This is a genomic window from Pseudomonas sp. c313, from assembly GCF_055407145.1.
Window position 1 is genome coordinate 397,921 of sequence record NZ_JBUZRD010000001.1, and the last position, 54,439, is coordinate 452,359.

Here is a 54,439-nt window from a genome sequence, read left to right on the forward strand (position 1 = left end):
TGTACGCGCACATCGCCAACCTCAACGGTACACCGGGCGTCTACTCGATGCCGGTACCGATGATGAACATCATCAACGGTGGCGAGCACGCCGATAACAACGTCGACATCCAGGAATTCATGGTGCAGCCGGTTGGCGCCAAGACCTTCTCCGAAGGCCTGCGTATGGGCACCGAGATTTTTCATCACCTCAAGGCTGTGCTGAAGGCTCGTGGCCTGAGCACTGCTGTTGGTGACGAAGGTGGTTTCGCGCCGAACCTGGCATCCAACGAAGATGCACTGAAAGTGATCTCCGAAGCCGTGGCCAACGCTGGCTACAAGCTGGGCACCGACGTGACCCTGGCCTTGGACTGCGCTGCCAGCGAATTCTACGAAGACGGCAAGTACAACCTGTCCGGCGAAGGCCAGGTGTTCAACTCCGAAGGTTTTGCTGACTACCTCAAAGGCTTGAGCGAACGCTACCCGATCATCTCCATTGAAGATGGCCTGGACGAGTCCGATTGGGACGGCTGGAAAATCCTCACCGACAAGATCGGCGAGAAAATCCAACTGGTGGGCGACGACTTGTTCGTGACCAACACCAAGATCCTGAAAGAAGGCATCGACAAAAAGATCGCCAACTCGATCCTGATCAAGTTCAACCAGATCGGCACCCTGACCGAAACCCTGGAAGCCATCCAGATGGCCAAGGCGGCTGGTTACACTGCTGTGATCTCCCACCGCTCCGGCGAAACTGAGGACTCGACCATTGCCGACCTGGCCGTGGGTACCTCGGCGGGCCAGATCAAGACCGGCTCCCTGTGCCGTTCCGATCGCGTGTCCAAGTACAACCAATTGCTGCGTATCGAAGAGCAGCTGGGCGCCAAAGCCAAGTACAACGGTCGTAGCGAGTTTCGCGGCTGATTGTTAAATGGTAAAAAGTCAGCAGATTGTGTCGGAAAAATCACGACAGCGTGAATTTCGACGCTAATCTCATGGCTATCAAGCACAAGCCTGGTTTTTCCAGGCTTCGTGCTATCAGTTACTTCAAAAGTTTTTGCATGGCTGTCTTTTTTCACTGGATACCCGATATTCGATGCGCAGTCCCAATTGGTTGTTCCTCGTCTTGCTCTTGCTCCTGGCTGGCCTGCAGTACCGCCTATGGGTGGGGAATGGCAGCCTGGCGCAGGTAACCGACCTGACCCAGCAAATTGCCGCACAGCACGCCGAAAACGAGGTGTTGCTGGAGCGCAACCGTGTGCTCGATGCCGAAGTGCTTGAGTTGAAAAAAGGCCTGGAGACCGTAGAAGAACGGGCTCGTCATGAATTGGGTATGGTCAAGGAGGGCGAAACCCTCTACCAGTTGGCCCAATGAACCACTGCTTGCCGGCCTTCTGGGCCGTGATTCCTGCCGCGGGCGTTGGTGCCCGTATGGCCGCGGACCGTCCCAAGCAATACTTGCAACTGGGCGGGCGCACTATTCTCGAACACAGCCTCGGCTGTTTTCTCGACCATCCTGACCTTAAGGGGCTGGTGGTCAGTCTCGCTGTTGATGATCCTTATTGGCCGGCTCTGCCGTGTGCCGGTGATCCGCGCATTGCTCGGGTGGATGGCGGCGAAGAGCGTTCGGGCTCGGTGCTCAACGCGTTGCTGCACTTGCATACCCTGGGTGCCGGTGATGACGATTGGGTGTTGGTGCACGATGCGGCACGGCCGAACTTGAGTCGCTATGACCTGGACAAATTGTTGTCGGAATTGGCGGATGACCCGGTAGGCGGTTTGCTGGCGGTACCTGCTCGCGACACCCTCAAGCGTGTCGATAAGCACGGGCGAGTGGTAGAGACCGTTGATCGCAGCCTGATCTGGCAAGCCTATACGCCGCAGATGTTTCGCCTGGGCGCCTTGCATCGGGCTTTGGCTGACAGCCTGGTGGCTGATGCCGTGATCACCGATGAAGCTTCGGCCATGGAATGGTCCGGCCAGGCGCCGCGCTTGATCGAAGGGCGCTCGGACAATATCAAAGTGACTCGTCCCGAGGACTTGGAGTGGCTGCGACTTCGGTGGTCGAATCGCAGATAAATGTGGCATGGCGTAGTAGATTGCTGCCCTTCAGTCGCTGTACTCCGGCCTTCCAGCCAACCCCTCTTTCAAAAACTCCACCAGCTTGCGCACCTTAGGCGACAAGTGCCGTTGCTGCGGATACAGCGCCCATACCGCCGTATTTGGCGGTTGATGACCCTCAAGCAACGACACCAGTGCGCCGCTGTGCAAATGTTCCAGCACGTAATAGTCCGGCAACTGACACAAGCCCACCCCTTGCAGCGCTGCATCTAAAACCGCCTGCCCACTGTTGCAGCGCCAGTTTCCATGCACTCGCTGGGAAAATTCCCGTCCGTCTTGTGCCAACTGCCAGATATCCGAACTGCCGATCAGACAGTTATGCCGACTCAATTCCGACAAGCTGTGTGGCCGTCCATACCGCTCAAGGTAGGAAGGAGACGCGCAGAGGTACATGCGCCGTGGCGCCAGGCGGCTGGCGACCATCCTTGAGTCTTGCAGGCGTCCAAGGCGAATCGCCAGGTCCAGCCCTTCGTGGACCAGGTCCAGTTGGCGGTTGCTCAGCTCGATATCTACCCGCAGTTGTGGGTAAAGTCCCATGAACTGCGTCACCAGCGGCACGATAAAGCGTTCGCCATAGGCCACGGCGCAGGTCATGCGCAACATGCCTTTGGGTTCGCTGGCCAGGTCGCCCACTGCCCGTAGGGCTTCCTCGCGGCCATCCTGCAGACGTTGGCAATGTTGCAGAAAGGTCTGGCCGGCCTCGGTCAGCGTTACCCGTCGGGTGCTTCGGTACAGCAGGCGGGTTTGCAGGCGTTCTTCCAGGCGCGCCACCTGGCGACTGATATGGGACGAGGACACCCCAAGACGTTCGGCGGCCGCCGTAAATTGGCTGCACTCGGCCACGGCAACGAACTCATCGATGCCTTCCCAGCGGTTTTCCAGCATGGTGATTATCCCTGTGCAGCAATAATGTTTTGCTTTTGCCTGGATTATTAATCAGTCAGCCGTGTTTTACACTGTTGGTCTTGTTTTATAACTCCATGGAGAATCCGGATGATCAAGTCCCGCGCTGCCGTAGCCTTCGAGGCCAAGAAACCCCTTGAGATCGTTGAAGTCGATGTCGCCATGCCCAAGGCGGGTGAAGTGCTGTTGCGCGTGGTCGCCTCCGGTGTTTGCCATACTGATGCTTTCACTTTGTCGGGCGCCGATCCGGAAGGCATCTTCCCGTCTATCCTCGGCCATGAAGGCGGCGCGATAGTCGAAGCCATTGGCGAAGGCGTGACATCGGTGGCGGTGGGCGACCACGTGATCCCGCTGTACACCCCGGAATGTGGCAAGTGCAAATTCTGCCTGTCGGGCAAGACCAACCTGTGCCAGGCGATTCGTGCCACTCAGGGCAAGGGTTTGATGCCAGATGGCACTTCGCGCTTTTCCTATAAGGGTCAGCCGATTTTCCACTACATGGGCACCTCGACTTTCTCTGAGTACACCGTGTTGCCGGAAATCTCCGTGGCCAAGATCCCCAAGGATGCGCCCCTGGAAAAAGTCTGCCTGCTGGGCTGCGGCGTCACTACTGGCATCGGTGCGGTGATCAACACCGCCAAGGTCAAGCCGGGCGATACCGTGGCCATCTTCGGCCTGGGCGGTATTGGTCTTTCGGCGGTCATTGGTGCGGTCAAGGCCAAGGCCGCACGCATCATTGCCATCGACATCAACCCGACCAAGTTCGAGATTGCCAAGCAACTGGGTGCCACTGACTGCATCAACCCGAAAGACTATGACCGCCCGATCCAGGACGTGATTGTTGATTTGACCGACGGCGGCGTGGACTTTTCCTTCGAATGCATCGGCAATGTTCAACTGATGCGTGCGGCCCTTGAATGCTGCCACAAAGGCTGGGGCGAGTCGGTGATTATCGGTGTGGCTGGTGCTGGCCAGGAGATATCCACTCGTCCGTTCCAGTTGGTGACCGGTCGCGTCTGGCGCGGTTCGGCGTTCGGTGGCGTGCGCGGTCGCAGCGAGCTGCCAAGCTATGTGGAAATGGCCCAGACCGGTGAAATTCCTTTGGATACCTTCATTACTCACACCATGGGCCTTGAAGATATCAACAAGGCATTCGACCTGATGCATGAAGGCAAAAGCATCCGTACCGTCATTCATTTCTGAAGAGCAGCGGCAAGTTGCAAGCTATAAGCGGCAAGGGGGAGCGACTCTCTTGCAGTTTGAGGCTTGTGACTTGAAGCTGGGAGCACTCCCATGACCCTGGAAAATATTTCCTGCCAGAAGAGTTTTGGCGGTTGGCATAAACGTTACAAACACAGCTCCCGCGTACTGGGCTGTGACATGACGTTCGCCGTCTACCTGCCGCCGCAAGCGGAGCAGGGCGGCAAATTGCCGGTGCTGTACTGGCTGTCGGGGCTGACTTGTACCGATGAAAACTTCATGCAAAAGGCGGGTGCGATGCGTGTTGCGGCCGAGTTGGGGCTGATCATCGTTGCGCCGGATACCAGCCCGCGTGGGGCCGGTGTGCCTGGGGATCCGGACGGTGCCTGGGATTTCGGTCTGGGTGCCGGGTTTTATCTGAATGCCACCCAGGAGCCTTGGGCCAAGCACTATCGGATGCATGACTACGTGGTGCAGGAATTGCCGGAACTGGTCGAGGCGCATTTCCCAGCCTCCGGCAAGCGCGGCATCAGCGGCCACTCCATGGGCGGCCATGGGGCGCTGGTGTGTGCCTTGCGCAATCCGGGGCGTTATCAATCGGTGTCGGCGTTCTCGCCGATCAACAATCCTATGGATTGCCCGTGGGGTCAGAAGGCGTTCTCCCGCTACCTGGGGGATGAGCGCTCGAAGTGGCGTGAGTGGGATGCCTGTGTGTTGATCAGCGAAGCTACGCAAAAGCTGCCGTTACTGGTGGACCAGGGCGATCGCGATGATTTTCTTGAGGTGCAACTCAAGCCCGAAGCCTTGCAGCAAGCCGCCAGGGCGGCCAACCATCCGCTCAAGCTGCGGCTGCAGCCGGGCTATGACCACAGCTACTTCTTTATCGCCAGCTTCATCGAAGACCATTTGCGACATCATGGACGCGCTTTGCTCGGTTAATGTCGGGCAAAAGTAGGTAGAATCACGCCCTGAATTAAATCGGGGCGTTTTTTTATGCGTATTGGCCACGGCTATGATGTGCACCGTTTCGCCGAAGGCGACTTCATCACCCTGGGTGGCGTGCGGATCGCGCACCACCACGGGTTGCTGGCTCATTCCGACGGCGATGTTGTCCTGCACGCCTTGAGCGATGCCTTGCTCGGCGCCGCTGCGCTGGGGGATATCGGCAAGCACTTTCCGGACACCGACCCGCAATTCAAGGGGGCGGACAGTCGTGTGCTGCTGCGCCACGTGGTCGGCCTGATCCATGCCAAGGGCTGGAAGGTCGCCAATGTCGACAGCACCATCATTGCCCAGGCGCCGAAAATGGCCCCGCATATCGAATCGATGCGCGCGCTGATTGCCGCGGATCTTCAAGTTGAGTTGGATCAAGTGAACGTAAAAGCCACCACCACCGAAAAACTCGGGTTTGCCGGTCGCGAAGAGGGCATTGCCGTGCACGCCGTTGCCTTGTTGCAACACGCATGAATGATCTACAACTGCTGGGCCCGCGAGCCTATGGCGATGCCCTGGGCAGCGCAGTACTGAAGGCCACGGCGGAAGACTTCCAGGTGGATGAAGTACTGGATATTCCGCTGACCGGCGAAGGCGAACACCTGTGGTTATGGGTAGAGAAACGCGGCCTGAATACCGAAGAGGCGGCGCGGCGCATTGCCAAGGCGGCAGGTGTGCCGTTGCGCACCGTCAGCTATGCAGGCCTCAAGGATCGCCAGGCGCTGACCCGCCAGTGGTTCAGTGTGCAGCTGCCGGGCAAGGCCGATCCGGACCTGACTGCGGCGGAAAACGACACGCTGAAGATCCTGAAGAGCGCTCGCCACAAGCGCAAGCTGCAACGCGGCGCTCATTCGGCCAACGGTTTCACGTTGCGGCTGACCCAGTTCGTCGGCGATGCCGCCGCTATCGATGCGCGCCTGCAACTGATCGTCCAACAAGGTATCCCCAATTATTTCGGTGCCCAGCGTTTCGGCCATAACGGTGGCAACGTGGTGGATGCCCGCGACTGGGCTGCTCGCAAGGCCTTGCCGGAACAGCGCAACGTGCGTTCACGCCTGCTTTCCACGGCCCGTAGTTTTCTGTTCAACAAAGTGCTGGCGGAGCGGGTAGCCGACGGCTCCTGGCAGCGCGCCCAGGTCGGCGACTTGCTGGCGTTCACTGATAGCCGCAGCTTTTTCCCGGCGGGGGAGGCGGAGTGTAGCGATCCGCGCCTGGCCATCCTTGATTTGCATCCCACCGGTCCGCAATGGGGTGAAGGCGACTCGCCGGCTACCGGTGCCACTCATGACTTGGAGCAGGCGGTGGCCGCCAGCGAAGCGGACCTGCGCGATTGGCTGGTCAATGCTGGCATGAGCCAGGAACGTCGCATTCTGCGACTGCCCATTGGCGGGTTGACGTGGCATTATCCCTCGCTGGACATTCTGCAATTGGAATTCGTCCTGCCGGCCGGATGCTTCGCCACTGTTTTGGTGCGCGAGCTTGTTGATCTGGTGCCGGTGGGGCAGACGGACAGCCCATGCGTATTCTGATATCTAACGACGACGGGGTCACGGCACCCGGCCTTGCCGCGCTTCATGCTGCGCTGGCGGACTACGCCGAGTGCGTGGTGGTTGCCCCGGACCAGGACAAGAGTGGTGCCAGCAGCTCGCTGACGCTCGACCGTCCGTTGCACCCGCAAACGTTAGCCAACGGTTTTATCAGTCTGAACGGAACCCCCACCGATTGCGTGCACCTGGCAATTAATAGTTTGCTGGATCGTGAGCCGGACCTCGTGGTTTCCGGGATCAACCTGGGGGCCAACCTCGGCGATGACGTATTGTATTCCGGCACAGTGGCGGCAGCCCTTGAAGGGCGCTTCCTGGGGCGGACCTCGTTTGCCTTCTCGTTGGCATCCCGCCAGTTGGACAACCTGCCCACGGCTGCCTATTTCGCCCGCAAGCTGGTGGAGGCCCATGATTCCCTGGATCTGCCGCCGCGCACGGTGCTTAACGTCAATATTCCCAACCTGCCCCTGGACCATATTCGCGGCATCCAGCTGACCCGCCTGGGCCATCGTGCCCGAGCGGCAGCACCGCTGAAGGTGACCGATCCTCGTGGCAAGGAAGGCTATTGGATTGCTGCAGCGGGTGATGCCGAGGACGGCGGACCGGGCACTGACTTTCATGCGGTGATGCAGGGTTATGTTTCGATTACTCCATTGCAACTCGATCGCACCTTCAGTGATGCCTTCAGTAGTCTCGATGGCTGGCTGGAGGGGTTGCGCTAATGGCTCGTGAACAAGACGACCTGCTGCGCAGGGGCATCGGCATGACCTCCCAGCGCACCCGCGAGAGGTTGATCCAGCGGCTTTACGAAGAGGGCTTGTCCAACACCCAGGTGCTGGAAGTTATCCGTCGTACTCCGCGGCATTTATTCGTCGATGAAGCCCTGGCACACCGAGCTTATGAAGACACCGCGCTGCCTATTGGCCACAACCAGACTATCTCCCAGCCGTACATGGTTGCGCGGATGAGTGAACTGCTGTTGGCGGCGGGTCCTCTGGACAAGGTGCTGGAGATCGGTACCGGCTCCGGCTACCAGACCGCCGTTCTGTCGCAGTTGGTGGAGCGGGTATTCTCCGTCGAGCGGATCAAGGTGTTGCAGGACCGGGCCAAGGAACGCCTGATGGAATTGAATCTGCGCAACGTAGTCTTTCGCTGGGGCGATGGCTGGGAAGGTTGGCCGGCGCTGGCGCCTTACAACGGCATAATCGTGACGGCGGTTGCGACCGATGTACCCCAGGCATTGCTGGACCAGTTGGCTCCAGGCGGGCGGCTGGTCATTCCCGTGGGATCTGGCGAAGTGCAACAATTGATGTTGATCATTCGCGAGGAAGAGGGCTTTTCCCGGCATGTGCTGGGGGCGGTACGTTTTGTCCCGCTACTTAATGGCCCGCTGGCCTGATCATTTACCTGTACATACTGAATTCTATTGCTGGGTATGTGTCTTACAGCGGGGTCTATTGAGTCAACATAATCGATGCAGCGTATTAAACAGGATGATTTTTTCGTTTCTGTCTTGTTGCCGGTTAAAGCTCAGCAGCCAGTTATACTTGCGGCATATTTCAAGCCTGATACAGGCGTTCATATTCAGCCACCACAAAGGGAGCGGCGGGTGAGTCTCACGGTCATTGCGCAGCGTATGAGTAAAACAAGTTTTCAGCGACTGGTGATTGGCCTTGTCTTGAGTTCCTTATTGGCTGCCTGCTCCAGTACGCCAGGCGGCGGGGCGCGGGTCGTTGATCGCAATAATGCAGTGCCACAAAAGCCGACGGTCACCACCGGGCAATATGTAGTGCGCAAGGGCGATACGATGTTCTCGATTGCCTTCCGTTATGGCTGGGATTACAAGGCTCTCGCAGCCCGTAACAATATCCCTGTGCCATATACGATACATCCAGGTCAGACCATTCGTTTCGACGGGCGTACCGGTTCAACACCGACTGCAGTCGTCACAAAATCAGGCTCATCGCCGTCATCTTCCAGCAGGACGACAGTCATCACTCGGCCTGCAGGCACCGCCACGCCTACGGTGGCGAGCAAACAGGTACTCGCGCCGTTGCCTCCTGCAGGGCCTGCGCCGACCGGTTGGGGATGGCCTTCAAATGGCATTCTTATTGGAAAATTCTCCTCAAACGGTAGTTTGAATAAAGGCATTGATATCGCCGGGGATTTGGGACAGCCTGTTTTAGCTGCGTCAGATGGGACTGTGGTGTACGCCGGGAGTGGTTTACGGGGCTACGGCGAACTTGTCATCATCAAACACAGCGATACCTACGTCAGTGCCTACGGTCATAACCGCAGGCTGTTGGTTCGGGAGGGGCAGCAGGTCAAAGTCGGACAGACAATTGCCGAAATGGGGTCGACTGGGACAGACCGGGTGAAACTGCATTTTGAGATTCGCCGCCAGGGTAAGCCTGTTGATCCACTGCAATTCCTTCCCCGTCGTTGATGTGTTGCCAGCCTGTTTCCTCACGTAGAAGGAACAGGCTCCAGCGTTGCCAAGGATAAAGGCGTCGCTTGAGCTTGAGGTCGAACTCACCAAAGGACTATAACAATGGCTCTCAGTAAAGAAGCGCCGGAGTTTGACATCGACGATGAGGTTCTCCTTATGGAGACTGATGTCGGTACGGATTCGATGTCGAACGAGAGGCCTGCTGTGCCTTCGGTTCGTGCCAAATCCAAAAACTCCTCAGCGTTAAAACAGCATAAATACATTGATTACACCCGGGCGCTCGATGCAACCCAGTTGTATCTCAATGAAATCGGCTTTTCCCCCTTGCTCACCCCCGAAGAAGAAGTCCATTTTGCGCGGTTGTCGCAAAAGGGCGATCCGGCTGGGCGCAAACGCATGATTGAAAGCAACCTGCGCCTGGTGGTGAAAATCGCCCGACGTTACGTCAATCGTGGGCTTTCCCTGTTGGACCTGATCGAAGAGGGCAACCTCGGCTTGATCCGGGCGGTGGAGAAGTTCGACCCTGAGCGGGGTTTCCGCTTTTCGACCTACGCCACGTGGTGGATTCGTCAGACCATCGAACGAGCGATCATGAATCAGACCCGGACCATCCGGTTGCCGATCCATGTGGTCAAGGAGCTCAACGTCTACCTGCGGGCGGCGCGTGAGCTGACACAAAAACTCGATCATGAACCTTCGCCTGAAGAAATCGCCAACCTGCTGGAAAAACCGGTAGGAGAGGTCAAGCGTATGCTGGGTCTCAATGAGCGCGTCTCTTCGGTTGATGTCTCGCTGGGCCCAGACTCGGATAAAACCCTGTTGGATACCCTGACCGATGATCGTCCTACGGATCCTTGTGAGCTGTTGCAGGACGATGATCTTTCTCAAAGCATTGACCAGTGGCTTTCGGAGCTGACGGACAAGCAGCGCGAGGTGGTGATACGCCGCTTCGGGTTGCGCGGCCACGAAAGCAGCACCCTGGAGGATGTTGGCCTGGAGATCGGCCTGACCCGTGAGCGGGTGCGGCAGATCCAGGTGGAGGGCCTCAAGCGCTTGCGTGAGATCCTTGAGAAGAATGGCTTGTCGAGTGAGTCGTTGTTTCAATAGGGACGATGCTTGGCAGCGATGAAAGCGCCCGATGCATGTGAATGCATCGGGCGTTTTGCTTTGTATGCCGTAGATGCTCTGTTCACGGTCAGGCTTTAGCGAGGTTGCGTTGGGGGTGACTTGGTGAGGGTGGCGGTGTGGCCGACGTAGCCTCGCTGGGGCTCGATAACTGCTACGGTGATGTAGGCGCGGGGTCAAATGACAGGCATAAAAAAGCCCCGCTTTTAAGGGCGGGGCTTTTCGACTAAATCAGTACAAGTTAGATAACTTGAACTTCTTCAGCTTGCATGCCTTTCTGGCCGCGGGTAGCGACGAAAGAGACCTGTTGGCCTTCTTTCAGGCTTTTGAAGCCGTCAGATTGGATAGCTTTGAAGTGAACGAACAGGTCGTCACCGGATTGTGGAGTGATGAAGCCGAAGCCTTTTTCATCGTTGAACCACTTAACGGTACCAGTTTGGCGATTAGACATGGTGTATCTCCTTGGACAAAGTTAACTGCGACTCAGGAAAAGCCCTGGCCGAGACTGAGTGCAAAGAGCAGGAAAAATTCTTGGAGATGGTTGGATCGAAATTCAACATATCGTGTAGAGATTCTCAGTGACACAAGCAGCACAGTGGCGCCACCTTAACCCTTTTTCCGGAACGTGCCAATGGTATTTCCGAAGGTTTCTCTAAATTCGTGACTGACGGCGCCCTCTGCAGGGGGGGATCCCCCCTGAATTCAAGGCCCGGGGCCCCTGTGTAAGCCTGGGAGGAATCTGCCAGCCTTAATAAGAAAAATCCCCGGCCCTTTGAACCACGAGGCTGGCCCCGGTAAGATGCTCAACAGAATTTTTCCACCTCGCTATTCAGGACACCCGCCATGAGCATCAAATCGGACAAGTGGATTCGCCGCATGGCGCAAGAGCACGGCATGATCGAGCCCTTCGTAGAGCGTCAGGTGCGCGGCGAAGGCGCCGACCGAGTGATTTCGTACGGGGTTTCCAGCTACGGCTACGACGTGCGCTGCGCCGATGAGTTCAAGGTGTTCACCAACATCAACTCGGCCACCGTTGATCCGAAAAACTTCGACGAAAAGAGCTTCGTCGACGTCAAGAGCGATGTGTGCATCATTCCGCCAAACTCCTTTGCCCTGGCCCGCACCGTCGAGTTCTTCCGCATTCCGCGCAACGTTCTGACCATTTGCCTGGGCAAGAGCACCTATGCGCGCTGCGGCATCATCGTCAACGTGACCCCGCTTGAGCCAGAGTGGGAAGGCCACGTAACCCTGGAATTCTCCAACACCACCACCTTGCCGGCGAAGATCTACGCCAACGAAGGTGTGGCGCAGATGCTGTTTTTCGAATCCGACGAAGAGTGTGAAGTCTCTTACAAGGACCGTGGTGGCAAGTACCAGGGTCAGCGTGGCGTCACTCTGCCGCGCGCCTGATCGAATCGTCTGACATACCAAGGGAATTTGTCAGCGGGCAGGCACTCTATTGGGTGTACTGCCCCGGATCGTGCAAAACGCGCCGGGCCACGCTTGAGGAGTACCCCTATGAAGATCGATCCGCGAATCAGCGCCGAACTTGCCCGGCTTGAACCCAATCAGATTGGCGTTCTGGCCTGGTCCCTGATGGCACATCCCCCGATCAGCGCTGGCGGTATCCCCGGCCAGCCCGATCCTGATTACCCCCAGCCCACTGAACCTGGCGAACCTACCCTTCCGGACGAGCCACCGCCCGCTCCAGTTGCGTGAAGGTGCTCATCGTGCTCTCACGGCCCGCTGAGCGCGTTGCGTGCGTCCAGCCTTGGGGCGGTGGCCGTTATTTCAGATTGCCGCTCAGGAACTGTTGGAGGCGCTCGCTCTTGGGGTTCCCCAGCACTTCTTCCGGTGTGCCTTCCTCTTCCACAAGGCCCTTGTGCAGAAACAGTACTTGGCTCGACACCTTGCGGGCGAAGCTCATTTCGTGGGTCACCATGATCATGGTCCGGCCTTCTTCGGCCAGGCCCTGGATCACCTTCAGCACTTCGCCCACCAGTTCCGGGTCCAGGGCCGAGGTTGGCTCGTCGAACAGCATCACCTCCGGCTCCATCGCCAGGGCGCGGGCGATTGCTACCCGTTGTTGCTGGCCGCCGGAGAGAAACGCCGGATATTGATCGGCGACCCGTGCCGACAGGCCGACCTTGTCCAGATAGCGACGGGCGCGCTCTTCGGCGTCTTTCTTGCTGCAACCCAGCACTCGTCGCGGAGCCATGGTGATGTTTTCTAGGACGCTCATGTGGCTCCACAGATTGAAGTGCTGGAACACCATTGCCAGTCGCGTGCGCAAGCGCTGCAACTCGGCCTCGTCGGCTACGCGCATGCCGTGGCGGTCGTTGACCATGCGAATTTGCTGGCCATCGAGGGTCATGGCGCCATCATTGGGTTGTTCAAGAAAGTTGATGCAGCGTAAAAAGGTGCTTTTGCCCGAACCGCTGGCGCCGATCAGGCTGATCACATCACCGGTCCTGGCCTTGAGCGAGACACCTTTGAGCACTTCGTTGTCGCCATAGCTTTTGTGCAGGCCTTCAACGGTCAATTTGTACATGGGGGCGTGCATCCTTCAAGGCGAAAGTAGATAGCCGCTGCGATAGGCTTGCGTGCCTGCGACATGGGCGATGACCATCCCGGCGGTGGCCATGCGGCGCAGCGAACGGGCGTAAAGCAGGCCGGCATTACGGCAATGAATCGGCGTTACGCGGTCGTGAATGGGGTCGATGATTTCGGCGATAAGCTGACCGGCTTTGAGGTATTCCCCAGGCAGCGCGCTGAATACCAGCAAGCCACCCACAGGCGTCGCCACGGGTTCAACAGCGGCCAGCGGCGTGGCGGGATAGAGCAAGTCCGGCAACGCTGCCGGCTCTCCGGCGATGGCGCCGAACTGAATCAGGTAATCGATGATTGCCTGGCAGTCGAGGCTCGCCAAACCGTGGTTCACATCCCCTTGGCCGCGCAACTCGACAGTCACGGAAAAACTGCCCATGGGAATGTTGAAGCGCTCGCCAAAACGTTGCTGCAACTGCCACCACACCAGGGTGAAACACTCATCGAAGGATTGGCCGCCGGAGTCGGTGGCCAGCAGACAGGCTTCGGCGCCGATATAACGGGCCAACGGCTCGACCTGTGGCCAGGCATCGGGCGTGGTGTACAGGTGGGCCACGGCTTCGAAGTCGCAATGCAGGTCCAGCACCATGTCGGCATCACACGCCAGGCGTTGTAGCTCCAGGCGTTGGGATTGTAGCTGGGTGGCCGGCACCTGCCGGGCAAGGGCCTGGCGCAGGCTGTCGCGGATCAGCTCCTGGTTGAGGTGCGGATCACTGCCCAGCAGGCCTTCGACCTGATTGCCGACTTCTTCACTGAGGTCGACAAACCGGCGATTGAAGTTCTGCCCGCTCTCCAGCTCGTAGCGGCCAAGGGGGATGTCCATCAACACCTGTTCCAGGCCCGCCGGGTTGGCGATCGGCACCAGCACGATTTCACTGTGTAGGCGCCCGGCGGCGGTTAGTTCGGCCAGGCGGGCTTTCAGGTGCCAGACCACCAGCATGCCGGGCAGCTCGTCGGCGTGCAGCGAAGACTGAATGTAGACCTTGCCTTCAGCCTGCTGCGGCCCGAAGTGGAAGCTGTGAATTTGCCGCGCCGTGCCTGGCACCGGCGCCAATAGTTCATGAATCAGATGACGCATGCTGTCTCCTAGTGGCTGGGGCCGAGAAAGGCCAGCCAGCGACGCTCCGCCAGACGAAACAGACCGACCAGGGCAAAGGTTACGGTCAGGTAGATCAGCGCAGCGATACCAAATGATTGAAAGGTGAGAAAGGTTGCCGAGTTGGCATCACGGGCGACTTTAAGCACGTCCGGGATCGTCGCGGTAAAGGCCACCGTCGTCGAGTGCAGCATAAGGATCACTTCATTACTGTAGTACGGCAATGAACGGCGTAGTGCCGAGGGCATGATCACGTAGGCATACAGTTTCCAGCCGCTCAAGCCATAGGCTTTTGCCGCCTCGACTTCGCCGTGGGCCATGCTGCGGATCGCCCCGGCAAAAATCTCCGTGGTGTAGGCGCAGGTGTTGAGGGCGAAGGCGAGGATGGTGCAGTTCATGGCATCGCGAAAAAACGCATCCAGCACCGGTTGGGCGCGAATCGCGGCGATGCTGTAGATGCCGGTGTAGCAAATCAGCAGTTGGATATAGAGCGGAGTACCCCGGAACAGATAGGTGTAGAACTGCACCGGCCAGCGCACCCAGCGCGTTGGCGAAACCCGGGCGATAGACAGCGGGATCGACACCAGGAAACCGATGAAGATCGAGGCACTGAGCAGCCACATGGTCATGGCCAGGCCGGTGATGTGGTAGCCGTCGCTGTAAAGGAAGGGCCGCCAGTATTCCTGCAGGAGCTCAATCATCGTAGCGCCTCCCGGGAGCCTGCGGAGTAGCGGCGTTCCAGGCGGCGCAGGACGAAGTTGGAGGCGCTGGTGATCAACAGGTAGATCAACGCGGCGATCACCAGGAAGTAGAACAACTGATAGGTGCTCTTGCCGGCATCCTGGGCGGCCTTTACCAGGTCGGCCAGGCCGATGATCGACACCAGCGCCGTCGCCTTGAGCATCACCATCCAGTTATTGCCGATGCCTGGCAGGGCAAAGCGCATCATCTGCGGGAAGGTCACGTAGCGAAAGCGTTGCCCGCGCTTGAGGCCATAAGCGGTGGCGGCTTCCAGCTGGCCACGGGGCACGGCGAGGATCGCCCCGCGAAAGGTCTCGGTAAAGTAGGCGCCGTAGATAAAACCCAGGGTGATGACCCCGGCGCTGAACGGGTTGATCTCGATGTATTCCCATTCCATGAAGTCGGTGAAGCTGGTCAGCCAGGTTTGCAGGCTGTAGAAAATCAGCAGCATCAGCACCAGGTCCGGCACACCACGAATGAGCGTGGTGTAGAGCTGGGCGGGGATGCGCAGGAACGGCAGGCTGGACAATTTGGCGCTGGCTCCGAGCAGACCCAGCAATACGCTGACGGCCAGGGACAGCACCGATAACTTGATGGTCATCCAGGTGCCTTGCAGCAAGAGCGGGCCGAAACCCTTCAAACTGAAAGCACTCAGGCCGAGGGTCTGCAACAGGTCTTCAAACATCGATCACGGCCTATGGCGAGGTAAAAAAGCGCCCATCGTGAAGATGAGCGCCCGGGCATTATTTGCCGCTGAACAGGTTCAGATCGCCAAAGTGTTTCTTCTGGATAGTGGCGTAGGTGCCATCATCGTGTAACGCTTTGATACCTTTATCCAAAAGTGCCTTCAGGTCTTTGTTACCTTTGGAGATGCCGACGGCAGTCTTGGCCGGCAGCAATTCGCTGTCCACAGGCTTGCTGACTTCGTAGTCAACGCCTTGTGGCGATTTCAAAAAGCCCAGTTCGGCTTGCAGCATGTCCTGGATCGACGCGTCGAGACGGCCCGACATCAAGTCGGCGTAGACCTGATCCTGATTCTGATAGGCCTGGGTTTTCACACCAGCCTTGTCCAGCACGGCCTTGGCGTACGCTTCCTGAATGGTGCCTTGCTCGTAGCCAACGGTTTTGCCCTTGAGGGACGTGATGACTTCGCTCAGGCCGGAACCTTTCTTGAACACGTAGGACGTCGGGCCGGAAAACAGCTCGCTGGAGAAGTCGATGACCTTCTCGCGGGCCGGGGTCACGGTCATGGACGAAATCACGCCGTCGAACTTGTTGGCTTTCAGGCCTGGGATCATGCCGTCGAAGTCACTCTCGACCCACTTGCACTTGACCTTAAGCTCCGCGCAGATGGCATTGCCCAGGTCGATATCGAAGCCCACCAGGCTGCCGTCAGCCGCTTTGGATTCGAACGGTGCGTAGGACGGATCGACACCAAAACGCAATTCCTTGTATTCCTTGGCCAAGGCAGAACCTGCGGCCATGCACAGAGCCAGTGCAGAAAGGGTCAGCAATGCTTTTTTCATTATGTAATCCCTGGGAATCAAGATAAGCGCATGTGGCGCGTTTAGGACTGTTACTGAACGGTGTCAGACGTAACGCAAGTAGCAATTTCTGCACCATAGTTCCGAATGGTCGTTTTAAAAGGTGGGATTACAGGTGGTGCGATGCAGGAAATGCCCGATTTCGGGCACTGGGAAGTGGGCGCGCTTATTTGGTGCTGTGTCCAGCGCTGACGTTTAGTTATCGTTCCCACGGGCGTGGGAACGATAGGTTAGGGATTACTTGCCGGGCACCAGGGTCAACCTGGTTTTGCCATACACCTTGTCAAAGTTCTGCGGTTGCATCGGGAAGCTCAGGTATTGCGCCTTGAGCCACGTGTCGATGCCGTTGGCATAGTTCGCGCTGGCGGGGTTGCCGGATTGGCCGATGCCGCTTTGGCCCATCATCGGTTCCATCTGGCCGAAGTCGACGATCATGCGCAGCGTCGGCACCTGTGTGGTGTCGAAATTTTGCCCCCAACTGTAGGGTGCCGCGTTCAGGGTGTTGTGATCACCGCCTGCCGCCAGTGGGCCGCGAACCGTCTGGCCGCTGGTGTTCTTCCAGGTGTAGCTGTGGAGTTTGCCCCACTGCCAGGCTTTGTGATCGCCGCCCAATTGGCTGTCGCCCGCAGTAATTGCGGCGGCCAGGCTGCGGGCGAGGATTGCCGGCTTGTCTTCTTTTTGCGGGGTGTGCGCGTCATCCCAGAACGGGCTGTCTTCGCGGCCTAACAGGTGATCGGCCTGGGCCGAGTAGGACAGGTTGGCGTTGCTGACAAAGGCTTTCCAGGTGGCACTGGTCTGCGGGCCCAGTTCGTCGAGGAAGATCTGCTTGGTGCTTTCCTGCAAGAACAGCTCGTAAATCGCCGCATCGGTGGACGTCGGTGCCAGGCGGCCGTCGAACGCCATCAAGCGGTCCAGGGCTTCCCGCGCTTTGGCTCGTTCGGCGGCGGGCAGGGCGTCGATGGCCTGTTTTAGCGGCTGGGCCATGCCTGGCGCCAGGAACATGGTTTTCAGTTTGGCGGCGAAGGTGGTGGTTTGGTCGTACTGCATGGCGATTACGCTGCGGCTATCGTGCTTGCCGCTGCCTGCCAGTTGCGCAAGCCGTTCGCTGCGTTCCGGAGCAGCCCAGGAGTTGGACAGCTGCATGCCATAACCGTGCGGGATGGTGCGCTGGTTGGCGGTGCCGACCCAGCCTTGTGGCGGGTCTTGATCGTAAGGGTGCAGCATCGCATCGGCGTAACCGTCCCAGTCAAAACGTGCGTCCCAACCCGGCGATGGCACCAGGCCTTCGCCTTCACGGCGGTTGGGGAAGCGGCCGGTGACTTGCCAACCGATATTGCTGGCGTCGGCAAAGACCATGTTCAGGGCGATGGCGCGAATCTCGCGGCTGGCGTCCGAGGCTTTCTCTACGGTCTGCGCCCTGGACAGGTCGAAGAACGCGTCCAGGCTCTTGTCGTCCTTGAAGTCGGCAGTTTGTAAAGCCAGGCCATAACCGCTGGTCAGGGATTGGGTGCTGTTGAGCAGCGGTCCGTGGCGGGTCTCGTACACCGCTTCGCGAAGTGGCTTCTGGCCTTTGGCGAAGAAAGTTTCGTTGCGCACGATGGCTGGCAGCCATTTGCCATCGTTCTCGTAGTACAGCGCGCTACCCTGGCGTTTGACCTTTTCCAGGAATAGGTCTTGGGTGTCGCCGGAAACCTGGCTCATGCTCCAGGCTACCTTGCCGTTGAAGCCGGAGAGCAAGGTTGGGATACCGGCAATCGAGACACCGGCGGCCTGGTATTTTGGTGCGCGGATTTGCACGTAGTTCCACAGCGACGGCGCCTGCAGCGGTGTCGATAGGTCATTGGCCAACAAGCTTCTGCCACTGCGGCTGCGTTGTGGGGCGATGGCCCAGTTGCTGGAGCTGGAAACCCCGAGGGTATTGAGCGTGCCCAGGTGCTCGGTGATGCTGTTCAGCGCCGCCAAGCCAGGAATCTGGCTGAGGTTGATGCCCTTGAGCTTGTCGGATTCAGCCGACGGCAGCGGTTCATCCGGGTAGCTCGGTGTCAGCCAGGCGAGCTTGTCGGCACCGACTTTTTGCGCGAGCACCAGGGCCGACAATTCTTCCTGCAGGTTGGCCGATTCGCTGAAATTCAGCAGGCAAAACAGCAGCGCTGAGTCTTCCGGCTTCCAGTATTCAGGCTTGTAGCCGGTCTGGGCCAGGTCTGCCGGCAGCTTGTCACGGTAGCGGAACAGGTAGGCGTTGACCCCGCGGGCATAGACTTCAAAGAAGCGCTTCAGCCGAGGCGACGAAGCGCTGTAAAGCTCGCCGGCGCTTTTCTTCAGGTTGACTGCCCGCATGAAGCGGTCGATATCCAGCACATCCGGCCCGGACATTTCCGCCAGACGGCCCTGGGCCAACAGGCGCAGGGTGACCATCTGGTTGATGCGGTCGCTGGCGTGTACATAGCCGAGGGTAAACAGCGCGTCATGGAAGGTGCTGCTTTCGATCAGCGGCATGCCTTGGCTGTTGCGGCGCACGGAAACGTTTTGCGCCAGGCCCTTGAGGGGCTGTACGCCGGAAACGGGGGGCAAAGTGTCCTGGGTGCTCAGTGACTGGCAACCGGCCAGGCCCAAGACACTGGCCACTGCCGCGGCAACGCCGAACCGGGGAAGAAAATGTGAGAGGGCTGGCGAGGCCATGGCAAAGCTCCTGCGGGGGTAGCGTCAGTAAAGGCGCTACGTTAGTGAGCGCGGTGAAACGACGCAAGCGGGAGGCGGTGCTTATTTTCAAGGGATCACTCCCACATAGGGCGTGGGAGTGCTCTGGGGACTCAAGACTTTGGCGGATTGACCTTTGCCACCAGTTCATACGCCCGCACCGTCGCCGGACGCTCCTTGATGTGGTTGAACCAGCGCTCTACATGGGGGAAGTCTTCCAGCTTCTGGCTCTGCCATTTGTGGGACACGATCCACGGGTAGATTGCCATGTCGGCGATGCTGTATTCCTCGCCCGCCACAAACTTGCGATCTGCCAGGCGGCGGTCGAGCACGCCATACAGTCGAGCGGTTTCGTCGACATAGCGTTTGATCGCGTAAGGGATTTTTTCCGGGGCGAACTGGCTGAAATGGTGGTTCTGCCCAGCCATCGGGCCCAAGCCACCCATTTGCCAGAACAGCCACTGCAGGGCTTCCTGACGACCGCGCAGGTCCTGGGGAATGAACTGGCCGGTTTTTTCTGCGAGGTACAGCAGGATGGCGCCGGATTCAAAGAGGGAGATGGGAGCGCCGCCGTCGGTCGGGTGCTGATCGACGATGGCCGGTATACGGTTGTTGGGAGCGACTTTCAGGAAGTCAGGCTTGAACTGGTCGCCCTGGCCAATGTTGATCGGATGCACCTCGTAAGGCAGACCGGCTTCTTCCAGGAACAACGAAACCTTGTGACCGTTGGGGGTGGTCCAGTAATACAGGTCGATCATGAAGCTCTCCAGGAGTGGTAATGCTTGAGTGGATAGCCAACAGATGAGAGGACTGTTTTACGCCCGATGACTTGCCTGTAGGAATAGGTGATGTTCAAGTGGCGAAAATTCAATGGAACATTTGGATCTATCGATATGGAAATCCGGCACGGCGCAGCGTTGATCCTGATTGATCAACAAAAAGGCATTCATCATCCCAAGCTGGGGCGGCGCAATAATCCCGACGCAGAGGAGCGCATGCTCGCGCTACTGGCCCAGTGGCGCAGTAACGGTTGGCCGGTGATTCATGTTCAGCATTTGTCCCACTCGCCGGACTCGGTGTTCTGGCCGGAGCAGTCGGGGGTGGAGTTTCAGGACGCGTTTATTGCGCAGGCGGGCGAACAACTGATCCAGAAGCGGGTTCCGGATGCGTTTTGCGGTACGGCGCTGGAGGCGACATTGCACGGCTCTGGAATCAGGCAAGTGGTGCTGGTGGGCGTAGCTACCCACAACTCGGTGGAAGCTACTGCTCGTAGTTCCGGCAACCTTGGGTTTGAGACTTGGGTGGTTGAAGACGCCTGCTACACCTTCGACAAGGCGGACTTTTATGGGCAAATGCACTCGGCTGAGACGGTGCATGCCATGTCCTTGGGTAACCTGCATGGCGAATACGCCACGGTTATTTCGTCGAAGCAGGTGTTGACTACCTAGCGTTGTAAACACTGACCTTGTGGCGAGGGAGTAAGCTCTCTCGCCACAGAACGCGCTCTTACTACACTCGCATCAAGCGCCGTGGCACTTCTTGAATTTCTTTGCACTGCCGCACGGGCAAGGATCGTTGCGACCCACGTCCTTCAAGGTGTTGCGCACTGGCTCCTGGTGAGCGTGGCCGCAGTTCGGGCCGTGGACATGGCCGTGGTCGTGATCATGGTGATCGTGATCGTGGTTGCAGTCAGGACCATGGACATGGGGTTGCTGAGTCATTGATGTCGCTCCGGAATAAAATCGCCGGGGATTATCTCGCCATTGCGCAGCACGTGCACGTCGTTACCGATGAATAATCCGGTTTTCAGTTCGCCTTCCAGCCGATAGGGGATGGGTTGGTCGGGGTTTTTCAGCATCTCGACCACCTGACGCACCTGCGGCCACAGGTTGGTGCGCACGGATATCTTGAAAAACCCCCGGCTGTGAGGCGCCACGGTGAACCACTCATTGGACTCGCCTTCGGTCAGCACAATATCGTCCAGGGTGATCTTGTAGATCAGCCCGCGCACGGTCAGGTCCGAGTCGTTACGGTTGTCGACGCGAAAGTGCAGCTTGAATTTCTGTTCCAACAACTTGGCCCGGACCACTTCTACCTTGACCAGGTGCACCTGCGGCGCGGGAGCATCGTCGGCGAACCAGGAAGCGCAGCCCGACAGCCCGAGGGTTAATGTCAGCAGAAGGCTGTAAGTCCGTAAGTGGTTAACCATGCGTTGTCCCTGTAGAGCGAGGGGGATGCCTGCTGTTATAGATAGCTGGAACAGCACTTCTTGAATTTTTGCCCACTGCCGCACAGGCAGTTGTCATTGCGCCCAGCCTTGACCTGTACCGTCGGGTCAATGAAGTACCAGCGCCCATCGTTTTGTACGAAGGAGGACCTTTCGCGGTGGCTGTGTTCGCCGGTGCTGTCATGCCAGCGCGCTATGAAGGTGACGAAGGCGTGCTCTGGCTGCCCACCGAACACTTCCGAGCTTTCCACCTCCAGCCCCAGCCAAGTGCTTTGGGTACTCCAGGCGCTGATTGCTTCGCGATCCAGTCCGCTCTGTTGCGCCGGTAAAGTGGTCGCTAGTAGATAGTCCACCAGGCCCAGCACATAGGCGCTGTAGCGCGAGCGCATCAGCGCTGTGGCACCGGGCGCTGGGTGGCCGGCGTGGTAATGGCCGCAGCAGGCATCCAGCAGGTTGCCGCTGCCGCAGGGGCAAATGGATGTACTCATCGGGTTACCACCAATACTTTCCGAAGTTTTGCGGGTTGGCCCAGAAGCGGGCATTGAGCCAGTCCGGCACCTGTTTATAGTCAAGCAGATCATAGGTAAACAGCGTCAGTATCTGGTCGTCGCGCTGGAAACCCTCACTGGCTTGCAGGGCCAGCGAGAAAAAGTCGGTCTCTTTCCAGTCGCAGGCGCCCAGGTCCGCAAGCACGGCGATGCGGCTGGCGTTCAAGTTGCGGATGCCGCCCAGCAGTTCCAGGCCCTCCCGTTTTGACAGGTGCTCCAGGCAGTCGACCACCAGCGCCAAGTCAAACCGCTGTGCTGCGAGTGCTGCCGGCAAAGGTCCAGGCTCGGCAAAGGATACGACGGTATTGGGATGTGCCTCCTTGAACGCATCAAGCGCCGGAAACTGGCTGGCACCCAGCAGCAACAGGCGTTTTGGCCCATGAAGGTCAAGCAAGGCGGCCAAGGCTTGCTGGGGTGTACGGGAAGAAATACCGGCGCTCATCGAAGATCCTCAAATCAGAACCGTAGAGACTAGCCTGCCTGAGCGTGCGGGCCTAGAGCGGGCGGTGGGATTTAGTCAGGAGAAAGCAGCTGCGGCCAATGAATACGGGGGGATTGCATGCTGGCGCAGATTAAAGGGGCCGTCTTTACTCCACCCATCGGCTCTCGGCCGATCCCCTCAGGAGAAATCAGATGAGCATCATGCGGACAGCTCTACCCTTGGTTCTGCTAACCGGAGTATTGACAGGTTGCGCAGGCTTGCAAAAAACCGATTGGCCCACCTGCGCTGCGCTCGGCGGTGTGACCGGTGCCGCTCTCGGCGCGACCGAAAGCGCCTCATGGGCTGGCGGTGGCGCGTTGTTGATCGGCGGCATGGCCGGCGCTTATTGCTGGGTCCATGGCGACGGTGACGAAGACGGCGACGGCGTGCCGGACAGCCGCGACAAGTGCCCAGGCACCCCCAAAGGCGTACAGGTCGACGCCGATGGCTGCCCACCTGTGCCGGTAGCAATGGTCGAGGAAGTGGTGGTGGTCAAGGAAGAAACCATCGTGATTCGTGACGTTCACTTCCAATTCGACTCGGCCAAGCTCACGGCGGCGGACAAAACCAAGCTCGACACCATCGCCACGCGCCTGAAACAGGAAGCCCCGAGCGCACAACTGCGAGTCAGCGGCCATACCGACAGCGTCGGCAAAGATGCCTATAACCAGAGACTCTCGGAAAAACGCGCCCATTCGGTGACTGATTACCTGGTCAGCTCAGGTGTGCCGCGCAGCAACTTCGTGTCGGTGACAGGTTCCGGTGAAAGTCATCCGGTGGCCGACAACAAAACGGTCGACGGCCGTGCCTTGAACCGTCGGGTGGAAATCCAGATCAATCGCTAGATAGCGTATATGCCCCTGTGGGGTCCACAGGGGCATTGCTGGCGATCCTCGTCGAACCTGCGGCCAAACCAGGCCCTTCATCAATTTTTTTAATCCTTCACTGGCAAATCGCCCGCGTAAGTCGTTACTGTGCCCCCAAAGAATAATGTGCAAGGGGAGCATGCGGGATGAAGGTGTTTTGGGGGCTGGGGAAGTTTTTAACGTTGCTGTTTTGGGTGGTCGTGGTAGTCAACCTGTTCAAGCCACTGATCAATCCGTTTCACCTGTTGGTCAATCTGGCCGGCAGCCTGTTGTTGCTGACCCATCTGCTGGAGTTGCTGTTATTCAACGCCAGCGTGAAAAATCGTGCCCATCCTTGGCGTGACCGCTTGCAGATTCTGCTGGTGGGTATGTTCCATGTGCAGAGCCTTTCAGCGCCTGCACCTGTCGATGAAGTGAACAAGGAGGCCAATCATGCGTAAGGTTTTTTTGCTGGCCCTGCTCGTTAGTCCCATCGCTTTGGCCCAGAGCGTCAGCGTCGACACCAACACGTTGATGCGCCTGCCCAACAGCACCAGTGTCTTGCAACTGGAGCGCCTGGACGTGGCCGACTACGGCACATTGTTAATTCCGGCCACTATCTCTCAGGTCAGCATCGATGAATTGCACCTGGGCCGCGAAGCACGGATCGCCATCGTGCCCAGCGCATCTGGCCTTCAATTGCAGGTGCGTCATGCACAACTGGAGCATGGCAGCCAGATTACTTCCCGTGGTGCGCCCGGTACTCACGAGAAGCCTGCCAAGCCAGGGCGAGACCTGAGCTTGCGTATCAATTCCCTGAATGCCGACGAATTGTCGGTGGATGCCCGTGGCGGCGCCGGATCTCAAGGCTATGCGGGCCTTGACGGCGCCAATGGCGAAGACCCCGGTTGCACCTGGGGTTCGGCTGGACGCGGTGCCAATGGTGACAACGGTGGCGACGGGCTGCCGGGCGCGGCGGGTGCAGTAGTCAGGGTCGAACTGCCCCAGGATTACCCAAGCACCAAGATCAAGGTGTGGGTTGACGGTGGCGCGGGCGGCTTGCCGGGCCTGGCCGGCAAGCCTGGCAAGGGCGGGCAGTCCAAGGGTTGCCTGGTGTACCGCGCTGATGGCGGCGATAAGGGGCGGCCGGGGCTCGAAGGGCAGCCGGGTGTTCAGGGGCCTGCGGGCTCCGTAACGGTCCAGCGGTTATAGGGGAAGGGCAGCTTCAAGCCACAAGTTTCAAGCTGAAAGTACAAGGCTTGCAGCTTGAGGCTTGAAACGGGTGACTGTTGTTAAAACATCGGTCGTGCCGAAGCCACTGCCACCAGCACCAACCCGACAATCAGATTGATCCCCACCAACTTACGGATTTTTCCCAGCGCAGCCGCTCCAGCTGGCCAATCCTCCGTTGCCACTGCTGTGCGTAGTTCAGGCAATTGCAGCGCCTGGATGCGGATAAACAGCGCCGTCATCACCACGTACAAGCCCATCATGACCTGCACATAACGCGGTGCGGTCTCAAAACCGTTGAAGCGCAGTTGCAACAGGCCGACACCGCTGATCGGCAACAGCAGCACCGCCACCCAGACCCACACGAAAAAACGTTGAAACACATTTACCCACAGTTTCAGCCGGGCAGGGCCATCAAGCGCGGCCATGGCGGCCGGGCGCAGGATCATCCAGGCGAAAAACATGCCGCCGACCCAGACCAGGGCGGCCAGAACATGCAGGGTGTAAGCAAGGCTAAAGACGGTCATTGAGGTACTCCGTTCTGCGCGGGATTAATTAGCGGGGTATGATAGCGGCCGATCCGAACCACTGAAAATTTATCCAGCGTTTTTGCGCCCGACTATCCATGATCAGCACTGAACTCAAAACCACGATCCAGGGCGCCTACTCGCGTTTTCTCGAAGCCAAGAGCTTGAAGCCGCGGTACGGCCAGCGCCTGATGATCGCTGAAATCGCCAAGGTCCTCGGGGATATCGACACCGACGATGAAGGCCGGCGCAGTGGCGACCCGGCGGTGGTGGCTGTCGAAGCCGGCACCGGTACCGGCAAGACCGTGGCCTACAGCCTGGCCGCGATCCCCACCGCCAAGGCCGCCGGCAAGCGCCTGGTGATTGCCACCGCTACCGTGGCCCTGCAGGAACAGATCGTCTACAAAGACCTGCCGGACCTGATGCGCAACAGCGGGCTGAACTTCACCTTCGCCCTGGCCAAGGGCCGTGGCCGCTATATGTGTTTGTCCAAGCTCGACGTGCTGTTGCAGGAAGGCCATGCGCAAACCGCCACGGCATCCCTGTTCGAAGAAGAAGGCTTCAAGATCGAGGTGGATGAGGCCAGCCAGAAGCTGTTCACCAGCATGATCGAGAAACTGGCGGGCAACAAATGGGACGGTGACCGCGACAACTGGCCCACCGCCCTGGAAGACGCCGACTGGGCGCGCCTGACCACCGATCACAGCCAATGCACCAATCGCCATTGCCCCAACTTCGGCCAGTGCGCCTTCTACAAGGCCCGAGAAGGCATGGGCAAGGTTGATGTTATCGTCACCAACCACGATATGGTCCTTGCCGACCTGGCCCTGGGCGGCGGCGCCGTGCTGCCGGACCCCCGCGACACGCTCTACGTGTTCGACGAAGGCCATCACCTACCGGACAAGGCCATCGGCCACTTTGCCCACTACACCCGTTTGCGCTCCACCGCCGACTGGCTGGAAACCACCGCGAAGAACCTCACCAAGTTGCTGGCCCAGCACCCGCTGCCCGGTGACCTGGGCAAGTTGATCGAGCAGGTTCCGGAGCTGGCGCGGGAGATCAAGACCCAGCAACAGTTCATGTTCAGCGCCTGCGAGCAGGTGGCAGACTTCAAGCCCGGTGAAGACGTCGAAGGCCGCGAGCGCCCGCGTCACCGTTTCGTTGGTGGGATGATTCCCGAGCACATGCGCGAAATGGGTATCGAACTGAAGAAGGGCTTTTCCCGCCTGACTGACCTGTTTACCCGTCTCACCGACTTGCTCAAGGAAGGCATGGACGGCGAGGTCAACATTGGCATCGCCAGCAACCAGGCCGAAGAGTGGTATCCGTTGTTCGGCAGCTTGCTGTCCCGTTCCCAGGGCAACTGGGAGTTGTGGACCGCGTTTACCGTCGAAGACCCGGAAGACAACCCGCCCATGGCGCGTTGGCTGACCCTGTCGGAAAGCGGTGCGCTGTTCGACATCGAGGTCAACGCCAGCCCGATCCTCGCGGCGGAAATGCTGCGACGCAATCTGTGGAACGTTGCCTATGGGGCCTTGGTTACCTCGGCGACGCTGACGGCCCTGGGCACTTTCGACCGTTTCCGCATGCGCGCCGGCCTGCCGAAAAAAGCCGTCACGGCCGTGGTGCCGAGCCCGTTCCATCACGCCGATGCCGGTGTGTTGCGGGTGCCCGACCTCAAGGCCGACCCACGGGACGCGCCGGCCCACACGGCAGCGATCATCCGTGACCTGCCGTCGCTGGTGGAGGGTTCCCGTGGCACCCTGGTGTTGTTCTCGTCGCGTAAACAGATGCAAGACGTGTTCGATGGCCTGGACCGTGATTGGCGCAAGCAAGTGTTTATCCAGGGTAACCTGTCGAAACAGGAAACCCTGAACAAGCACAAGGCACGGGTCGATGGCGGGGATTCCAGCGTGCTGTTCGGCCTGGCCAGTTTTGCCGAGGGCGTGGACTTGCCCGGCGCGTATTGTGAGCACGTAGTGATCGCCAAGATCCCGTTCTCGGTGCCGGATGATCCCGTCGAAGCAGCGCTCGCCGAATGGATCGAAGCCCGGGGCGGCAACCCGTTCATGGAAATTTCGGTGCCGGACGCTTCCTTGAAGCTGGTCCAGGCCTGCGGCCGCTTGCTGCGGACCGAAGAAGACCGGGGCACCATCACCTTGCTCGACCGCCGCTTGGTCACCCAGCGCTACGGCAAAGCAATCCTCAATGCCTTGCCGCCGTTCAGGCGCGAAATATCTTGAACCACCGTGGGCGGAATCGCCCACTTCGTGGTCTATCTCACTGTCACTGATTCACATCATCAGGCCATTCACCGGCCGTTTGGGAGAACCTTGTTCGTATGATTCGCTCGCTGCCCGCCATTTTTGCCTTGCTGTTCGCCGCGCCGTTACTGGCGGCCCCTGCCGGACAACAAACGCTGTTCAACTTTGTCCGTCCTGCCGACGTGGTCAAAGTGGCGACCCAGGACGCCAGCCTGCCGCAATACAATGCCGAGCAAACCCCTGAAGGCGAAGTGCTGCGCCGTATTACCTTCAATCCGGCGGCCGAGCCGAGCTTGGTACTCAGCCCGCAAAGTGGTGCCTGGGACTGGTCGCAGTCCAGCGCCATGAGCTTGCGTATCCAGAGTGCGATGGACTGGGCACTGACCCTCTACGTCAAGGTCCAGAGCAATGACGGCAAGACTCTGGTCAGCCGCATCGACTTGCCGGCCGGCCCTGCGCAAACCCTACTGATTCCCCTGCAAGCCAACTCGCCCTTGAGCCAGGGCATGAAGGCCGGGCCGCCGATGCCGATCACTGTCGACGGCCAGCGGGTGTTGTTGGCCAGCAGCAACGGTGAGATCGACCGCAGCCAGGTGGTGTCGGTCACGTTGTCGATGATCAAGCCCAATGTTGCCCAAAGTATTCTGCTGGAGCGTTTTGGCGTGCAGGACAGCGAGCCGGTGTTCAAGGCCGCCTATGGTGATTTGGTGGACACCTATGGGCAGTCCAACCGGGCCCGCTGGCCGGAGAAAGTCAGCAGCGACGAGCAACTCAAGGCCGCCGCGGCCAAGGAACAACAACAACTCAAAGGTTGGCTCGCCGAGCGCGACCGCTCCTCGTTGGACAAATTCGGCGGCTGGACCAAAGGCCCAGCCTTCGAGGCTAGCGGTTTTTTCCACACTGAAAAGCGCGACGGGCGCTGGTATCTGGTGACCCCGCTGGGCCATCCGTTCTATTCCCTGGGCGTCAACACCGTGACCCCGGACAACAGTCAGACCTACGTCGCTGGCCGCGAGTGGATGTTTGGTGCACTGCCCAAGTCCGGTGAGCCTTTCGACAAATACTACGGCAGCAGCGATAACCGCAGCGGCAACGGCGCCGATCAAGGTCGCAGCTTCAATGTCGGGCGCTGGTATGACTTTTATGGCGCGAACCTGCAACGCACCTACGGGCAATCTTGCGTGCCGGCCAGTGACAAGGCAGGGGTAGCAGAGGCGGCCAAGGCCAAGGCCGATGCGGCGCAAACCGGGCCTGTTGTTGCCCCTTGCACGCCGGAAGGTTTTGATCAGAAGCGCTGGCTTAGCCACACACTGGATCGCTTGCAAGCCTGGGGTTTCAACACGGTGGGCAATTGGAGCGATCCCAACCTTGGGACGGCTGACCGCGTGCCCTACACTTTGGCGCTGTCGATTGTCGGCGACTACGCCAGCATCAGCACTGGCACCGACTGGTGGGGCGGCATGCCCGACCCGTTCGACCCGCGCTTTGCCATGGCCACCGAACGCGCCGTGGCCATTGCCGCCCGCGACCATCGTGACGATCCCTGGTTGATCGGCTTCTTTGCCGACAACGAACTGGCCTGGGCCGGCCCCGGTAACGACGCAAAATCTCGGTATGCCCTGGCATACGGCACCCTGCGCATGACCACCGACGTGCCGGCCAAGCGTGCGTTTCTCAAGCAGTTGCGAGACAAGTACCGTAACCAGGCAGGCCTGTCGAAAGCCTGGGGCATTGACCTGCCGGCCTGGGAGCTGATGGAAGACCCCGGCTTCGTGCCGCCGATGCCCGATCCTGAGCACCCGGAAATCGAAGCGGACTTCAGATACTTTCAAAAGACCTTCGCCGATGCTTACTTCAAGACCATCTCCGACGCGCTGAAATGGCACGCGCCCAACCAGTTGCTGCTGGGTGGCCGATACGCCGTCAGCACTCCGGAAGCGGTGGCCTCCTGCGCGCAGTATTGCGATGTGCTGAGCTTCAACATGTACACCCTCAAACCCCAGGACGGTTACGACTTCGCGGCCTTGCAAACACTGGACAAACCGGTGTTGATCACCGAGTTCAACTTTGGCTCAGCAGACCGTGGCCCGCTCTGGGGCGGTGTGACGCAATTGGCAAAAGAAGAAGACCGTGGCCCGGCTTACGCCAACTTCCTCAAGCAGGCCATGGCTGAACCCTCGATTGTCGGCGTGCACTGGTTCCAGTATCTGGACCAGCCGGTCACCGGTCGCCTGCTGGACGGTGAAAACGGCCACTTCGGTTTGGTGGGGATCACTGATGTGCCGTTCCAGGGTTTTGTCGACAGCGTGCGTAAAAGCAACCTTGCGGCAATTGATCAATTGGGCAAGGAAGCGCAAACGACCAAGGCTGCAGCCCATGTGGGTGAGGGTGGGAAACCTGGACATGAAGGCAAGGCTGCCGGGCAGGGCAGCGGTCATGCCGGTGGGCATTCGGGGAACGGTCACTGATCGCTCCAGCCCATCAATCATGACGGCGACGGGTTCCCAAATTCCTTAATGGCTGGAACAATGTCCGCCACTTTATGCAGGACTTTTTCGAGGGGGATTTAGGTGCAGATTCAGGGTCATTACGAACTTCAGTTCGAAGCAGTGCGTGAAGCCTTTGCCGCGCTGTTCGACGACCCTCAGGAACGCGGCGCGGCGCTGTGCATCCAGGTTGGCGGGGAAACTGTCCTGGACCTGTGGGCCGGCACTGCCGACAAGGACGGTGCCGAGGCCTGGCACAGCGACACGATCGCCAACCTGTTTTCTTGCACCAAGACCTTCACCGCCGTCACGGCTCTACAACTGGTTGCCGAAGGCAAATTGCAACTGGATGCTCCCGTTGCCAACTACTGGCCACAATTCGCCGCTGCCGGCAAAGAATCCATCACCTTGCGCCAATTGCTTTGCCATCAGGCCGGCTTGCCCGCGCTGCGCGAAACGCTGCCGGCCGAAGCACTGTATGACTGGCAAATGATGACTGACGCCTTGGCCGCCGAAGCACCCTGGTGGACGCCCGGAGAAGGCCATGGCTACGCCGCCATCACCTATGGCTGGCTGGTGGGGGAGTTGCTGCGTCGTGCTGACGGGCGTGGCCCGGGAGAGTCCATTGTGGCGAGGGTTGCACGCCCATTGGGCCTGGACTTTCACATCGGGTTGGCGGACGAAGAATTTTATCGGGTTGCCCATATTGCCCGCGGTAAAGGCAATGTTGGCGATGAAGCGGCCCAGCGTTTACTGCAAGTAACAATGCGTGAACCTGCGGCCATGACGACCCGTGCATTTACCAATCCACCGTCTATTCTGACTAGTACTAACAAACCTGAATGGCGGCGCATGCAGCAGCCGGCGGCAAATGGTCACGGTAATGCCCGCAGCCTGGCGGGTTTTTATAGTGGTCTGCTGGACGGTAGTTTGTTGGAAGCCGATATGCTTGAGCAACTCACCCGCGAGCACAGTATCGGTGAAGATAAAACCTTATTGACGAAAACCCGGTTTGGCCTGGGCTGCATGTTGGATCAACCGCACGTGCCTAATGCGACGTTTGGCCTTGGCCCACGTGCCTTTGGGCATCCTGGAGCCGGTGGTTCTGTGGGGTTTGCCGATCCGGAATATGATGTAGCGTTTGGTTTTGTGACCAATACACTGGGGCCTTATGTACTTATGGACCCACGGGCGCAAAAGTTGGTAAGAATATTGGCCGGTTGTCTGTAAATAGCTTGCTGTTTGGCGTTTTTTTGTTACAAAGACGCTGACATAAAACGCTGGGCCAAAAGACGCTGGGCGAAATGTTGTAACTTTATTGTTCTAGACGCATCTGTTTAACGGGCCATTCAGGCCCCTGATTTTTTCTCATTTTGTGGATATCTCATGTTATCGAACAAGTCTTTGGCACTGGCGCTCTGCCTCACTATTACTGGCTGTGCACAAACACCACAAAATGATGCCGAAGGCGGGCATTGGTGGTCGCTGGGTTCCGACAAGGCCGCGACCAAGGACGCCGCTCCCCAGGCTGATGCCAAACCGGTTGCCAAGCCTGCCGCGACTGCCAAGGCTGATGCGCCTGTAACCCCAGCTGCGGCACCTGCGCCAGTTGCCAAGGCGGACACCGGCTCCAGCTGGTGGCCTTTCTCCTCGAAAAGCGCCGATGCCAAGGCTGCCGATGCCAAGGCTGACCTCAAGGCGGCAACGCCTGCACCGACTGGTGCGCCCGTCGTCGCCAAGGCCGATACCGGCACCAAGTGGTGGTGGCCGTTTGAAAGCAAGCCAAAACCCCTGAGTAAGGTCGACGTAACCAACGTCCCGATGCCAGACCCGAAAATCACCCAAGCCTGGCTGGATGACTATGAGCCGCGCCTGCGCGCTGCCATCAAGGGCAGCAACCTGCAACTTGAGCGTCGCGACAGCGTCCTGGTGGTGATCGCCCCGGTTGACGGCTCTTACAACCCCAAGCGCCCGGCGATGTTGCTGCCGGTGACCTTGGGCCCGTTCACTCGGGTTGCCAAGGCTGTTGAAGGTGATCCAAAGACCGCCGTGCTGGTCCTGGGCCATATCGATGCCACTGGCGCCGCGCCACAGAGCCAGGCGCTGACCAAGGAACGTGCACAGTCCATCGCTTCGATTTTCAGCCTCAGCGGCTTGAGGCAAGACCGCCTGATGCTGCGTGGCATGGGCGACATGATGCCCCGTGCAGCCAACGACAGTACCCAAGGCCGTGCCCTGAACCGTCGCATGGAAATCATGTTTACCCAGCGCACCACCATGTTGGCCTTGCTCAGCAAGTACAACTCGGGTAACCCGCCGAAACCTGAACTGATCGCAGTGCAGGACGTTCCGGCGCCTGCCGCTGCAGCCCCTAAAAAGGCCGTTGCCGCGAAAAAAGCGCCAGCCGCCAAGAAAGCCGCAGCCAAGCCTGCCGCCAAAAAAGCGCCAGCCAAAGCGGCTGCGAAAAAAGCAGCGCCGGCCAAGGCTGCAGCGCCAGCGAAGAAAGCTGCTTCCAGCGACCAGGCAAAAAACTGATTGAGTGAGAAGGAAAGCCGCATGACCCAAGCCTTGGCTGATATGCGCCGTGACTACACACGGGACGGTTTGACCGAGGCCCAGGCCCCGAATGAACCGTTTGCCTTGTTCCACCAGTGGTTCAGCGACGCGGTCAAGACCGAGCAGCCACCAGTAGAAGCCAACGCCATGACCCTGGCGACGGTCGACCAGGACGGTCGGCCTCATTGCCGGGTCCTGCTGCTCAAAGGGCTGGATGCACAGGGCTTTACCTTTTTCAGCAATTATCAGAGTGCCAAGGGTGAGCAACTGGCGGCGCGTCCCTTTGCCGCCATGACCTTCTTCTGGCCGACCCTGGAGCGCCAGGTTCGGATTGAGGGCCGAGTGCTCAAGGTGACGCCCGAGGAATCGGATGCTTACTATCAGGTTCGCCCGCTGGGCAGCCGCCTGGGGGCGTGGGCCTCGCCGCAAAGCAGGGTCATCCGCAATCGCGAAGAGTTGCAGGACTTGCTCAAGGCTACCGAGCAACGCTTCAGCGATACCCAGCCGGATTGTCCTGAACATTGGGGCGGCTATCGCCTGTTGCCGGAGCGCATCGAATTCTGGCAGGGCCGGCCGAGTCGCTTGCATGATCGCTTGAACTTCCGCTTGCAGGGTGCCGACTGGACCCGTGAGCGGCTGGCGCCCTGAAAGCAGCTTTTGTTACCCCATCTGAATGTTGCACAGAAGGCCCAAGCCTCTATTCAGAGGCTTTGGATGGGTACTGCTGCGCAGCGTCTTGCAGCCATTGCGGTAAATTCTTGCGTTTGACCTTCTCGTTTCTGGCGCGGTCCAACTGTTGCAGCATGAAGGTGCGCTTGTGTGGATCATCTCCGGCCAGGGACAACGCTAGGTCTCGGTCCATCCAGCGCTTGATCCTGACGTACAACCACCAGTGGAAGTACAGGCCGGCAACGGTGGTGGCTACAATGATGAAGTAGTCCATGAAAATCCTTGTGGTGGCGAAGGTGCTACCGTTCGTCGAGGTTTGCGATACAGCCTGTCTGTACTGGGGCTGAATGAAAGCAATTTTCTGCGGGCCATGCCGTGACAGGCGTCAAGCTGCGGAGTTTAATGAATACCTGTCCTTTGGAGTTGATGCTATGCGTAAGTCTGTTTTGCTGGTTGCCTGCTTTACCACCATGTCGTTGCTGCTGGGTGGCTGCGCCTCCAGTCTGACCGGCGACTCCTACTCCCGTGACGAAGCGCGTCGTGTACAGACTGTTCGCATGGGCACCATCGAATCCCTGCGCCCAGTGAAGATCGAAGGTACCAAGACTCCAATCGGCGGCGCTGCTGGTGCAGTCATCGGCGGCGTCGGCGGCAGCGCCATCGGCGGCGGTCGTGGCAGCATTGTGACCGCAGTCATCGGCGCTGTTGCCGGCGGCCTGCTGGGTTCGGCCACCGAAGAAGGCCTGACCCGCACCCAAGGCGTTGAAGTCACTGTTCGTGAAGACGACGGCAGCATGCGCGCCTATGTCCAGGCTGTTCAGGAAAATGAAATCTTCCGCATCGGCGATCGTGTGCGCATCATGACGGTTGACGGCACCAGCCGCGTGACTCGTTAAGAGTAAGGCAGCAGTAAAAGAAAACCCCAACCGGGTGACTGGTTGGGGTTTTTTGTTGGTGGAGTTGGCATGTGTGATTGTTCGAGGACGGCTCAAATGAACATTTCAATATCGTCCATGGCGTCGGATATTGTCCCATTCAACGACGGGTATTTCTCTCCTGCGTCATGAAGTGCAGGTAGTACCTTATCCATTTCCAACTCGCCGAATCGGCGAGCCAGATGGCCCAGCGCAGTGATGGCTGGGGCCATGAGATGCTCTTTTGAGTTACTCATATAGTGAAGACATATTTGTTGGGCCCATGCGCCGTCAGGTTCGTAAAGGCCGATGGATATAAGCGCAGTACCAATGTCAGCTTCATTTTGACTGTGGAGAAGAATCACGACTTCATCGTGGGACATGAATGGATCATGATAAATCAGCCCAATGTTTTGAGTTTCTTTCATTGCAGTATCCGGGCTCCGATGAAGTATTCCAAGTCATCGGGGAAGGTAATATTGAGCAACACCGCCAACTGCGTTACCTGGCTTTTTGTGAGCTCCAACTCACCAGGGTCCAGGTCCTCCAGAGGTTTTGATTCTGTGATTTGGGCAGCGGCTTGATTAAGCTGATCTCCTTTTATATCGAATTCGAATTGCAACGAGTCATCCTGTTTTTCGTCAGGGTAGAAACCGGTAATTGATAGGTAGGTCATGGTTGCATTCTCGTTATTGTCGAGTAGTTGTTCTGCCTGGCTTTGCTGGGCCGGTCTGTTGGCCGGTTATATGGTTGAACTCTCCAAGGTGAATCGCAAACCGGTCAAACTTCTCTACAGCTCTGCTTTTATAGTCCCATTCGTAGATTTTCCCTTTTCTATCGACCCACCTTGCCCTTTTTTTGCCTCCACCCTGAACGAAGGACTTAGATTTAACCCTCAATGCATCGGGGAAGGCTGGTAGTGTTTTAGGAGCCTCGTAGTAGTCATGGTCCCCCGGTCGAACGCTGACCACCACATAAAGCGGCCTAACCCCCGAATCCGCCGGAAACACCAGGATGAAATCCTTGTACTCCGGCGGGTAGATCGGATCGACGATGATGTTGTCAGCCGCCTCAGTCGGCGGGTATACCCAGATATGAGGAGCCTGCGGCGCAGCCTCCAACGCAGGGATGCCCACGGTGTCAGAAGGGTCGACGGCAGGCGTCCAGATCAGCTCAACGCCATCACCCAGGTCAGCCACCTGTTGTGTGTCGCGCAGACCAAATTGCACGACATCAACCATTTCCCAATCGCGATTTTTACCGGTGTAGAAGGCATATCCCTTGAGCGTACCGTCGGCTTGTTGCTCGACGTGCAGGCGAACCCGTGTGCGTGCTCTGGGCATTGAGCGCAGTTGATCGTCGCTGTAGAGGGCGCTGTCGCCGAGGCTGGAAGGCCAGAGCAGGGCGACCATTCCGACCATGAGGCCTGCTGCGACAGTCCCTGCTCCCGCTGCTGCACGGGTCGCGGCCTCGCAAGCAACGACAATGGCGGAGCCGCCCAGAGACAACGTTCCCAGCCCGGTTGGCGGTGCCTTGCCGGCTATTTTTCTCAGCCGTAATACACCTGCTTCATCTACTTCCTGACCGCCGAGCAATACAGAGTCGCCGTAATCCGCGAGGCGCTCGGTGGGGATGTAACCGGAAGGGTTGTGGAAGTCGATGAATGCGTCCTGCAGGTTGCAGGACTTGGCAAATACGCAGCCAACGACGGGCGGTTGCGTTGGTTGCGGCTCAACCTTGCGGCTGATCTCGTAAGCCTGTTGGCGGGCGAGCATGGCTTCGTATGAAAGTTGGCTGGCCTCACGATCAGCCAGTTCGCGCTCGTTCATGTGTTCGAGGCGTCGGTAACCACCGGTACCGGTCCCATAGGACCGCCAGACCTGGGGTACATCCTTGTTGTTTGCCATCGAGCCCTCCAGGCTTGCCTCATAACGACGTCCGGCGTTGGAGCCGGGAGCACGACGTTATTGCAAGCGGAGGAGGGTGGATGTAGGACTGATCTGTGAGGCGGCGCGGAATCGGCCGAGGGGTAGAGGGAGCCGGCAAGCCGGCCCCCAAAGGGTGCTAGGGCTGAATCACCGCCTGCTTGCGACTGGCCATTGCCGTCACCGCATAGCCAATCAACGCCGCTAATATCGAACCGGTCAGGATGCCCATCCGGTCCATACCAGCGTATTCACTGCTGCCCGGCACAAATGCCAGCGAGCCGACAAACAGGCTCATGGTGAAGCCGATGCCGCACAGTATCGCCACGCCCAACACCTGGCCCCAATTGGCGCCATTGGGCAGCACGGCAAGGCCGGTTTTTATCGCGACCCAGGTGAAGCCCAGCACGCCGACGGTTTTGCCCAACAGCAGGCCTGCAGCGATGCCCATTGGCACGTGGTGGGTGAAGCTTTCCAGGTTGACGCCGGTCAGCGAGACGCCGGCGTTGGCAAAGGCGAACAGCGGAAGGATCGCGTAGGCCACCCAGGGATGCAGTGCGTGTTCGAGGGTCAGCAGTGGCGAAGGTTCGGCATTTTTGGTGCGCAGCGGGATGCAGAACGCCAAGGTCACACCGGCCAGGGTGGCGTGCACGCCACTCTTGAGCACGCAGACCCACAGGATCAGCCCTACAATCATGTAAGGCCCCAGCTTGACGACACCGAGCCGGTTCATCGCAATCAAGGCGATCAGGCACGCGGCCGCACCGGCCAATGAAGCCCCGGACAGGTCGGCGGAGTAGAAGATCGCGATAACGATGATCGCGCCAAGGTCGTCGATGATGGCCAGGGTCATCAGGAACAACTTCAGCGACACCGGCACGCGCTTGCCCAGCAGGGCCAATACGCCCAAGGCGAAGGCAATGTCGGTGGCCATGGGAATCGCCCAGCCGCCTAGGGCTGCCGGGTTGTCCTTGTTCAGCGCCCAGTAGATCAGTGCCGGTACGACCATGCCGCCGATGGCTGCCGCACCGGGCAGTACCACTTGCGAGGGCTTGGACAATTGGCCGTCGAGCACTTCGCGTTTGACCTCAAGGCCGATCAGCAGGAAGAACAGGGCCATCAGGCCATCGTTGATCCACAACAGTGCCGGCTTGGCGATGTTCAGCGCGCCGATTTGTGCGACCACCGGGACATCGAGAAAGCTCGCGTAAAAGTGCGACAGCGGTGAGTTGTTAATGATCAGCGCCAAAGCAGCGGCAGCGATCAGGAGCAGACCGCTGGCGGCTTCCAGCTGGAAGAAACGGGTGAAAGTACTACGCAGAGGCAAGGGATGCTCTCCAATCAAGGTTCAGTAGGGGGTACCCTAACTCGTACCGTTAGTTGTTAAAACAAAAGTTATATTCTATTTTGTTATAAGCCGAGAGCTTGGTCGACATTGCGCCAAAACCTAGCAGTTATGTGTCCAATTGAGTCTGGACTGTATCTGTGTGAAATGTAGGAAACATCCTAAGATCGAAGCTGAAACCCTTAGAGAAACCGATCATGAGCGACAACCGACCGTGGGCCCGCGAAGCCATCCGCATCATTGAGGCGGACTTCCAGCGCAGTGCCGACACTCACCTGATTCCCCTGCCGCTGCCGGGCTTGCCGGGTATCGAGTTGTACTTCAAGGATGAGTCCAGCCACCCCACCGGCAGCCTGAAACACCGGCTGGCTCGTTCATTGTTCCTCTACGCCCTGTGTAATGGCTGGCTCAAGGCTGGCGCGCCGGTGATCGAGGCGTCCAGTGGCTCCACGGCCATTTCCGAAGCGTACTTTGCCCGTTTGCTGGGCTTGCCGTTTATCGCGGTGATGCCGGCCACCACCTCCCAGGAAAAAATTGCTCAGATCGCCTTCTATGGCGGCAAGAGTCATCTGGTGCAGGACCCCACGCAAATCTACGCCGAGTCTGAGCGTCTGGCCCAGGAAAGTGGCGGTCACTTTATGGACCAGTTCACCTACGCCGAGCGTGCCACCGACTGGCGAGCGAACAACAACATTGCCGAGTCGATCTTCCAGCAGCTGCGTTTCGAGCGCCATCCAGAGCCGAGCTGGCTGATTTCCAGCCCTGGCACCGGAGGCACCACGGCGACGCTGGGGCGTTATGTGCGTTATCGCCAGCATTGCACCCGTGTGTTGTGCGCCGATGCCGAGCGTTCGGTGTTCTTTGACTATTACCTGACCGGGGATGCGAGCTTGCGCTTGGACTGCGGTTCGCGGATCGAAGGTATTGGTCGGCCTCGGGTGGAAGCGTCGTTCCTGCCAAAAGTGATCGACGCGATGGTCAAGGTGCCGGACGCCTTGTCCTTGGCAGCTATGCATTACCTGGCGCAGCGTTTGGGGCGGCGGGTAGGTGGTTCCAGCGGCACCAACTTGATTGGGGCGTTGATTGCTGCGCAGCAGATGAAGGCGGCGGGGGAGTCGGGGTCGATCGTGGCCATCTTGTGTGATGGCGGGGAGCGTTATGGCACCACCTATTACGACCAGGCTTGGCTGGCGGGGCAGGGGTATGAACTGGAGGGCTTGATGGCAACCGTTGCGGCCAGTGTTGAGCGAGGAGAGGCGCTGCCGGACAGCGTGTTGCGCGCCAATATTTGAGGGGCAGCAGCAGGCTTCAAGCTACAAGAAAAAGCAGGTCAGCACCTGCTTCTAACTTGCAGCTTGCAGCTTGCAGCTTGCAGCTTCAGCCCTGGCTGGCCAATATATCCCGGGCCAGTGCCTCGGCAATCCGAATCCCATCGACACCCGCCGACAAAATTCCACCGGCATAACCGGCGCCTTCGCCGGCCGGAAACAGGCCTTTCACGTTCACACTCTGCATCGATTCGTCGCGAGTAATCCGCAGCGGCGATGAAGTGCGGGTCTCGATCCCGGTCAGGACCGCGTCGTTCAACGAGTAGCCTTTGATCTGCTTCTCGAATGCGGGCAAGGCTTCGCGGATGGCCTCGATGGCGAAGTCCGGCAAGGCCAGGGCCAAGTCACCTAGGGCCACGCCTGGCTTGTAGGACGGTTCGACACTGCCGATAACCGTGGACGGTTTGCCAGCGATGAAGTCACCCACCAGTTGCGCCGGGGCGTCGTAATTGCTGCCGCCAAGGATGAATGCGTGGGACTCCAGGCGCTCCTGCAACTCGATGCCCGCCAGGGGGCCGCCCGGATAATCCACTTCCGGGGTGATACCCACCACGATCCCGGAGTTGGCATTGCGTTCGTTACGCGAATACTGGCTCATGCCGTTGGTCACGACACGGTTTGGCTCGGAGGTCGCGGCTACTACCGTGCCGCCAGGGCACATGCAGAAGCTGTAGACCGAACGACCGTTCTTGGCGTGGTGTACCAACTTGTAGTCGGCAGCGCCCAGTTTCGGGTGCCCGGCATACTTGCCCAGGCGTGCGGCGTCGATCAGCGACTGCGGGTGCTCGATACGGAAGCCCACCGAGAACGGCTTGGCTTCCATGTGCACGCCACGACCGTGGAGCATGCGGAAGGTGTCGCGGGCGCTATGGCCCAGGGCGAGGATCACGTGTTTCGAAAGAATCTGCTCGCCGCCATCGATGACGACGCCGTTCAACTGACCGTCTTCGATCAACACGTCGGTCACGCGCTGTTCAAAGCGCACTTCACCGCCCATGGCGATGATCTGATGGCGCATGTTTTCCACTACGCCAGTGAGCCGGAACGTACCGATGTGCGGTTTGCTGACGTAGAGGATTTCTTCCGAAGCACCGGCCTTGACGAACTCGTGCAGGACTTTGCGACCGTGGAATTTCGGGTCCTTGATCTGGCTGTAGAGCTTGCCGTCGGAAAAGGTCCCGGCGCCGCCTTCACCGAATTGCACGTTGGATTCGGGGTTGAGCACGCCTTTTCGCCACAGGCCCCAGGTGTCCTTGGTGCGCTGGCGCACTTCACGGCCACGTTCGAGGATGATCGGCTTGAAGCCCATCTGCGCCAGCAACAGTCCGGCAAAAATCCCGCAGGGGCCGAAGCCGACGACGATTGGCCGCTCGGTCAGACCTTGCGGTGCCTGGCCCACGACTTTGTAGCTGACGTCGGGTGCCGGATTGATGTTGCGGTCATCGGCGAATTTGATCAGCAGGGCAGCTTCGCCCTTGACGTCCAGATCGACGGTGTAGATGAAGCACAGCTCTGACGTTTTTTTGCGGGCGTCGTAGCTGCGTTTGAACAGGGTGAAATCGAGCAGGTCATCACTGGCGATGCCCAGGCGCTGCACGATGGCGGGCCGCAGGTCTTCTTCGGGATGGTCGATGGAGAGCTTGAGTTCGGTGATTCGTAACATGACAGGATCCGGTGTGCGGCGTTTGATGAGGCCGGCAGTTTTGCAAACCGGCGATTATAAGCCCCAATGGCGATTTCCCGTCATGTTAAAACAGCGCAGGGCCGAATCAATCGTCCCGTGAGCCGCCAAACGCCGCGCAGCCACGCTGTACCTGGCCGTTTACCCGCAACTCGGCGCTCATGTGTTGTAGGCTGCCGCTGACGCTGTCGACACAACGTTGTGGGGCGACCCACAGTTCGATGTGCTGGTTGTTGGCTTCGGTCATAAGGTTGAAACGGCCATCACCCAACTGCTCTTCCACATAGGGTACCGGCAACGGCTGCTGGCCTTCACGTATCAGCACCATGCCCTTGGCGGTGACGCTCAGCGACCAGGCTGGCTTGTGGCCATTGGCGCGCAGGATCATGCGCTTGAAGTCCGGGTCGTCACAGGCGGAGGTCGAACGCTCGACGCGATAGAGTTGTTGCAGGTCGACCTGGCCTTGGGTGCCGGTGGCGACGCCCGAGAACTTGCCCCGCAGGTCGGCGAACAGCGCGCCTTGCTGGCCGGCGAGGGAGGCCGCTTCCTGGAGGATGCTGGTGCCGCCAGTGTCATTGACCACGTAGTTACGTTGGTCGTGGCAGGGCTGGAACAGCAGCTTGTCACCGATGGCCGTTAGCTCACCCTGCATGCGGGTCAGGCCCGTGAGGGAGGGCTTGGCCGGCTCGCTGTCGAACATCTGGCAGGCGGTGAACAGCGGTAGCAGGGCAAAAAGAATGAGGGTACGGGCGGCACGCATTATCGGGTCTCCTGATAAGTGCCGCCACGTTACGCAGGCTGAGGGTGCATCACAAGTCTGGGACACACGTTGAGTTCAACCAATGATGTATGTCTGCCCCGTTTGCATGCCTTCCACACTTTTCGCGTAAGCCAATGCCACATCCGCCGCCGGCACTGGCTTGAAACCACGAAAGTACGGGGCATAGCTGCCCATGGCTTCCAGCAGCACGTTTGGGCTCACCGAGTTGATGCGCAGGCCACGCGGCAACTCAATGGCTGCGGCCTTTACGAATGCATCAAGGGCGCCATTGACCAGGGCTGCCGAGGCGCCCATGCGAATCGGGTCGCGGTTGAGGATGCCGCTGGTGAAGGTGAACGATGCGCCGTCGTTGGCGAATTCGCGGCCGATCAGCAGCAGGTTGACCTGGCCCATCAGCTTGTCTTGCAAACCCAGGTCGAAGTCGGTTTCGCTCATGTCCGCCAAGGGCACGAAGTTGACGTTGCCGGCAGCGCAGACCAGGGCATCGAACGTGCCGGTCTGCTGGAACAACGTACGGATTGAGGCGCTGTCGCTGATATCGACCTGGAAATCGCCGCTTTTGCGACCGATGGTGATCACGTCGTGGCGCTGGGACAGTTCTGCCTTGACCGCCGAGCCGATAGTGCCGCTGGCGCCAATCAATAGGATTTTCATCGTGTCGTTCCTCCAGTTGTTCAGGTGAAGCTTCAGTCTAGAGTGGTTTTTTCTGCTGATAAGCGCACTAATGGGCAACCTTTGGTTTTCAATTGGAAACAATCCCATGAGCGAAATGGATGACCTTGCGGCGTTTGCGGTGTTGATCGAAGCCGGCAGCTTTACCTTGGCGGCCCAGCAATTGGGCTGCAGCAAAGGCCAACTGTCCAAGCGCATCAGCCAATTGGAGGCGCAGTTTTGTGTGGTGTTGCTGCATCGCACCACCCGTAGGCTTAGCCTGACGGCTGCGGGTGCGGCGTTGTTGCCTCAAGCCCAGGCTCTGGTGGTCCAAGTCGAGCGGGCGCGTCAGGCGTTGGCCCGACTTAAGGACGATTTGGCTGGTCCCGTGCGTATGACGGTTCCGGTCTCTTTGGGCGAAACCTTCTTCGACGGCCTGTTGCTGGAGTTCTCCCGGCAGTACCCGCAGGTGCAGATTGAGTTGGAGCTCAACAACAGTTATCGCGACCTGGCGCGGGATGGCTTTGATCTGGCAGTGCGTTCAGAAGTTGCCAACGATGAGCGGCTGGTGGCCAAGCCACTGCTGGCCTGGCACGAGATGACCTGCGCCAGCCCGGCCTATCTGGAACAGCATGGCGAACCGGCGACTCCAGCGGACCTGGTCGGGCATAGCTGTCTGCTCAACAGCCACTACAGTGGCCGCGAAGAATGGTTGTATCACCAGCAACATGAACTGTTGCGTGTCCGGGTGTCCGGGACCTTCGCCTCCAACCATTACAACCTGCTGAAAAAAGCGGCACTGGTGGGCGCCGGCATCGCGCGTCTGCCGTCATATGTATTGCAGGCGGAATTGGCTGACGGCCGACTGCGCTGGCTCCTGCGCGACTATCAGACTCGCAGCATGCCGATGTATCTGGTCCATCCCTACCAGGGTGGCTTGCCGAGACGTACCCAGGTGCTCGCGGACTACCTGGTGGGTTGGTTCAAACGCAGTGGTGAGGCCCTGGATCAACTTTAGCGGTAGCGCCGGGCAATCAACTGATCAATGGACAAGCGCCCAGGTCCCTTGGCCATCAATACCAGCAGCAGGGCAATCCAGGTGCCGTGGGTCGGGTAGGCATCCGGGTAGACGAACAACTGAATGGTCAGGGTCATGCCTAACAGTGCCAATGCCGAAAAGCGTGTGGCGAACCCCACCAGGATCATGATCGGGAAAAAGTGCTCGGCGAAGGTCGCCATATATGCGGCCATCTCCGGCGACAGCAGGGGCACCTGATATTCACTGCGAAACAGCGGCAGGGTGGAATTCGCCAGGTGAGGCACGCCCAGTTGCAACGTTCCGTCGACCACGTCCACGGCAAAACCTTCGACTTTGGTCTGGCCGGATTTCCAGAACACTGCGGCAATGGAAAAACGTGCGACAAAGGCGATCAAGCTGTAGGGGATTTTCTCGAAGCACTGGATGACCCGTGCGATCAGACTCGGTGTATGGGTGTTCATGGTTGTACCTTCTTTTCGGTGTGCAAATGAGTAATGGCTCCGTGACCAATCAGCAGCGCCAGGCATTTATGCAGGTCGAATTCGGTGGCTGCGTCTAGGGCGTAAGCCATGGCCATCTCCAGCGGCCAGTCGTTGTTCAGGCTGTTGATAAACGCCACCGAACCGATGTCTACGGTGAAGACCTCGACCTCCAGGCCGTTGCGCAGAACCAGGGCACTTTGTGCCTGCAAGGGGTTGAGGGTGGACAGGGATGACTCCGTCTGGTGCGCAGCCCATAACGCCACTACGGCGTAGGCCGAGTTCAATGTGGCGAGGGACGGGTGCAATTGCAGGCGCAGATTTCCCAAAGACGATTGATGCTGCAGATTCGCAATCACGGTTTGCTGATCCAGTGCCGGCGTGTCGGCCGCGTGATAGGCCCTAACCCGCAAGCACTCCAGCCGCGCCACATCGGCCAGGTAAGGCAGGCTGGCGGCGGGTGCAAAGCCCTGGATGAAACTTGCGAAATCACTGCCGTACTCGTTGAGCACCGGGCTGGTGGGAGGGAATGCCTGGACATAAATTCCGGCCATGGCCTGAAAAAACTCATCCCCTACCAGTTGCCGGATAACCGGATAACCATCGGCCAGCGCGTTGATCAAGGAGCTGTGGACGTTGTTGCGATAGACCGCAAAGCGGCTGGCCGGATTGGCGCCGTTGCTGCTGAAAATACCTTCAGGGCATACCGGGTCCGACGCCAGCAGCGCCTTGGCAAACGAGTCCTGCCAGCTCATGAGCGCACCTCGACGGCCTGCAGGTACTGGTCGGCCTGGTGCGCTTCGGCGTGCAACACGGCAAATGCGGGCACCTGGTTGTCTCGCTCGATCAGGGTGGCAACTGGCCCGATGCGTTCAAGGACGTGCTGATAGAGGCGCCATACGGCGTTATCAATAGGCGCGCCGTGATCATCGATAAGCAGGCGATCACCGAGGCTGTCGGTGTCTTCGGCAAACCCTGCCAGATGAATCTCACCTACGGCCTGCAGCGGCAAGGCATTGATGTAGGCAAGGGGATCGCGCTGGTGGTTGATGCATGAGACGTACACATTGTTGACGTCCAGCAACAGGCTGCAGCCGGTGCGACGAACGACTTCGCTGATGAAGTCCGTTTCGTCCAGCGTGGAGCGCCGAAACTGCAGGTACGTCGACGGGTTCTCCAGCAGCATTTGCCGCTTGAGGGTGGTTTGTACCTGGTCGATGTGTTCACACACTCGGTCGAGTGCGGCGTTGTCATAGGCCAACGGCAACAAGTCGTTGAGAAACACCGGGCCATGGCTGGACCAGGCCAGGTGTTCGGAAAAGGATTGGGGTTGATAGCGTTCGATCAGTGTGGCCAGGCGTGCGAGGTGCTCGCGGTTCAGCGGGCCTTCGCCGCCGATGGACAGGCCAACGCCGTGCAGTGACAGCGGATACTGTTCGCGGATCAACCCCAGGTAGTGATGAAAAGGCCCGCCGGCCACCATGTAGTTTTCGGCGTGGACTTCAAAAAAACCGATGTCGGGCAAGGTCTTGAGCACTTGCGTGAAGTGCTCGCTCTTGAGCCCCAGGCCAGCCCGGCGAGGAAGGCCGGGCGCCTGAGCGGAGACGCTGCACAGGGATGAAAGAGTCATCGTCAGTACTCAGGCTTGTGTGGTCTCAGGACTTGGCTTTGAAGGCTTCCATCTGGCCGAAGCCGGTCGGCGAGGTTTGGCTTTTCAGGGTGGTGCAGGTGCCTTTGGGAACCAGACTCCAGGCATTGGCCTGGAAGTCGGTTTTCGAGGTGCCGGCACAGGTGGTACCCGCGCCCGCGGCGCAGTCGTTCTTGCCTTTCAAGGCGACGCCGAAGCATTTTTCCATGTCATCGGCTGCGTGGGCGGTGGTGGTCAGGGCGCTCAGGCTCAGGGCGGAACCCAGGGCCAGGACGAGGGTGGCGGCGGACAGCGAGCGAGTGGTGGTGGTCATGGTGTTTCTCCAGCAGTGGGTTGAGTAAGGAAGCGTTTGTGCTTGCTTACACCACTAGAGAAAGGGGAAAAGGGATCGTTACAAACTCGTTTGAAAATAATTCAAACCCGGCCATCCAGAATGATGGGAACGATCAGCGACAGGAACAAAAAAACGGCCCGAAGACCGTTTTTGTGATGCCGCGCTTGGTTAACCGCCCAGATACGCCTCACGCACCTTCGGATCGGTCAGCAATTGTTCACCGCTGCCCTGCATCACCACCCGGCCGTTTTCCAGCACATAGGCGCGGTCGGCGATTTTCAGCGCCTGGTTGGCGTTCTGCTCCACCAGGAACACCGTTACACCGTCCTTGCGCAGTTGTTCGATGATGTCGAAAATCTGCTGGATGATGATCGGCGCCAGCCCCAGGGACGGCTCGTCCAGGAGCAACAGCTTGGGTTTGCTCATCAGTGCCCGACCGATGGCGAGCATTTGCTGCTCGCCGCCGGACATGGTGCCGCCACGCTGGCTGAAGCGTTCCTTGAGCCGTGGAAAGAGGTGCAACACCTTGTCCATCTGCTCCTGGTAATCTCCCTTGTCGGTAAAGAACCCGCCCATGGCCAGGTTTTCTTCCACGGTCAGGCGGGCAAACACCCGACGACCTTCCGGCACCACGGCAATACTCTTGCGCATGATGTTCGAGGAATGCTGGCCCACCAGCTCTTCACCCATGTAGCGGATGCTACCGCTGTGAGCCTGGGGCGAACCGCACAAGGTCATCAGTAGGGTAGATTTACCGGCACCGTTGGCGCCGATCAGGGTGACGATCTCACCCTGGCGCACTTCGACGTTGACGTCATGCAGGGCCTGGATCTTGCCGTAGAAAGTGGAAACGTTTTCGAATTGCAGCATTTACGCTTCCCCCAAATAGGCTTTGATCACTTCCGGATTGTCGCGGATCTGTTCCGGCGTTCCGTCGGCCAGTGGCGTGCCCTGGTTGATCACGACGATGTGGTCGGAAATGCTCATGACCAGTTTCATATCGTGTTCGATCAGCAGCACGGTCGCGTTGTTTTCTTCACGCAGCACACCGATCAACGCCTTGAGGTCTTCGGTTTCCTTGGGGTTCAGGCCGGCGGCGGGTTCGTCGAGCATGAGGATCCGCGGGCGGGTCATCATGCAGCGGGCGATTTCCAGGCGACGTTGCTGACCGTAGGCAAGAGTCCCGGCAGGACGGTTGGCAAACTCGGTGAGGTTGACCTTGTCCAGCCAGTACGCGGCGTATTCCATGGCCTCGCGTTCGCTTTTGCGGAACGCGGGGGTCTGGAACAGGCCCGCCAGGAAGTTGGTGTTCAGGTGACGATGCTGGGCGATCAACAGGTTCTCGACCGCCGTCATGTCCTTGAACAAGCGCACGTTCTGGAAGGTGCGCACCACGCCCTTGCGGGCGATCTCGTGGCCAGCCAGGCCCTGAATGGGCTGGCCGTCCAGCAGGATGCTGCCACCGCTGGGCTTGTAGAAGCCGGTCAGGCAGTTGAACACCGTGGTCTTGCCGGCACCGTTAGGACCAATCAACGCCACGACCTGTTTTTCCTTTACGGTCAGGGCCACGCGGTTGACCGCCAGCAAGCCGCCGAAGCGCATGCTCAAGTTTTCGACTTTCAGGATCTCGCGGCTCATTTGCGCAACTCCATGTGTGGACGTTGCATGGGCAGCAGGCCTTGAGGACGCCAGATCATCATCAGCACCATCATGGCGCCGAACATCAACATGCGATATTCACTGAACTCACGCATCATTTCCGGCAGCAGGATCATCACGACGGCCGCCAGGATCACGCCCAACTGCGAGCCCATGCCACCCAGTACGACGATGGCGAGGATGATCGCCGACTCGATGAAGGTGAACGACTCCGGTGTCACCAGGCCCTGACGAGCAGCAAAGAAGCTGCCGGCAAAACCGGCGAACGCGGCGCCTAGGGTGAAGGCCGAGAGTTTGATCACGGTAGGATTCAGACCCAGGGCACGGCAGGCGATTTCATCTTCACGCAGCGCTTCCCAGGCGCGCCCGATGGGCATGCGCAGCAGGCGGTTGATCACGAACAGCGCCAGCAGGGCCAGCAACAACGCAACCAGGTAAAGGAAGATCACCTTGTTGATGGAGTTGTATTCCAGGCCGAAGTATTCGTGGAAGGTCTGCATGCCCTCGGCAGCCTTGCGCTCAAACGTCAGGCCGAAGAAAGTCGGCTTGTCGATGTTGCTGATGCCGTTGGGGCCGCCGGTGAGGTCGGTCATGTTGCGCAGCAACAGACGGATGATCTCACCAAAGCCCAGGGTCACGATGGCCAGATAGTCGCCCCGCAAGCGCAACACTGGGAAGCCCAGCAGGAAGCCGAAGGTGGCGGCCATCATCCCGGCGAGCGGCAGGCAGATCCAGAAGCCCCAGCCGAAGTAGTGGGACATCAACGCGTAGCTGTAGGCGCCGACGGCATAGAAGCCGACATAACCCAGGTCCAGCAGACCTGCCAGGCCTACCACGATGTTCAGGCCAAGGCCGAGCATCACGTAGATCAGGATCAGCGTGGCGATATCCACCGCGCCGCGAGAGCCGAAGAACGGCCAGACCAATGCCACCATCACCAGGCCGAGGATGATCCAGCGCTGAGTGCTTGGCAGGGTCAGGAAGTTGCTGGCCTTGGCCGGGATCAGCGGCATGTTGGGCGAGGATTTCCAGGCTGCACTGATTTGCGAATGGAAAAGCACCCGCACGAACATCAGTAGTGAGCACACGGCAATGGTCAGCAGCGTGGCAGTGCTGGTGTTATGAACTTCCAGGTTGATGCCGACGATGGTCAGTTTCAAACCCAGAACCGGGTAGGCCACGGCCCACACCAACAAGGCGCTGAACAGCGCCGATTTAAGATTGCGTGTCATACCTTTTCAACCTCCGGACGGCCGAGGATGCCGGTTGGCCGGAACAGCAGCACCAGTACCAGCAAGCCGAATGCGACGACGTCCTTGTATTGGTCGCCGAACACGTCGGCACCGAACGCTTCGGCCACACCCAGCACCAGCCCGCCGAGCATCGCGCCGGGGATACTGCCGATGCCACCGAGAACGGCAGCGGTGAAGGCCTTGAGTCCGACCAGGAAGCCGGCATTGGGGTTGATCACGCCGTATTGCATGCTCAGCAGCACTGCCGCGACGGCGGCCAGTGCGGCACCGATGACGAAGGTCAGGGCAATGATGTTGTTGGTGTTGATACCCAGCAGGTTGGCCATCTTGATGTCTTCGGCGCAGGCGCGGCAGGCGCGACCCAGGCGTGAACGGGAGATGAACAGGGTCAGGCCGAGCATGGCGAGCAGAGTCACCACGAACACCACGATCTGCATGTAGGAAATCAGCACTTCATGTGCGCCACCTGGCCCGAAGGAAATGTTGCCGGGGATCAGGTTGGGGATGGATTTGTCCTTGGAGTCTTGCGCCAGTAGAACGGTGTTCTGCAGAAAAATCGACATGCCGATGGCGGAGATCAGTGGGATAAGACGGTTACTGCCACGCAGGGGGCGATAAGCGATCCGTTCGATACTGTAGCCATAGGCACTGCAGACGACGATGCTCGCGAGAAAACCCACGGTCATCAAGAGCGGGACACTGTCGAGTCCCATCATGGTCAGCCCGGCGATGGCGATGAACGCCACGTAAGAGCCAATCATGTACACCTCGCCGTGGGCGAAGTTGATCATTCCAATGATGCCGTAAACCATCGTATAGCCGATGGCGATCAGGGCATACGTGCTGCCAACGGTCAGGCCGTTAACCAACTGCTGGAAGAAGTGATAGATGTCAGGCATTACAGCGCTCCTAAAAACCTGATACGCATTTCACTGGTGGAGTCATTTTCCCGCTCAAGCCCCGTGGATCTGCATCCACTTCGAACATGAGGTTTGCCAGCGAACCGCTGATGACGGTTTTGAGATTTTCAGGTGGGGAGACTTGCGGATCACGCAAGCGCGGCCCATTACATTCGTAAAACAAAGCCCACGGCGCACCGTGGGCTTTGTTGGCAGTTAGTAATGAAGAACCTTACTGAGGGGAAGCTTCGGTTTTAGGTTTGCCGAAGTGCCACTCGTAAACCACAAACTTGAAGTCTTTCAGGTCGCCCTTGGCGTCGAAGCTCAGGTCGCCAGTCGGGGTCTTGAAGGTACCGGCGTGGATGGTTTCAGCCACTTTGGCCGAGTCTTCGCTCTTGGCTTCGGTGATTGCATCGGCGATCACTTTAACTGCGGAGTAGGACGGGAACACGAACGGACCGCTCGGATCTTCCTTCTTGGCTTCGAACGCAGCCTTCAGGGCGACGTTGGCAGGGTCCTGGTCGAAGGATTTCGGCAGGGTCACCAGCAGGCCTTCGGAAGCGTCCTTGGCGATCTGCGAAATGGAGTCGTTACCCACGCCTTCTGGCCCCATGAACTTGGCTTTCAGGCCTTTTTCCTGGGATTGGCGCAGGATCAGACCCAGCTCCGGGTGATAGCCGCCGTAGTAGACGAAGTCGACGTTGGCTTGCTTGAGCTTGGCGATCATCGAGGAGAAGTCCTTGTCGCCGGCATTGATGCCTTCGAACACGGCAACTTTCACGCCTTTGCTTTCCAGGGTTTTCTTCACAGCGGTGGCAATGCCTTCACCGTACTGCTGCTTGTCGTGCAGTACCGCGACGATTTTCGGCTTCACGTGGTCGGCGATGTAGTTGCCGGCCGCAGGCCCCTGGGCGCTGTCCAGGCCGATGGTGCGGAAGATCATCTTGTAGCCACGGGAGGTGATGTCCGGGCTGGTGGCGGCAGGGGTGATCATGATCACGCCTTCGTCTTCGTAGATGTCCGAAGCCGGTTGAGTGGAGCTGGAGCACAGGTGACCAACCACGAACTTGATGCCGTCGTTGACGACTTTGTTGGCCACGGCCACGGCTTGTTTCGGATCGCAGGCATCATCGTATTCAACGGCTTGAAGCTGCTTGCCGTTGACGCCGCCCTTGGCGTTGATTTGTTCAATGGCCATTTTTGCGCCGCTGAACTGCATGTCGCCGTACTGGGCTACCGGGCCGGTTTTAGGGCCGGCGATGCCAATCTTGATGGTGTCAGCTGCGAACGAATGGCTGGCAACCCCTGCCAGGACCATAGCGGCAAACAGTTTGGAAATCTGCTTAGTAGCCTTATTCATAGTGCTCCACTCTTACTGTTGTATTTTTTATAGTTCTAGCGGCCTTGCGAGCTGCAGAACCGGATCAGATATCTCGGATATCCCCCCAGCAGCACCCTGGCAACTGTACCGGTACAGTGTAGAGCGCCGGTTGATCGCTTGAAAAGCTGGCTGCTGGGGGCAAATGCCGGGCATGTCGCTTAAATGAAAGAAAAAGACAGAATAGCGGCGTGGTAATGCCAGAGTTTCGGGCAATCCTTGGCTTTGCTGACACTTTCAATCGATGACTCATTTGCAACTGGGTTTTTCTGTCCAAGGCACGACGGTATGATTGCGCCGATTTTTTCCTCAGGTGAACTCCCATGACGCAAGAACCTAGCACCCTCTATGCCAAGCTGCTCGGCGAAACCGCCGAAATTTTCTGGAAGGAGCTTGAGCCGTTCTTTGCCAAGGGTGCCCTATTGTGGGTCGACGCCAGCCTGGATTTGATCGAGGCCGCCGAAGGGATGGCCGAAGATAATCACGAGAAAGTCGCTGCCTGGCTGGCCTCGGGGAGTCTTGGCGAAGTGTCTGCGACGCGGGCATTGGACCTCGTGGAGCGTGATCCAGGTGTATGGGCGGTGGTGGTTTCGCCGTGGATTTTGATCCAGGAAAAGGCATCGTCAAAAACTGATGCTCCAAAATAGTGCGTACTTTATTCGATAAGAAGTGTGTAGCGGAGTAACCGCAGACGCGATGATGGCATCTGGCCGTAGAGAAAGGTCACAGCCGAGGGTGACGTGCGCGTCACGGGAACAGTTCTATCGGTGGCGGAATGCCGGGGGAATTGTTTCTGGGTGTGGCAAGGTCGGTAGATATTTGAAAATTGAAAGACCGCTATCGCAGGCAAGCCAGCTCCCACATTTGATCGGCGTTCGTCATTACAACACGGTCAAATATGTGGGGCTGGCTTGCCTGCGATGGGGGCTGCGCGGTTTAGGCCGTCTTCCCCGTATGGTTATTCAAGGAAATAACCTTGGTCTTGCCAATCCGGTGACGGTAAATCTCGCGCAAGTACTTGATGGCCTTCTTCACGCAGTCCCGCGACAGACGAATGTCGTTGATCGAGACAAACTTGTCCTTGTCGTTGATCAGCTCGCGGTACTTCTTCTCATACATCGGCTTGATCGCGTACCAGTTGGTATCGAGGATCTTCGCCGGGTTTTCGAATTCGTTGAGCAATTCGTCGATGCGGTCCTCGTCGAAGTCCTCGTGGATGATGAAGTCGAGGATCGAGTTGTCGAGCGTGTCGTCGAAGCGATACGGATTACGCGCAAAGCAGCGTTTGATAAAGGCCACGATCAGTGTCAGGAAGTCGTCCGACAGGCACGGGCTCTTGGCGATCAGGGTGGTCAGCGAGAGGTTGGCCGACGCGCCGATCACCAGCGCATAGCGCTTGAGGGTGGTGTTGGGAAACAAGCTGTTGAGGTGGGTCTTGAGCCGATTCAGGTCCATATAGGACAGCTTGTAGTCCTTGGGCAACGAGACGATCGACACCACCGACGAGCAGTTCTTGAAGAAGTGCAGGTCGTGCAAGGCCGCCGCGTCATAGCCGGAGTTCTTGTACTGCTCAAGGGACGCCTTATAGCGCTTGGACTCGATGGGCAGCAGGCTGATGCCTTCGATGGCCTGGGTGACTTTGTTGAAGTGCGGCAGGTCGATGGAGCGGAAGAACAGGTCGTCGATGTTCAGGCGCTGAGGCTCTTTTTCGAACACCTTGAACTTGTCGCTCGAAGGCGTCGGGGTTTCCGGTACCACTGATTCGGCGTAGGCAATGGCCACGGGGCCGGCCAGGCTCATAAACAGGTCGTTGGCATCCAGGCGGATGGTTTCGCCGATGTCGATACCGGCCCGCCGGAAGTAGTTCTGGTCGTAGTCGGTGGTCACTGCCTGGGCGGTCAGGATGTTGAAGATCTGCTGTGATATGTACTGGTTGGCGTGTTTTTCCATGGCATTGACATCAATGTTCTGGATGTTGCCGTCGTCGCTTTCTTCGGCGTAACGCATGATGTCGTTGGAGATCAGCATCATCGCGTTCCACGGCCGGATGCGCCCCTTGACGCTGGCTTCGCTGCTGTCTTCGTTGTCGAAGTTGTAGGAAAAGTCCCATTCTTCAGACAGGTATTTACACAGCAGCCGACCGGCGTTGATGTGCAGTGCCTCGGACATCTCGCTGCGGTGATCGGAGATGTTCGGCAGTACGCAAATGCCGCTGGTGAAGATCGGTTCGAAGACGAATGCGTGGCCGCTCTTGCTGTCATGCTCGTCGGCAGGCTTGGTGTCGAACGTCTTGTTCATGTACGAGTGTTGCTGGGCCAGGCCGAATTCCGAGGCCATGCCCGAACCGGTACCGCCGCCGGCGCTGAAGATCGAAAAGTACAGGCGCGACTGGTTGGCCTTGATGCCGCAGGAGTCGATCAGGTACGAGTGGATCATTTTCCAGTCGGGGCTGGAAAAACGCTGGGTGTCCTTATTGAGGATGATCTTGGCCAGGTACTGGCCGAGGATCGGCGCGTTGCCGGCGCCACCGGCATGAACTTCCGAAAGGTCCATGATTTTCATCTTGCTGTAGTCGCGCAAAAAGCCGCTTTTCTCGCCCTTGCGTGAGAAGCGGATACGCCCGGCGATGTCTTTGTCCAGGTCGCCGAGCATCACCAGCGGCTCTACCAGGAACACCGGTTTACTGGCTTTGCCGGAACCCAGGCGCAAATTGTTGCGAAGCCACTGGACCGGGCTATAGCCCTTATTCACTGACTTGTCTTCAGTGCTGAACTCGTTCAAGTAAAACTTGCGGGCGTTGTACACCAGTTCTGCGACGTCCAGTGCAATGTTCGAACCGCAACGACCCAGGCCGATCAGGCAGACTGAAGGAAACTCCTGCTCACCGCGCAGCTCACTGTCACCTTCCAGATGGGGAGGGCGCGGGAACACCATGTCCCGCAGTCCATCGAGGTTGTCGAGGATGCGGTCGGTGTTGGTTTCGGTGAAATACAGGTATTGCTGAGTGGCCAGCGCACGTGAACTGCTCAATGACTTTGGGCCTGAGGATTTTTCCGCAGGAGCTGTCAGCGACACGTCGGATACCGCGGTGGCAGGATTATTTTTAGAAGTCATTGTGCGCCATTATGCCTGGACGGATGGCTGGCAGATATCAAAGAGCCATCACTGAGTGAGAGTTCGCGACTTTACCGCGCGTCACGGGCCGGAGCGATAGGGTTTAACCTTAGAATCTCTAGGGGAACTCGCGCCGGACTCTCATGGATCGGCCGTTGGTCGGACTTCTTTAATCAAATGATGGCGATTTGCCAAATGGCGGATATCAGCGGATGGGCCTCACAACCGAGGGCGGCCCTGCACATTCCGGAGCAGAAGCCTTCGGCACCGAGGCTTCTTTTCCGCCCACCAGACTCAGTGAGTTGAGCAGGTTGCGCTGATCAAGACCGGCGATCACTGAGGCTATTTCACTGGCCGGCACTGCCGCGCTGAGCAGGTAGCCCTGAACGAAATCGCAGCCGTGCTGGGTCAATACTTCCAGCTGTTGCAGGGTTTCGACCCCTTCGGTGATCACTTGCAGATGCAGAGTGTGGGCCATGCCTATGATTGCCTGGACGATTTCCACGTCAGCATTGGATTTGGGGATGTCCTGAATAAACGAACGATCGATTTTCAAGGTGTTGAGGGGCAAGCGTTTCAGGTAGGCGAGGGATGAATAGCCGGTGCCGAAGTCGTCGATGGACAGCGAGACCCCCAGCGCGCGGATTTGCCGCAGGAGCACCAGGGTGCTGCTGATTTTGCCCATCAGCGCGTTCTCGGTCACTTCCAGTTCAAGGCGATTGGCGGCAATGCCGCTGCTGCGCAGGGCATTTTCGATTTCATCCGCCAGTTCGTCACGGGCCAGGTTTAGTGCTGAGCAGTTCACCGCCATCGTCAAGTAGGGGTAGCCCTTTTCAGACAGCAAGCTCAAGTCGGCACAGGCCTGGCGCAACACCCAGTTGTCCAGTTCGGCAATCAGCCCGTTGTTTTCGGCAATGCTGATAAACCGCTCGGGAGTCAGCAGGCCATGTTGCGGATGTTGCCAGCGCACTAGGGCTTCGAGCCGAGTGACCTGGCCTTTTTGCAGGTCAAGAATGGGCTGGTAATACAGCGCCAGTTCGTTGCCGTTACGCAGGGCGTTGCGCAACTCTTCTTCCAGTTGCAGTTCAAGAAAGGCCCGGGTTTTCAGGTTGGAACTGAAAAAGTTCAGGCTGTTACGGCCTGCGTCCTTGGACTGGTAAAGCGCCAGGTCGGCGGTTTT

Annotated in this window: 59 protein-coding genes (2 of these 59 running past the window's edge); 26 read left to right on the forward strand and 33 right to left on the reverse strand. The window is 58.7% G+C overall.

The features are described 5' to 3' along the window. The 3 genes from eno to ispD all read left to right on the forward strand — a co-directional run. Positions 1-902 carry the 3' portion of a phosphopyruvate hydratase gene (eno, locus tag ACZRKZ_RS01890; RefSeq protein ID WP_133099402.1) on the forward strand. Its footprint begins 388 nt before the window's first position, so 902 of the gene's 1,290 nt are visible here — the last part of the coding sequence; its start codon lies beyond the left edge, outside the window; the stop codon is at positions 900-902. A 172-nt stretch (positions 903-1,074) separates the two neighbouring features. Next, on the forward strand, positions 1,075-1,353 hold the full coding sequence (ftsB, locus tag ACZRKZ_RS01895) for a cell division protein FtsB (protein WP_205477030.1): 279 nt from the start codon (positions 1,075-1,077) through the stop codon (positions 1,351-1,353). Beyond that, positions 1,350-2,057: a 2-C-methyl-D-erythritol 4-phosphate cytidylyltransferase gene (ispD, locus tag ACZRKZ_RS01900; protein ID WP_463980551.1), complete on the forward strand. Its 708-nt coding sequence runs from the start codon at positions 1,350-1,352 to the stop codon at positions 2,055-2,057. The genes ftsB and ispD overlap by 4 nt, the downstream gene beginning before the upstream one ends. 30 nt (positions 2,058-2,087) lie before the next feature. On the opposite strand, the gene ACZRKZ_RS01905 is transcribed toward ispD, so the two are convergent. Continuing rightward, positions 2,088-2,984, reverse strand: coding sequence for a LysR substrate-binding domain-containing protein (locus ACZRKZ_RS01905; protein ID WP_463980552.1), 897 nt, complete (start codon positions 2,982-2,984; stop codon positions 2,088-2,090). Positions 2,985-3,092: 108 nt separating this feature from the next. Here ACZRKZ_RS01905 and ACZRKZ_RS01910 point away from each other — a divergent pair, with 108 nt between their 5' ends. The 8 genes from ACZRKZ_RS01910 to rpoS all read left to right on the forward strand — a co-directional run bounded on the left by ACZRKZ_RS01910 (position 3,093) and on the right by rpoS (position 10,295). After that, positions 3,093-4,205, forward strand: a complete 1,113-nt coding sequence (locus ACZRKZ_RS01910; protein WP_463980553.1) for an S-(hydroxymethyl)glutathione dehydrogenase/class III alcohol dehydrogenase — start codon at positions 3,093-3,095, stop codon at positions 4,203-4,205. A gap of 90 nt (positions 4,206-4,295) precedes the next feature. Then, entirely contained in the window at positions 4,296-5,141 is an 846-nt protein-coding gene (fghA, locus tag ACZRKZ_RS01915) for an S-formylglutathione hydrolase (protein ID WP_463980554.1), read from the forward strand. A gap of 54 nt (positions 5,142-5,195) precedes the next feature. Beyond that, positions 5,196-5,669, forward strand: a complete 474-nt coding sequence (gene ispF, locus ACZRKZ_RS01920) for a 2-C-methyl-D-erythritol 2,4-cyclodiphosphate synthase (RefSeq protein WP_463980555.1) — start codon at positions 5,196-5,198, stop codon at positions 5,667-5,669. Beyond that, positions 5,666-6,724 carry a tRNA pseudouridine(13) synthase TruD gene (truD, locus tag ACZRKZ_RS01925; protein ID WP_463980556.1) on the forward strand — a complete coding sequence of 353 codons (1,059 nt, stop codon included), beginning with the start codon at positions 5,666-5,668 and terminating at the stop codon, positions 6,722-6,724. Before ispF ends, truD begins: the two co-directional genes overlap by 4 nt. Next, on the forward strand, positions 6,712-7,461 hold the full coding sequence (surE, locus tag ACZRKZ_RS01930; protein ID WP_149413015.1) for a 5'/3'-nucleotidase SurE: 750 nt from the start codon (positions 6,712-6,714) through the stop codon (positions 7,459-7,461). Before truD ends, surE begins: the two co-directional genes overlap by 13 nt. A 41-nt stretch (positions 7,462-7,502) precedes the next feature. Further along, positions 7,503-8,138: a protein-L-isoaspartate(D-aspartate) O-methyltransferase gene (locus tag ACZRKZ_RS01935; protein ID WP_463980869.1), complete on the forward strand. Its 636-nt coding sequence runs from the start codon at positions 7,503-7,505 to the stop codon at positions 8,136-8,138. A gap of 210 nt (positions 8,139-8,348) precedes the next feature. Then, entirely contained in the window at positions 8,349-9,185 is an 837-nt protein-coding gene (locus tag ACZRKZ_RS01940) for a peptidoglycan DD-metalloendopeptidase family protein (protein ID WP_149413072.1), read from the forward strand. A 105-nt stretch (positions 9,186-9,290) separates the two neighbouring features. Continuing rightward, complete coding sequence (gene rpoS, locus ACZRKZ_RS01945) at positions 9,291-10,295, forward strand: RNA polymerase sigma factor RpoS (RefSeq protein WP_133099393.1); 1,005 nt, start codon at positions 9,291-9,293, stop codon at positions 10,293-10,295. Between the two features lie 259 nt (positions 10,296-10,554). Here the strand turns inward: rpoS and ACZRKZ_RS01950 are convergent, their stop codons facing one another. Continuing rightward, entirely contained in the window at positions 10,555-10,764 is a 210-nt protein-coding gene (locus tag ACZRKZ_RS01950) for a cold-shock protein (RefSeq protein WP_014336857.1), read from the reverse strand. A gap of 392 nt (positions 10,765-11,156) precedes the next feature. On the opposite strand from ACZRKZ_RS01950, the gene dcd reads away from it, so the two are divergent. Then, positions 11,157-11,723 (forward strand): dCTP deaminase, encoded by a 567-nt coding sequence (gene dcd, locus ACZRKZ_RS01955; protein WP_133099392.1) that lies wholly within the window; start codon positions 11,157-11,159, stop codon positions 11,721-11,723. A gap of 108 nt (positions 11,724-11,831) precedes the next feature. Beyond that, entirely contained in the window at positions 11,832-12,032 is a 201-nt protein-coding gene (locus ACZRKZ_RS01960) for a hypothetical protein (protein ID WP_133099391.1), read from the forward strand. A 67-nt stretch (positions 12,033-12,099) separates the two neighbouring features. Here ACZRKZ_RS01960 and ACZRKZ_RS01965 read toward each other — a convergent pair whose 3' ends face one another. From ACZRKZ_RS01965 to ACZRKZ_RS01995, 7 genes are all read right to left on the reverse strand, one after another. Further along, a complete protein-coding gene (locus tag ACZRKZ_RS01965) occupies positions 12,100-12,864 on the reverse strand; it encodes an ABC transporter ATP-binding protein (RefSeq protein ID WP_463968234.1) in 765 nt (254 codons plus the stop codon). A gap of 15 nt (positions 12,865-12,879) precedes the next feature. Further along, complete coding sequence (locus tag ACZRKZ_RS01970) at positions 12,880-13,998, reverse strand: succinylglutamate desuccinylase/aspartoacylase family protein (RefSeq protein ID WP_463980557.1); 1,119 nt, start codon at positions 13,996-13,998, stop codon at positions 12,880-12,882. An 8-nt stretch (positions 13,999-14,006) separates the two neighbouring features. After that, positions 14,007-14,717, reverse strand: a complete 711-nt coding sequence (locus ACZRKZ_RS01975; protein ID WP_133099388.1) for an ABC transporter permease — start codon at positions 14,715-14,717, stop codon at positions 14,007-14,009. Continuing rightward, a complete protein-coding gene (locus ACZRKZ_RS01980; RefSeq protein WP_133099387.1) occupies positions 14,714-15,442 on the reverse strand; it encodes an ABC transporter permease subunit in 729 nt (242 codons plus the stop codon). The genes ACZRKZ_RS01975 and ACZRKZ_RS01980 overlap by 4 nt, the downstream gene beginning before the upstream one ends. Before the next feature lie 58 nt (positions 15,443-15,500). Continuing rightward, positions 15,501-16,283 carry a transporter substrate-binding domain-containing protein gene (locus ACZRKZ_RS01985; protein WP_463980558.1) on the reverse strand — a complete coding sequence of 261 codons (783 nt, stop codon included), beginning with the start codon at positions 16,281-16,283 and terminating at the stop codon, positions 15,501-15,503. 255 nt (positions 16,284-16,538) lie between these two features. Next, positions 16,539-18,980: a penicillin acylase family protein gene (locus tag ACZRKZ_RS01990; protein ID WP_463980559.1), complete on the reverse strand. Its 2,442-nt coding sequence runs from the start codon at positions 18,978-18,980 to the stop codon at positions 16,539-16,541. Positions 18,981-19,111: 131 nt separating this feature from the next. Beyond that, a complete protein-coding gene (locus tag ACZRKZ_RS01995; RefSeq protein ID WP_463980560.1) occupies positions 19,112-19,756 on the reverse strand; it encodes a glutathione binding-like protein in 645 nt (214 codons plus the stop codon). A 135-nt stretch (positions 19,757-19,891) separates the two neighbouring features. Between ACZRKZ_RS01995 and ACZRKZ_RS02000 the strand changes: the two genes are divergently transcribed. Continuing rightward, positions 19,892-20,446, forward strand: a complete 555-nt coding sequence (locus ACZRKZ_RS02000; protein ID WP_463980870.1) for a cysteine hydrolase family protein — start codon at positions 19,892-19,894, stop codon at positions 20,444-20,446. Positions 20,447-20,518: 72 nt separating this feature from the next. Here the strand turns inward: ACZRKZ_RS02000 and ACZRKZ_RS02005 are convergent, their stop codons facing one another. From ACZRKZ_RS02005 to ACZRKZ_RS02020, 4 genes are read right to left on the reverse strand one after another with little or no spacing between them, the layout of a single operon-like run. Further along, on the reverse strand, positions 20,519-20,719 hold the full coding sequence (locus ACZRKZ_RS02005; RefSeq protein WP_053254769.1) for an SEC-C metal-binding domain-containing protein: 201 nt from the start codon (positions 20,717-20,719) through the stop codon (positions 20,519-20,521). Continuing rightward, positions 20,716-21,207 carry an LEA/WHy family protein gene (locus ACZRKZ_RS02010; protein WP_149413025.1) on the reverse strand — a complete coding sequence of 164 codons (492 nt, stop codon included), beginning with the start codon at positions 21,205-21,207 and terminating at the stop codon, positions 20,716-20,718. Before ACZRKZ_RS02010 ends, ACZRKZ_RS02005 begins: the two co-directional genes overlap by 4 nt. Positions 21,208-21,242: 35 nt before the next feature. Further along, a complete protein-coding gene (locus ACZRKZ_RS02015; RefSeq protein ID WP_463980561.1) occupies positions 21,243-21,713 on the reverse strand; it encodes a YchJ family protein in 471 nt (156 codons plus the stop codon). A gap of 4 nt (positions 21,714-21,717) precedes the next feature. Beyond that, a complete protein-coding gene (locus tag ACZRKZ_RS02020) occupies positions 21,718-22,215 on the reverse strand; it encodes a DUF6231 family protein (RefSeq protein WP_463968242.1) in 498 nt (165 codons plus the stop codon). A gap of 191 nt (positions 22,216-22,406) precedes the next feature. Between ACZRKZ_RS02020 and ACZRKZ_RS02025 the strand changes: the two genes are divergently transcribed. The 3 genes from ACZRKZ_RS02025 to ACZRKZ_RS02035 all read left to right on the forward strand — a co-directional run bounded on the left by ACZRKZ_RS02025 (position 22,407) and on the right by ACZRKZ_RS02035 (position 24,311). Continuing rightward, a complete protein-coding gene (locus ACZRKZ_RS02025; RefSeq protein WP_463980562.1) occupies positions 22,407-23,099 on the forward strand; it encodes a PA1041 family peptidoglycan-binding anchor lipoprotein in 693 nt (230 codons plus the stop codon). 167 nt (positions 23,100-23,266) lie between these two features. After that, the gene (locus ACZRKZ_RS02030; protein ID WP_463980563.1) at positions 23,267-23,560 is read left to right on the forward strand and encodes a DUF1145 domain-containing protein; all 294 of its coding nucleotides are present in this window, start codon (positions 23,267-23,269) and stop codon (positions 23,558-23,560) included. After that, positions 23,553-24,311 (forward strand): collagen-like protein, encoded by a 759-nt coding sequence (locus ACZRKZ_RS02035; RefSeq protein ID WP_463968245.1) that lies wholly within the window; start codon positions 23,553-23,555, stop codon positions 24,309-24,311. The genes ACZRKZ_RS02030 and ACZRKZ_RS02035 overlap by 8 nt, the downstream gene beginning before the upstream one ends. Before the next feature lie 80 nt (positions 24,312-24,391). Here the strand turns inward: ACZRKZ_RS02035 and ACZRKZ_RS02040 are convergent, their stop codons facing one another. Next, complete coding sequence (locus ACZRKZ_RS02040; protein WP_463968246.1) at positions 24,392-24,856, reverse strand: CopD family protein; 465 nt, start codon at positions 24,854-24,856, stop codon at positions 24,392-24,394. A 98-nt stretch (positions 24,857-24,954) separates the two neighbouring features. Here ACZRKZ_RS02040 and dinG point away from each other — a divergent pair, with 98 nt between their 5' ends. The 5 genes from dinG (at position 24,955) to pdxH (ending at position 32,810) form a co-directional block, all read left to right on the forward strand. Continuing rightward, positions 24,955-27,099, forward strand: coding sequence for an ATP-dependent DNA helicase DinG (gene dinG, locus ACZRKZ_RS02045; RefSeq protein ID WP_133099374.1), 2,145 nt, complete (start codon positions 24,955-24,957; stop codon positions 27,097-27,099). A 98-nt stretch (positions 27,100-27,197) separates the two neighbouring features. After that, a complete protein-coding gene (locus ACZRKZ_RS02050; RefSeq protein WP_463980564.1) occupies positions 27,198-29,588 on the forward strand; it encodes a beta-galactosidase in 2,391 nt (796 codons plus the stop codon). A gap of 102 nt (positions 29,589-29,690) precedes the next feature. Continuing rightward, positions 29,691-30,836 carry a serine hydrolase domain-containing protein gene (locus tag ACZRKZ_RS02055; protein WP_463980565.1) on the forward strand — a complete coding sequence of 382 codons (1,146 nt, stop codon included), beginning with the start codon at positions 29,691-29,693 and terminating at the stop codon, positions 30,834-30,836. Positions 30,837-30,992: 156 nt separating this feature from the next. Continuing rightward, positions 30,993-32,141, forward strand: a complete 1,149-nt coding sequence (locus tag ACZRKZ_RS02060) for an OmpA family protein (protein ID WP_463980566.1) — start codon at positions 30,993-30,995, stop codon at positions 32,139-32,141. A 21-nt stretch (positions 32,142-32,162) separates the two neighbouring features. Next, positions 32,163-32,810 (forward strand): pyridoxamine 5'-phosphate oxidase, encoded by a 648-nt coding sequence (gene pdxH, locus ACZRKZ_RS02065; RefSeq protein WP_463980567.1) that lies wholly within the window; start codon positions 32,163-32,165, stop codon positions 32,808-32,810. 49 nt (positions 32,811-32,859) lie between these two features. On the opposite strand, the gene ACZRKZ_RS02070 is transcribed toward pdxH, so the two are convergent. Continuing rightward, positions 32,860-33,105 (reverse strand): hypothetical protein, encoded by a 246-nt coding sequence (locus ACZRKZ_RS02070; protein ID WP_133099369.1) that lies wholly within the window; start codon positions 33,103-33,105, stop codon positions 32,860-32,862. Positions 33,106-33,262: 157 nt separating this feature from the next. Here ACZRKZ_RS02070 and ACZRKZ_RS02075 point away from each other — a divergent pair, with 157 nt between their 5' ends. Beyond that, on the forward strand, positions 33,263-33,727 hold the full coding sequence (locus ACZRKZ_RS02075) for an outer membrane lipoprotein (protein ID WP_463968252.1): 465 nt from the start codon (positions 33,263-33,265) through the stop codon (positions 33,725-33,727). Between the two features lie 92 nt (positions 33,728-33,819). On the opposite strand, the gene ACZRKZ_RS02080 is transcribed toward ACZRKZ_RS02075, so the two are convergent. The 4 genes from ACZRKZ_RS02080 to nhaA all read right to left on the reverse strand — a co-directional run bounded on the left by ACZRKZ_RS02080 (position 33,820) and on the right by nhaA (position 36,997). Next, positions 33,820-34,173: a hypothetical protein gene (locus ACZRKZ_RS02080; RefSeq protein ID WP_463980568.1), complete on the reverse strand. Its 354-nt coding sequence runs from the start codon at positions 34,171-34,173 to the stop codon at positions 33,820-33,822. Beyond that, complete coding sequence (locus ACZRKZ_RS02085; protein WP_133099367.1) at positions 34,170-34,421, reverse strand: pyocin S6 family toxin immunity protein; 252 nt, start codon at positions 34,419-34,421, stop codon at positions 34,170-34,172. The genes ACZRKZ_RS02080 and ACZRKZ_RS02085 overlap by 4 nt, the downstream gene beginning before the upstream one ends. A gap of 13 nt (positions 34,422-34,434) precedes the next feature. Continuing rightward, positions 34,435-35,652 carry an S-type pyocin domain-containing protein gene (locus tag ACZRKZ_RS02090; protein WP_463980569.1) on the reverse strand — a complete coding sequence of 406 codons (1,218 nt, stop codon included), beginning with the start codon at positions 35,650-35,652 and terminating at the stop codon, positions 34,435-34,437. Between the two features lie 157 nt (positions 35,653-35,809). Then, positions 35,810-36,997: a Na+/H+ antiporter NhaA gene (gene nhaA / locus ACZRKZ_RS02095; RefSeq protein WP_463968255.1), complete on the reverse strand. Its 1,188-nt coding sequence runs from the start codon at positions 36,995-36,997 to the stop codon at positions 35,810-35,812. Positions 36,998-37,212: 215 nt separating this feature from the next. Here nhaA and ACZRKZ_RS02100 point away from each other — a divergent pair, with 215 nt between their 5' ends. After that, positions 37,213-38,307, forward strand: coding sequence for a PLP-dependent cysteine synthase family protein (locus tag ACZRKZ_RS02100; RefSeq protein WP_463980570.1), 1,095 nt, complete (start codon positions 37,213-37,215; stop codon positions 38,305-38,307). Positions 38,308-38,392: 85 nt separating this feature from the next. Here ACZRKZ_RS02100 and ACZRKZ_RS02105 read toward each other — a convergent pair whose 3' ends face one another. From ACZRKZ_RS02105 to ACZRKZ_RS02115, 3 genes are all read right to left on the reverse strand, one after another. Then, on the reverse strand, positions 38,393-40,006 hold the full coding sequence (locus tag ACZRKZ_RS02105; RefSeq protein WP_463980571.1) for an NAD(P)/FAD-dependent oxidoreductase: 1,614 nt from the start codon (positions 40,004-40,006) through the stop codon (positions 38,393-38,395). Between the two features lie 106 nt (positions 40,007-40,112). Beyond that, positions 40,113-40,784, reverse strand: a complete 672-nt coding sequence (locus ACZRKZ_RS02110; RefSeq protein ID WP_463968258.1) for a COG3650 family protein — start codon at positions 40,782-40,784, stop codon at positions 40,113-40,115. A gap of 75 nt (positions 40,785-40,859) precedes the next feature. Further along, positions 40,860-41,459 (reverse strand): short chain dehydrogenase, encoded by a 600-nt coding sequence (locus ACZRKZ_RS02115; RefSeq protein WP_149413043.1) that lies wholly within the window; start codon positions 41,457-41,459, stop codon positions 40,860-40,862. 106 nt (positions 41,460-41,565) lie between these two features. Here ACZRKZ_RS02115 and ACZRKZ_RS02120 point away from each other — a divergent pair, with 106 nt between their 5' ends. Next, positions 41,566-42,474 (forward strand): LysR family transcriptional regulator, encoded by a 909-nt coding sequence (locus tag ACZRKZ_RS02120; RefSeq protein WP_350613557.1) that lies wholly within the window; start codon positions 41,566-41,568, stop codon positions 42,472-42,474. On the opposite strand, the gene ACZRKZ_RS02125 is transcribed toward ACZRKZ_RS02120, so the two are convergent. From ACZRKZ_RS02125 to ACZRKZ_RS02165, 9 genes are all read right to left on the reverse strand, one after another. Continuing rightward, positions 42,471-42,956, reverse strand: a complete 486-nt coding sequence (locus ACZRKZ_RS02125) for a DoxX family protein (protein WP_463968260.1) — start codon at positions 42,954-42,956, stop codon at positions 42,471-42,473. The genes ACZRKZ_RS02120 and ACZRKZ_RS02125 overlap by 4 nt on opposite strands. After that, positions 42,953-43,729 carry an HvfC/BufC N-terminal domain-containing protein gene (locus ACZRKZ_RS02130; RefSeq protein ID WP_463980572.1) on the reverse strand — a complete coding sequence of 259 codons (777 nt, stop codon included), beginning with the start codon at positions 43,727-43,729 and terminating at the stop codon, positions 42,953-42,955. Before ACZRKZ_RS02130 ends, ACZRKZ_RS02125 begins: the two co-directional genes overlap by 4 nt. Next, entirely contained in the window at positions 43,726-44,604 is an 879-nt protein-coding gene (bufB, locus tag ACZRKZ_RS02135) for an MNIO family bufferin maturase (protein WP_463980573.1), read from the reverse strand. Before bufB ends, ACZRKZ_RS02130 begins: the two co-directional genes overlap by 4 nt. Before the next feature lie 25 nt (positions 44,605-44,629). Next, positions 44,630-44,935, reverse strand: a complete 306-nt coding sequence (locus ACZRKZ_RS02140; RefSeq protein WP_463968263.1) for a BufA1 family periplasmic bufferin-type metallophore — start codon at positions 44,933-44,935, stop codon at positions 44,630-44,632. Positions 44,936-45,124: 189 nt separating this feature from the next. Next, positions 45,125-45,826, reverse strand: coding sequence for an ABC transporter ATP-binding protein (locus tag ACZRKZ_RS02145; protein WP_133099355.1), 702 nt, complete (start codon positions 45,824-45,826; stop codon positions 45,125-45,127). Then, positions 45,827-46,594 carry a high-affinity branched-chain amino acid ABC transporter ATP-binding protein LivG gene (livG, locus tag ACZRKZ_RS02150; protein ID WP_463968264.1) on the reverse strand — a complete coding sequence of 256 codons (768 nt, stop codon included), beginning with the start codon at positions 46,592-46,594 and terminating at the stop codon, positions 45,827-45,829. Then, positions 46,591-47,847 carry a high-affinity branched-chain amino acid ABC transporter permease LivM gene (locus tag ACZRKZ_RS02155; protein ID WP_463980574.1) on the reverse strand — a complete coding sequence of 419 codons (1,257 nt, stop codon included), beginning with the start codon at positions 47,845-47,847 and terminating at the stop codon, positions 46,591-46,593. The genes livG and ACZRKZ_RS02155 overlap by 4 nt, the downstream gene beginning before the upstream one ends. Beyond that, entirely contained in the window at positions 47,844-48,767 is a 924-nt protein-coding gene (livH, locus tag ACZRKZ_RS02160) for a high-affinity branched-chain amino acid ABC transporter permease LivH (protein WP_133099352.1), read from the reverse strand. The genes ACZRKZ_RS02155 and livH overlap by 4 nt, the downstream gene beginning before the upstream one ends. 232 nt (positions 48,768-48,999) lie before the next feature. Then, positions 49,000-50,127 carry a branched-chain amino acid ABC transporter substrate-binding protein gene (locus ACZRKZ_RS02165; protein WP_463980575.1) on the reverse strand — a complete coding sequence of 376 codons (1,128 nt, stop codon included), beginning with the start codon at positions 50,125-50,127 and terminating at the stop codon, positions 49,000-49,002. Positions 50,128-50,468: 341 nt separating this feature from the next. On the opposite strand from ACZRKZ_RS02165, the gene ACZRKZ_RS02170 reads away from it, so the two are divergent. Continuing rightward, positions 50,469-50,792 carry a DUF2288 domain-containing protein gene (locus ACZRKZ_RS02170; RefSeq protein WP_463980576.1) on the forward strand — a complete coding sequence of 108 codons (324 nt, stop codon included), beginning with the start codon at positions 50,469-50,471 and terminating at the stop codon, positions 50,790-50,792. Positions 50,793-51,081: 289 nt separating this feature from the next. Here the strand turns inward: ACZRKZ_RS02170 and ACZRKZ_RS02175 are convergent, their stop codons facing one another. Both ACZRKZ_RS02175 and ACZRKZ_RS02180 read right to left on the reverse strand, forming a co-directional pair. Continuing rightward, positions 51,082-53,259, reverse strand: coding sequence for a hypothetical protein (locus ACZRKZ_RS02175; RefSeq protein WP_463980577.1), 2,178 nt, complete (start codon positions 53,257-53,259; stop codon positions 51,082-51,084). 205 nt (positions 53,260-53,464) lie between these two features. Beyond that, positions 53,465-54,439 carry the final stretch of a putative bifunctional diguanylate cyclase/phosphodiesterase gene (locus tag ACZRKZ_RS02180; protein WP_463980578.1) on the reverse strand. Its footprint extends 1,290 nt past the window's final position, so only the last 975 of its 2,265 coding nucleotides appear in the window; its start codon lies off the right edge, out of view; the stop codon is at positions 53,465-53,467.

Bases quoted from the DNA above. Each gene is read 5' to 3' on its own strand.
- ftsB (WP_205477030.1), top strand. From the start codon at position 1,075: ATGCGCAGTCCCAATTGGTTGTTCCTCGTCTTGCTCTTGCTCCTGGCT.
- ispD (WP_463980551.1), top strand. From the start codon at position 1,350: ATGAACCACTGCTTGCCGGCCTTCTGGGCCGTGATTCCTGCCGCGGGC.
- ACZRKZ_RS01905 (WP_463980552.1), bottom strand. From the start codon at position 2,984: ATGCTGGAAAACCGCTGGGAAGGCATCGATGAGTTCGTTGCCGTGGCC.
- ACZRKZ_RS01910 (WP_463980553.1), top strand. From the start codon at position 3,093: ATGATCAAGTCCCGCGCTGCCGTAGCCTTCGAGGCCAAGAAACCCCTT.
- fghA (WP_463980554.1), top strand. From the start codon at position 4,296: ATGACCCTGGAAAATATTTCCTGCCAGAAGAGTTTTGGCGGTTGGCAT.
- ispF (WP_463980555.1), top strand. From the start codon at position 5,196: ATGCGTATTGGCCACGGCTATGATGTGCACCGTTTCGCCGAAGGCGAC.
- truD (WP_463980556.1), top strand. From the start codon at position 5,666: ATGAATGATCTACAACTGCTGGGCCCGCGAGCCTATGGCGATGCCCTG.
- surE (WP_149413015.1), top strand. From the start codon at position 6,712: ATGCGTATTCTGATATCTAACGACGACGGGGTCACGGCACCCGGCCTT.
- ACZRKZ_RS01935 (WP_463980869.1), top strand. From the start codon at position 7,503: ATGACCTCCCAGCGCACCCGCGAGAGGTTGATCCAGCGGCTTTACGAA.
- rpoS (WP_133099393.1), top strand. From the start codon at position 9,291: ATGGCTCTCAGTAAAGAAGCGCCGGAGTTTGACATCGACGATGAGGTT.
- ACZRKZ_RS01950 (WP_014336857.1), bottom strand. From the start codon at position 10,764: ATGTCTAATCGCCAAACTGGTACCGTTAAGTGGTTCAACGATGAAAAA.
- dcd (WP_133099392.1), top strand. From the start codon at position 11,157: ATGAGCATCAAATCGGACAAGTGGATTCGCCGCATGGCGCAAGAGCAC.
- ACZRKZ_RS01960 (WP_133099391.1), top strand. From the start codon at position 11,832: ATGAAGATCGATCCGCGAATCAGCGCCGAACTTGCCCGGCTTGAACCC.
- ACZRKZ_RS01965 (WP_463968234.1), bottom strand. From the start codon at position 12,864: ATGTACAAATTGACCGTTGAAGGCCTGCACAAAAGCTATGGCGACAAC.
- ACZRKZ_RS01970 (WP_463980557.1), bottom strand. From the start codon at position 13,998: ATGCGTCATCTGATTCATGAACTATTGGCGCCGGTGCCAGGCACGGCG.
- ACZRKZ_RS01975 (WP_133099388.1), bottom strand. From the start codon at position 14,717: ATGATTGAGCTCCTGCAGGAATACTGGCGGCCCTTCCTTTACAGCGAC.
- ACZRKZ_RS01980 (WP_133099387.1), bottom strand. From the start codon at position 15,442: ATGTTTGAAGACCTGTTGCAGACCCTCGGCCTGAGTGCTTTCAGTTTG.
- ACZRKZ_RS01985 (WP_463980558.1), bottom strand. From the start codon at position 16,283: ATGAAAAAAGCATTGCTGACCCTTTCTGCACTGGCTCTGTGCATGGCC.
- ACZRKZ_RS01990 (WP_463980559.1), bottom strand. From the start codon at position 18,980: ATGGCCTCGCCAGCCCTCTCACATTTTCTTCCCCGGTTCGGCGTTGCC.
- ACZRKZ_RS01995 (WP_463980560.1), bottom strand. From the start codon at position 19,756: ATGATCGACCTGTATTACTGGACCACCCCCAACGGTCACAAGGTTTCG.
- ACZRKZ_RS02000 (WP_463980870.1), top strand. From the start codon at position 19,892: ATGGAAATCCGGCACGGCGCAGCGTTGATCCTGATTGATCAACAAAAA.
- ACZRKZ_RS02005 (WP_053254769.1), bottom strand. From the start codon at position 20,719: ATGACTCAGCAACCCCATGTCCATGGTCCTGACTGCAACCACGATCAC.
- ACZRKZ_RS02010 (WP_149413025.1), bottom strand. From the start codon at position 21,207: ATGGTTAACCACTTACGGACTTACAGCCTTCTGCTGACATTAACCCTC.
- ACZRKZ_RS02015 (WP_463980561.1), bottom strand. From the start codon at position 21,713: ATGAGTACATCCATTTGCCCCTGCGGCAGCGGCAACCTGCTGGATGCC.
- ACZRKZ_RS02020 (WP_463968242.1), bottom strand. From the start codon at position 22,215: ATGAGCGCCGGTATTTCTTCCCGTACACCCCAGCAAGCCTTGGCCGCC.
- ACZRKZ_RS02025 (WP_463980562.1), top strand. From the start codon at position 22,407: ATGAGCATCATGCGGACAGCTCTACCCTTGGTTCTGCTAACCGGAGTA.
- ACZRKZ_RS02030 (WP_463980563.1), top strand. From the start codon at position 23,267: ATGAAGGTGTTTTGGGGGCTGGGGAAGTTTTTAACGTTGCTGTTTTGG.
- ACZRKZ_RS02035 (WP_463968245.1), top strand. From the start codon at position 23,553: ATGCGTAAGGTTTTTTTGCTGGCCCTGCTCGTTAGTCCCATCGCTTTG.
- ACZRKZ_RS02040 (WP_463968246.1), bottom strand. From the start codon at position 24,856: ATGACCGTCTTTAGCCTTGCTTACACCCTGCATGTTCTGGCCGCCCTG.
- dinG (WP_133099374.1), top strand. From the start codon at position 24,955: ATGATCAGCACTGAACTCAAAACCACGATCCAGGGCGCCTACTCGCGT.
- ACZRKZ_RS02050 (WP_463980564.1), top strand. From the start codon at position 27,198: ATGATTCGCTCGCTGCCCGCCATTTTTGCCTTGCTGTTCGCCGCGCCG.
- ACZRKZ_RS02060 (WP_463980566.1), top strand. From the start codon at position 30,993: ATGTTATCGAACAAGTCTTTGGCACTGGCGCTCTGCCTCACTATTACT.
- pdxH (WP_463980567.1), top strand. From the start codon at position 32,163: ATGACCCAAGCCTTGGCTGATATGCGCCGTGACTACACACGGGACGGT.
- ACZRKZ_RS02070 (WP_133099369.1), bottom strand. From the start codon at position 33,105: ATGGACTACTTCATCATTGTAGCCACCACCGTTGCCGGCCTGTACTTC.
- ACZRKZ_RS02075 (WP_463968252.1), top strand. From the start codon at position 33,263: ATGCGTAAGTCTGTTTTGCTGGTTGCCTGCTTTACCACCATGTCGTTG.
- ACZRKZ_RS02080 (WP_463980568.1), bottom strand. From the start codon at position 34,173: ATGAAAGAAACTCAAAACATTGGGCTGATTTATCATGATCCATTCATG.
- ACZRKZ_RS02085 (WP_133099367.1), bottom strand. From the start codon at position 34,421: ATGACCTACCTATCAATTACCGGTTTCTACCCTGACGAAAAACAGGAT.
- ACZRKZ_RS02090 (WP_463980569.1), bottom strand. From the start codon at position 35,652: ATGGCAAACAACAAGGATGTACCCCAGGTCTGGCGGTCCTATGGGACC.
- ACZRKZ_RS02100 (WP_463980570.1), top strand. From the start codon at position 37,213: ATGAGCGACAACCGACCGTGGGCCCGCGAAGCCATCCGCATCATTGAG.
- ACZRKZ_RS02105 (WP_463980571.1), bottom strand. From the start codon at position 40,006: ATGTTACGAATCACCGAACTCAAGCTCTCCATCGACCATCCCGAAGAA.
- ACZRKZ_RS02110 (WP_463968258.1), bottom strand. From the start codon at position 40,784: ATGCGTGCCGCCCGTACCCTCATTCTTTTTGCCCTGCTACCGCTGTTC.
- ACZRKZ_RS02115 (WP_149413043.1), bottom strand. From the start codon at position 41,459: ATGAAAATCCTATTGATTGGCGCCAGCGGCACTATCGGCTCGGCGGTC.
- ACZRKZ_RS02120 (WP_350613557.1), top strand. From the start codon at position 41,566: ATGAGCGAAATGGATGACCTTGCGGCGTTTGCGGTGTTGATCGAAGCC.
- ACZRKZ_RS02125 (WP_463968260.1), bottom strand. From the start codon at position 42,956: ATGAACACCCATACACCGAGTCTGATCGCACGGGTCATCCAGTGCTTC.
- ACZRKZ_RS02130 (WP_463980572.1), bottom strand. From the start codon at position 43,729: ATGAGCTGGCAGGACTCGTTTGCCAAGGCGCTGCTGGCGTCGGACCCG.
- bufB (WP_463980573.1), bottom strand. From the start codon at position 44,604: ATGACTCTTTCATCCCTGTGCAGCGTCTCCGCTCAGGCGCCCGGCCTT.
- ACZRKZ_RS02140 (WP_463968263.1), bottom strand. From the start codon at position 44,935: ATGACCACCACCACTCGCTCGCTGTCCGCCGCCACCCTCGTCCTGGCC.
- ACZRKZ_RS02145 (WP_133099355.1), bottom strand. From the start codon at position 45,826: ATGCTGCAATTCGAAAACGTTTCCACTTTCTACGGCAAGATCCAGGCC.
- livG (WP_463968264.1), bottom strand. From the start codon at position 46,594: ATGAGCCGCGAGATCCTGAAAGTCGAAAACTTGAGCATGCGCTTCGGC.
- ACZRKZ_RS02155 (WP_463980574.1), bottom strand. From the start codon at position 47,847: ATGACACGCAATCTTAAATCGGCGCTGTTCAGCGCCTTGTTGGTGTGG.
- livH (WP_133099352.1), bottom strand. From the start codon at position 48,767: ATGCCTGACATCTATCACTTCTTCCAGCAGTTGGTTAACGGCCTGACC.
- ACZRKZ_RS02165 (WP_463980575.1), bottom strand. From the start codon at position 50,127: ATGAATAAGGCTACTAAGCAGATTTCCAAACTGTTTGCCGCTATGGTC.
- ACZRKZ_RS02170 (WP_463980576.1), top strand. From the start codon at position 50,469: ATGACGCAAGAACCTAGCACCCTCTATGCCAAGCTGCTCGGCGAAACC.
- ACZRKZ_RS02175 (WP_463980577.1), bottom strand. From the start codon at position 53,259: ATGACTTCTAAAAATAATCCTGCCACCGCGGTATCCGACGTGTCGCTG.